The following is a 57671-nucleotide window of genomic DNA, read 5'->3' as shown; positions in this document are numbered from 1 at the left end:
TTATATTATTGATCAAAAGATTGATGTGCTTTTAATTTCTGGAGATGTTTTTGATACCGGTTCTCCGTCTAATCAAAGTTTAGAAATGTACTACAGTTTCTTAGTAAAACTAAACGGAACCTCTTGTAAATCGATTATTATTACTGGCGGAAATCATGATTCTCCAGGTACTTTAAATGCGCCAAAACACATCTTAGGTGCTTTGTCTATAAAAGTAGTTGGTAAAGCAACTGAAGACATTAAAGATGAAGTTTTTGAAATTGAAATAAACAACGAAAAAGTAATTATTGCTGCAGTTCCTTATTTACGTGATGGTGATATTAGACGTGCTGTTGCTGGTGAAACTTTTGATGAATTAACAGATAAATATAAAACAGCATTAATTAACCATTATGTCTCTGCTGCACACCAATGCAAACTTATAAACACCACCAATGCGCCTGTAATTGCCATGGGACATTTGTTTGCAACCGGCGGAACCATTTCTGATAGTGAACAAAATATTTATGTAGGAACTTTAGGGCATATTGGTGCTGAAGATTTCCCTACGTATTTTGATTATGTAGCTTTAGGACATTTACACAGACCTCAAATAATTGGCGGAAACGACAAAGTTCGTTATTCTGGTTCTCCTAATATTTTAAGTTTTAGTGAAATTAATTACGATAAAAAAGTCATTATTTTATCTATAGAAAATAATAAAATTGCTGACATTAAAGATGATGTAATTCCGAAGTTTAGAGAGTTTTATAAACTTACAGGTAGTTTGCAAGAATGTATTTCTAAATTTTCTAGTTTGACTTCTAATTCTTATGAATTAACACCTTGGGTAGAAATTGCTTTAAAAGAAGATCATACAGTTAACACAGACGATTTAAAGTATGAAGCAGCACAATATCCTTTTGAAATCTTAAAAATAGGATTGAAAAATCAGCGAAAAGTTAAAGGAATTGAAGAATTGTTGGAGAATACAAAATCAATTAAAGAATTATTACCAACAGAAGTTTTTAAACTTAAATGCGAAGAAATGGATTATGATTTAGAACAAAGACCAAAAGTTTGGGATGCTTTTAATGAAATATTACAATCCGTTAAAAAACAATAAGGCAGCTTCTCTATGAAAATTTTAAAGATAGAATTACAAAATATAAATTCCTTAAAATCGGATACTCCTATTGTTATTGATTTTGAAAATGAACAATTTAGAGATGTTGGTTTGTATGCAATTACCGGTTCTACAGGCGCAGGAAAAACCACTATTTTAGATGCAATAACCATTGCTCTGTATCACAACGTTCCGCGTTTTAACGGATCAAAAGGTACTTTGTTAGATGTTGTAAGTCATGGTGCACATGATGCTTTTAGTAGAATAACTTTTAAAAATGATAAAACCATCTACGAAGCTTTCTGGGGAATTAGAATTGCTGATAAAAAAGGAAAAGCATATAAAAACCCAAAGGAAGAAGTCAGTTTAAAAAACTTAACTACAGATACTATTTTAGCGACTCAAAAACGAAATTTAATTACCGAAGTAGTTAATGCTACTCAATTAGATTACAATCAATTTTTACGATCTGTAATGTTAGCGCAAGGTGAATTTGCTTCTTTTTTAACGGCAAAAGGTCCAGAAAAAGGAAAGTTATTAGAGCAAATTACGGGCGAACAGATTTATAAAAAAATTGGTCAAGGAATTTTAGATCGAAAATCTGAGGAAGAAAAAAAACTAAGAGAAATTGAAGCCAAAATAAATGCTGATGACATTTTAAATGAAGAAGCTAAAGCGAATTTAATTTCTGAAGATAAAACGTTAGATGCTGATATTAAACTTACCGAAACTGCGATAAAGTCTTCTCAAAAAATTGTGGATTGGTATGTTAGCTTTCTAAAATTAACAAAAGAAGGAGAAGAACATGAAGAGAAATCTAAAAGTGTTCAATCTTTTGTAGAGAAGCACCAAGTAGCATTAGATCAATTGTCTTTATATGAAAAAGCATTGCCTTTTAAAGAGTTAATAACAGATTTGAATAGAACAGAAAAAGAAACTGTTTTAAAAGAAAATCAACTAAAAGAAATTGAAAAAATAGTAACAGAACTAAAACCACGAATACTTCTTTTAGAAAAGCAAACCAAAGCAGACACTAATAATGTAGAAATTGCAGAAAAAGATTTTGCGGAATGGTTGCCAAAATTTGATACGATTACAAATTTAGACAGTGCTTTAAAAAACGAACGAATTGTAAAAGAAAAAACTTCTGAGAGCTTAGTTAAACTTGAGTTAGAAATCAAAAAAGCATCTGAAGACAAAAGTAAATTAGTCAACAGTTTTAATGAGACTACAAATCAAATTAAAGCAAAAGAAAGTTTTATAAAACAAAACGAATTTTTAAGATCAGTTGCCTTAGAAATAACAAATTGGAGAACAGATTTATCAACTTTAAAAAACCATAAAGAAGCGATTTCAAAAAGCAATTTATTAGTTGATAACAAGAAAATAGAAATCACAAAAACAACTGAAAGTTTAAAACAAACCAAAGGTATTCTTCAAGAGAAATCAGCAGCAATAAAAGTTATTGACGAAAAAATTGCAGCACTAAACAAAGACTTAGAAAAGAATACATTAAGTGATTTATTAGCGTTAAAAGAAAAATACAATCAGTCTGAAAATAATTGGAAACAATTTAAAGTTTTTGCGGAACAACATCAAAAAATAGCAAAAGATAAAACTGATTTAGAGACGGATGAGAAAAAATACGTAACCGATTTAAAAGAAATTACTGATAAAATAATAGCTCTGCAAAAAGTCCTTGAAAATCAGGATAAATTAGTTATTGATGCTACTAAAATATTAGATTTAGAGCGAAGCGTGGCTAAATATAAGGAGGATAGAAATCGTTTAATAAAAGGAGAACCTTGTAGTTTATGTGGATCTAAAGAGCATCCGTATACAGAACATTTACCCACAATAAATATATCGGAATCTGAAATAGAATTGACCAAAAGAAAGGAAGATTTAAAAAAGTTAAACGAAGAAAAATCGCTTTTTAATAATAAAAAAACGGCCATACAAACTCGTATAGAAAATTTTCAAGAACAGATTAAAGGAAAATCAACCGAATTATCTTCAATAAATTCTAAAGTAAAGGAATTATTAATTGTTTGTGAATTAACTGATTTTGAAAAAGTTGAAATTGAATTACTTTCCCTTAAAAATAAGTTAGCTGAAATTAATACTAGTTTAAAAAATGCTCAACAATTACAAATAGATAAAGACCAATTCTCTAAAGAGATTCAAAAACAGCAAGAAGCAATCAATCAATTAAAAACAACAATTGCAACATTAGAAGAAAAAAATAAAAATGCAAAAGAAGTAATTCTTCAAGAAGAAAAATCAATTCTAGAATTAAATGCTCATTGTACAAAATTAGAGAATAGCTTAACAATAAAACTCTCTAAATATAAATATCAACTTCCTATTCTTTCGGAAATCAATCTATTTTTAAAAGAAATAGATGAAAACATTGCACTTTTTAACAAAGCAGAAAGAAGTTTAGACGCATTAAAATCTGAAAGTAAGATTCTAAACACAAAAATAGAAAACCTTAAAGATCTGTTAGAAAATCATGCTAAAAACAAAGTTGTTTTTGCTGAAACAATTAAAGAAGCAACAACAAAACAGCAGAAATTAACAACAGAAAGAATTGCTCTTTTACCAATTGATATTTCGGTAGAAAGCAAAAGAAATCAGCTACAAAAAGCAAAAAGCACCTTTGTAGAAAAAGCAAAATTGAGTAACGAATCCTTACAAAACTTACTCAATACTAAAACAAAACAAGAAACTTTACAGGTAAATATTACAACTGATTTAAAAAGTTTATCAATTAAAAAATCTGACTTTATAAAAATACTCAATGCTAAATTAAAAGGCAGTGAGTTTACATCAAAAGAAAACATTGAAACAGCATTATTATCCGAAGAAATAGCGAATGAGTATAAAAAGAATAAAGAACGCATTAAGGAAAATCAACTTAAAATAAAGACCTTAAAAGAAGAACATGCTAAGGATCTAAAGTTATTACAAGAAACTAAAAATTTTGAAACTTCTGAATCTGAAAGCAAACAAATTTTAGTCGATTTAAAAACTAAAAAAGATGCGCTGTTAACTGCTAAAGGTAAAATTGTAGAAGCTTTTAGAAAAGACAAAGAAATAAAAGATAGAAACCAAGAAACTTATAAAAAAATAGACGCTCAAGATAAAATTTGTAAAGTTTGGAAAGAACTCTTTAAAATTATAGGAAACTCTAAAGACGCATTTAACGTCTATGTACAGCGTTTAACGTTAAAACATTTGTTAGATCTTGCCAATGTGCATTTGTATCAATTAAACAAGCGTTATTCATTAAAAATGGAAGACTCTTACAAAGCCAAAGAAGAGCTTAATTTTAATTTGATAGACCATTATCAAACTGATCAAGCGAGATTAGTAGATACTTCTAGTGGTGGAGAAAAGTTTATTATTAGTTTGGCTTTGGCCCTAGGATTGTCTGATTTAGCAAGTAAAAACGTGAAAATAGATTCTTTATTTATTGATGAAGGTTTCGGAACTTTAGATAGCAATACTTTAGAAACTGTAATTTCTACCTTAGAGACGTTGCAATCTCAAGGTAAAATGATCGGAATTATCTCTCACGTAGAAAATTTAAAAGAACGTATTCCTACTCAAATTCAAATTACAAAGAAAAGTAATGGTGTTAGTAAGGTTGAAATACTATAGAATACTAAATGGAAGAAGAGTTAGAGGTAATCGAAAGGTGAAAATATGAATGTAAAAGATCTAGTAGGGCAATTTGAAATAATCGGAAATAATCAAGATGAAGAGGGCGGAACTTATAAAGGGATATTAAAGCTATCTCTAGATTTGAATAACAGAATTATTGCAAAATGGAACATTAACAATAATCAAATACAGCTAGGAACGGGTTTTTTTAATGAAAATATTTTAGTCATTAACTTTAATTACAAAGGTGATGATGGAAATATTTATAAAGGAGTTGTGGTTTATAAATGTATGACTAAAGATTTATTAGACGGCTTTTGGTCAGAAAAACATGGAGATCAGCTTTATCTTGGTAAAGAACGTTGTTTCCGCATCGGAACAAAAAAAGAGATTATTCATTAAAAGTTGAATAATCTCTTTTTTATCTTAATGAGGTAAATATTTCTACTCAAACTGATTTAAGAAATTAACATACTGTCTGTTATCAGGATACAGTCTGACTAATTGATTTAAAATGTTTTTAGCTTTTTCTGATTGGTTAGTGCTAGAATAATGATAACCCAATGCATATAGTAAACTTTCGTTGGTAGGGTCAATATTTAATCCTTTTAAAAGCGTTTGTTCTGCATTTTTACTGTCTTGAATTTTACCATATAATAAGCTTAAATTGTAATAAGGACGTGGATTATCTGGCATGTACTCAATAGCCTTTTTCATTTGCTTAATAGCATCATCTGTACGATTTAATTCAGCATATAATAAGGATAAAGAGTAGTATACAGGGCCATATTCTGATTCTTGCTCAATAACCTTTTTAAACGTTTCTTCTGCTTTTTCAAAATTTTGATCCTTGTAATAAAGGTTAGCTAAATCTAATCTTATTTGATTGTTTAATTCATCAATATCTAAAGCACTTTTGTAGCCTTCAATTCCTTTTTGTAAATTTCCTTGTTTTATATTATATCTCGCTCTTTTTATTCTACCTCCAACAAAGTCGGAATTATGGTCTAAATAAGCATTAAATTCTTTTTTAACTTTTTGATAGCTTTCTTTGTATTGTTCTGGTATTTGTAATTCTGTTAAACCACCAAGTCCATAAAACGCTTTAATTCTTACAGTTCTTTTTTGATCCTCTAGTAATGGTAAGAAATAATTAGTGTAATCTGTAGTGTTTGCTTCGCTTAAAGCATCAACAGTTGCAGCTCTTATTAAAGGGGATTCGTCGTTTAATAACGTAAGATATTGATCTATTAAATCATCTGAACTGTAATTTGAAATCACTTTAATAGCTGAAGCTCTTGCTATTTCTGGTTCTGATTTATCATTTATTAATTCTGCTAAACCAGCATATGCATCTGGATGGTGAGCGATACCAGGAGCTAATTTATCTGAAAAATGAATAGAATCTACAGCGCCATGTTGTTTTTGAAATTTTTCCCAAGCCCATTTGTCATCTTTGTCTTCGTGGCATCCTGTACACGCATTTGGAGATCCGTATTTTAAACTTAAATCTGGTCTCGGAATTCTAAAGCTATGATCTCTTCTAAAATCATTTCCCATATAATACCTTCCGGTCATGTGGCAATTAATACATTTTGCACCTTCGGTATTTGCTTCATGAAAATGGTGTTTATGCGTATCGTATTTTGCGGGTTCATGACATTGTGCACAAAGGTTATTTCCTTCAAATTTTAATTTTAAGGAATGCGAATTGTGACAATTATTACAAGTAACGTTGTTTTGGTACATTTTACTTTGAACAAAAGAGCCATAAACATATACTTCATCGAGGATTTGTCCATCAGGAAAATATAGATTTTCTACAAGTAATTGAGGGAAATAATGATCGAGTAAAGTACCTTCAAAATTAAAGTGAGTAGAGAATTGTTCTCTTCTCATATGGCAACGTGCGCATTGGTCTACTAGTTCTTTTGGTTTAGTATCCAGGGTCATTTGCATAGTTCCGGTTGAATTGTATGCTTCTCCAAGTCTATTAACATCTTCTACATGTTGTTTACCCGGTCCATGGCTCCATGGCAGGCTTCACAATTAACATTGATTATGGCATATTTAGTGTCGTAACTATGGGTTTCTTTGTCGTAGTTTTTTCTAACGTTCGTAGAGTGGCAGTCAGAACACATATTATTCCAATTCAAACCACCTCTAAACCAATGTAGCCATTCAGAATGTACAACTTTAAAGTCAGGATATAGATCAAACCATTTATTTTTAACGGAATCCCAAGCGGTTCTTAAACATTGATAATGTCCATTTGGGAATTGAACAATATACTGTTGTAAAGGTGTGATCCCAAAAGTATAAATAACTTTATAATCGTGATATTCTCCGTCAGGACCCTCCGTATTTGCATAGTAAACGTTGTCTTTTTTAAAGAAATGAGATGTAATACCTTGGCTTGTAAATTTTTCACCATTAAAACCTGCTAATACAGATGTGCTGTCTGCAATTTCCATGGCTTTATCGTGATCAGAACCTTCCCAATCTTTAAATTCTTCTTGATGGCATTCTCTACAGTTTTTATCACCCAAAAAATGATCGTCAGGAATTAATTTTCCTGATAAAAAAACGGAAGTTTTGTCATTGATAGCTTCGTATTTAGGTTCTTCTTTACATGATAAACTTGTTGATAAACAGGCTAGTGCAATAATTAAAGTTGATTTTGAAATCGCTTTTTGAAAAGTAAGAATGTTAAATGTCACCTGAAAAAATTTAGAGTACTAAAAGTACATATTTTTTTGATGTTTTTAACAAGAAATTATGAAATAAAAAATGCTTTTATTAGAACGTTTATCCAATAGCATTTTTAGTAATATAGACACGCCAACCTATTATAGCAAGTTGGATTTTAGTCGCTTTACTAAGGTCTAATTGTTGTTTTGAGTAACTAGGAAGAATAGCCTTGTTCACTTTTGCGATAAGTTTAAAGATGAAAGTCTTCATAATTTTTATTTGTAACGAAAGTTAGTTTTTATTTAGGCTATATTATTTGTGACAAAAATAGTAAAACTTATTCTAGAACTAAGCTTTACCTTTTTTGAGGTTGTTAAATTGTTGAAATGATTATTTCAATAACTAGAGAGATTAATGTGATCATAATTTTTGGTTTTAGAGGTTAGTAATATTCAATGTTTAATTGATTGAGTTTTCAATATAAATATTCAACCTGCTATGTTCCAAGTATTTTTGTAATAATTGATGAGTTTGAATTTTAATTTATATCTAAAAAGATGTAATTAGTTATAATATTTAGTGACTTGTCTATATATGTGTTTTAAATTATAGTTAAAATATCTTATAAGTGTTTTTTATTGTAACTTTCTAAAGGGGTTTTTGGAGTGTTATTATTAATTGTAGACATGATTATTGATTAATAAGCTTAAAATTTGAAATTTCATCTTTTTTTTGAATTTTTAATTATGGCAGATTGTATGTTTTGATAACTGTGTTTCCGTATTTAATTTTGTGTTAACCTGTGGCTTGAGAATAAGTTTATATTTGTAAAAAAAATGATAATGAAAAAAATTACAATTTTAGTACTGCTGTTAATTTCAGGAGTCAGTTGGTCTCAGGTTTTGGTAATTAATGAACTAGATGCTGATAGTCCAAGTGTAGATACTCAAGAGTTTATAGAATTAAAATCAGAAACGCCTAATTTTTCTACTGATGGATACATTTTAGTGTTCTTTAATGGATCGAGTAGTGGAGGTGATAGTAGCTATTTTACGTACAATTTAAATGGTTTAACAACAGATATTAATGGTTTATTAGTTATAGGGAGTTCTAATATTACGCCTTTTCCTCAGGCATTAATGTCAGAAAACGTAATTCAAAATGGACCAGATGCTGTAGGTATCTATGAAGCTTTGACATCAGACTTTTTAGAGGGAACTATAGCTACTCAAGATAATTTAATAGATGCAATGGTTTACGGAACTAATGATTCTGATGCTACGGATTTATTAGAGAAGTTAGGAGAAACAATGCAATATAATGATAGTGGTACCAATGCTAATCCTAAATCTATTCAACGATTTGTAGATGAAATGGGAGTTGTAACCTTTTCTTCTGTAACACCAACGCCAAGAAGAGAAAATGATGGTTCAGGTATTGCTGTAAATTCAATTGCTATTTCTGTTATAGACACTCAAATTGAAGAAGGTGCAATTTTTGATATTATCTTTACTGCAGATACTAATGTAGATTCAGATTTAAACTTTAATATAAGTTTGGATAATGATAGTTTTGACATTTCTGATTATACAGGAAATACAAATATTACTATTTTATCAGGAGAGAATACAGCGACAACTACAATTACTTTAGTTGATGATGCTGATGATGAAGGTGATGAGGTTTTAAAAATTAGATTTTTAGATCTAGTAGAGCCAATTATAGCTAATAATGGAGATATAGAAATTAGAGTTGTGGATAATGATTTTGTTGTTGCAGCTTGGGGAACACCTTTAGAACCTACTTTCGGTATTGTTGAAACTACACAGCCAACTGGTTATTACAACAGTTTAGATGGCTTAGCAGATGTTACTTTAAGACAGGCTTTACAAGATATTATTGCAGATCCATCTATTGTAAGAGCACAGACTTATGCAGATATTATTGATATTTTAAAAGAAGCAGATCAAAATCCAGAAAACAGTAATGAAGTATGGTTGGTATACTTAGAAAAAGGTCGTGCCAAGTTAGATTACCAAACAAGTTCTATAAATACAGGGAAATGGAATAGAGAACATACATTTCCTAGATCTAGAGGTGGTTTTGATAGCATAGAAGAAGATGAGGTTGCTGATGGAATTGATGTTTATTGGACAACAGAAGCAGATTCATTACGTCATGGTAATTCTGATGCACATGCATTAAGAGCAGCAGATGGACCAGAGAATAGTTCAAGAAATAATCAGTTTTATGGTGAGTATAATGGGCCAACCGGTACAGCAGGAAAATTTAAAGGTGATGTAGCCAGAAGTGTATTTTATATGGCTGTGCGTTATAATGGTCTAGAAATCGTAAATGGTTATCCTGATGGCAATGTTGGTGAGTTTGGAGATTTAGCAACTCTACTTGAGTGGCATAGAAATGATCCGCCAGATGATTTTGAAATGAATAGAAATAACGTGGTTTATAATTGGCAGAAAAACAGAAATCCTTTTATAGATCAACCAGATTTGATAGAATATATTTGGGGAGATAATGTTGGTGATGCATGGGCACAAGCTTTAAGTGTTGAAGATAATGCATTATTAGATGTCACTTTAACACCTAATCCTACAACAGGGCGTGTTTATATTTCTGGATTAAATGCAGCGGCTAATGTTGAGGTTTACTCAGTAGAAGGAAAGCTTTTAAAGCGTATACAGACTGTAAATGATTATCTAGACTTAGATATCGCTTCGGGTTTATATATCTTAAAATTAACCAGTGAGAATCGTTCTGTAATTAAGAAGGTTATTGTTAATTAAGTAGTAGAAATACTTTAATAGAAAAAGCCAAACTGTTTATATTCAGTTTGGCTCTTTTTTTTGTTTTAAAATGGTTTTATTTACTTGGTTCTAGCGATTAAGGATCCTTCTGATTTTCCAAATTCTATATCCGGAATACCATTAGTAACTTTCCATGTAGCGCTACTTTTTGATCCTTCATTATCCTCAAGACTAATTTTTATACTTGTAATTTCTCCAACCTTATTTCTTTTTAACTTAGAATATTTAACTGTGATTCCAATTCTTTTAAGTTCATTTGTGTGAGAATCTAAAATTTGATCTGTTGAAGATTTTGAAATATAGGCAATAGATCCACTTTTTGAAGGGGTTTCATCATCAATGTAGGTGAAGCTATTTATTTCTGATTTACCAATGGCTTTCCATGGATTATTGTTTTTTGTTTTGGTTGTATTTTTCTCAGTTGTATTTTCTTTAGTTATTAATATTATAACCCCATTTTTACCTTTATCACCGTATGCATCAATCGCTTTGTTGTCTTTCAAAACAGTCATGCTTTCAATAAGGTTAGGATTCAGGTATTTAAGTAGTTCATAATCTGCTTCTTTTCCATCAATGATTATTAAAGGTTTTTGATTGTTGTTAGTTGCAGTTGAAATAGCTTTATACTTTTTTTGGGGTTGATTAATTATTAGATCATCATTTTTAGTGGTTATTTTTAAAGTTTTACCACCTTCATAGTATAAGTCAGATTTTTCTTTAGATAAGCTTTGCACCTTTGCGGAATCAATCGTTTTAAAGTATAACGTATCATTTGGTTTTTGGATGTTGTAGGCGGCAACTAATGTATTTTCATTATATTCAATATCTTTAATGTTATAAACTTCAATACTTTCGTCAGTCATTTCAAAATAGAAAGGTAAAATTCCTTCTTTAATTTTAGAACTATAGTTGGTTGTTCTATTTTTAGATTCAAAAACAATATTTATTGAGCTAATTTTATCGTCTTGGTTACGTTTTAAGCTTTTTATTTTCATTGTTACACCTTTAGATTCTAAAAGTGTTTTAAATTCTTCTAGGCGATCATCATTCATCTGGTTGGTGAACTTTAGCTTTATGCTTTCGTGTGTAATTGAATCCTTTGTGTTAATTGGTTCAATGTTGTTGAGGAGTTCAGCTTCTAGATATATCTTTTTACTATTCATACTAATGAGTAAACCAGCTAAAAGTGGCAACATAAGCAAGTATTTCAATTGATTTTTTTGTTTTGATCTCGTTTTGTTTAACATAAATATTCGTTTTTTGATTGATGAATTATAAAAGTTATTAGATAAAAGTGTATTGTGATTAGCAATACTTGTTTTTAATAATAAATGCTGATATTCTTTTTTTGTGCTAGTAGATATTTGTGTGTTTAAATCTGCTATGTATTCTAAATTTTGTCGTATTTCTTTTCTGTACAACCAAATTAGAGGATTAAACCAAAATACAATACAGGCTAATTGCGTTAGTAAAATATCTATAGAATGTAATTGTGTAGCGTGTACTTTTTCATGTATTAAAATCAACTGAAGTTCTTCTTCCTTGTAAGATTTAGGATTGTAAACGATCCACTTAAAAAATGAAAATGGTGAAATTTTGTTTTTAACAATTATATATGTGAAATTTTGATCTTTATATTTTGGGTTTTTTATCAGTAGAACTATTAAAGAACCAAACTGAAATATAAATTGAATCGAGAATATTGATAAACCAATTGTATATACTATTAAACTTAATTCTTTCCAATTAAAAGTGGTTTCAACGACATCTTCTGTGAAAGTTGAATGATTAACGGATGTTGTGAATATAGATTCTTGTAATGTAGTAGATTCTATTGAGATGTATACAGGGATAACAATTAAAGGAAATACTATTGCAATTATTAAACCGATTAATAAAAACCATCTATTATGCTGAAAAAATGTTTCTTTCTTTAAAAGTAGATAATAACATAAATAGAATACTGCGATTACTACTGAAGCTTTTAGCAAATATTCCATAATTATTTTTTGTTTTCTATTAAAGCTATAATTTCCTTAAGCTCATCAACACTTATTTTTTCTTCTTTTGCAAAAAATGAAACCACGTTTTTATAAGAGCTATTAAAATAATTTTCAATAGCCGTATTCATAAATTTTGTTTTATAATCTTCTTTAGATACAATAGGGAAGTATTGATGAGTTTTGCCATAGGCGTTATAACTCACGTAACCTTTTTCTTCTAGGTTTCTAATTATGGTAGAAAGTGTGTTGTAATGAGGTTTTTCAGTATTAATTTCCGCTAGCACATCCTTAACAAAAGCTTTTTCTAACTTCCACAGTATGTGCATTATTTCTTCCTCTTTATTTGTGAGCTTTTGCATAGTTAAAATAAGTGTTTTAATCTTGAGGGATAAATATATAACTATTATTACAGTTATAAAACTGTAATAATAGTTATTCAACGAAAAGTGTAGTTTTTAGTCTGTGTGCAAATGAAATATTATCTTTGTGAATTAAATTCAGATAGAAGATGAGTATAGTTTTAGTGTTGGTAGGTTTAGCCTTTTTGGTTGTTGGTGGTGATTTTTTGGTAAGAGCTTCTGTTGGGCTATCTTTTAAACTAAAAATATCAAAACTTGTTATTGGGATGACGGTTGTGTCTTTCGCAACTTCTGCACCAGAATTATTAGTGAGCTTGCAGGCGGCTTTAGATGGAGTTTCTGATATTGCTTTAGGAAATGTTATTGGTTCTAATATTGCTAATATAGGATTGGTTTTAGGGATTACAGCTATGATCTCTCCACTAGCTGTAGATAAAGAGTTTTACAAGTTGAATTGGCCAATGATGATGTTATTATCTTTTGTGCTTTACTATTTTTTAAAGAATGATGGTGTTTTAACATGGATTGAAGGTTTAATTATGTTGATAGCTTTAGTTGTCTTTTTAGTAGTTTTAATTAGAAGTTCTAGAAGATCTACAAAAGAAAATTTGGAAGAAGTTGATGATAATTTAGCTGTTGTTTCTAATTTTAAAATAACAATTTGGTTGTTAATAGGTGCTGCAGGTTTGTATTTTGGTTCACTTTGGTTAGTGGAAGGTGCTGAAGAATTAGCATTATCAATAGGTATTAGTGATTATGCAATTTCTGTTACTGTAATTGCTATTGGTACAAGTGTGCCTGAGTTGGCGGCTTCTGTAATTTCTGCAGTTAAAAAAGAAAAAGCGATTTCTTTAGGAAACCTTATCGGTTCTAATATTTTTAATATTGCTTCTGTTTTAGGTCTTACAGCAATGATAAAACCTATTGTAGTTAATCCTAATACTCCTGAGATCTTATCGACTAATATCTTTTGGATGATTGGTTTTGCTGCTATTTTAATTCCGTTTATAATGATACCAAAACGTTTTGAAATAGGGAGGGTAAAAGGAATGCTTTTATTTGGTGCTTATATAGTTTTTATATTCCTAACTCTTAGGTAGTCATCAGTTTTAATAAGAGAACTATTAGGTAAACTTGTGATTGTTTTTTTTTGATAAAAAGTATAAACAAAGCCTCTTGAAAATACATTTTCAAGAGGCTTTGTTATATAGTAAATGTAAAAAGATATTCTTTATAGTGAAACAACTAACGACTTCTTGTGTTGCTTATTGTTCATTAGTACTTTGCTAATATTTAGGTCAAAGCTGTATTGGTAATAAATATATTACTTAGAAATACTTCTTTAGTATGAAGACTCAATATTACAGCATAGAGCTCTTTCTAATTATTTTTTATATAATATAAGATGTTTTTATCTCAAGCGTGTACTTGCTATAGTTAAAGATAATTATAGATTATTTTTAAACATAAGATAAGCACTTATTTTTTAGTTGAAAGCTAAAACAGATGATAAACTAATAGAAAAAATAAAGCCTCCTAAAAATGTATTTTCAGGAGGCTTTTTGTATAGTAATTAGAATAACTAATAAGTTATATTCTTATTTATTAACTACAAACTTTTTAGTAATACTAGAGTTACCAGTTGTTACTTTGTAGATGTATAGTCCAGAAGCTAAATTGTTAACGTTAAATTCAGCTGTATAAGATTGACCTGAATAAGCTTCTTGATTGAAAACTTGACCAATATTACGACCATTTATATCAAATACTTCGATAAGTATATTGCTTGTTGTTTTTGGAGTGAATTCAATATATGAAACAGTACTAGTAGGGTTAGGGTGAGTTGTTACACCTAAATCATTAGCACTTATTTGGTCAACACTTAATAAACGATATTGCTCATCTGCGTAAGCAGCGTAATTGAATTCTTCACATGTTCCAACAGCAATTACACCATCAAGATCGTAAGCATCTTCAGTTGTAGATAATTCATTGTTGTTTACAATTTTCACATAGTAGATGAAATCAAAATCACCAGCATCAGAAATATCAATTGCGTTATCAGATTTACAAACAGTACCTGCAAAATGGAAGTTGATGTTATCTGCAGAAACGTATACATCAGCATATTCTCCATAAGTTTCACAACCCCAAGTGTTTTGGAATGTAGTCTCAACAACGACTAAGTCTGGTCCTGCTTGGTTGTATACAGCTCCACCAAATGTTAAAGTAATTTCTCCACCGTAACCAAGTGTAGTAAATACATAATCATCAGTTCCTTCTGGTGCACCAAGTGTGTTTTCAGGAGTTTCAGTTCTAATAGCGTCAATAACACCACCATTTTTCTTAGTTCCTTCTACGTAGTTAAAATAATCTACAGGATAACATCCAGCAGGTGTAGGCTCAATAAGTTCGTTACAACCTGTTAAAGCAATAACACCATCTAAATCAAAACCATCTTCAGAAATAGAACCGCTAGGCGTTGTATCTACAATTTTTACTTCTGTAATATAAGCAAGAGCTATAGGAGCGTTACTTATATCTAAGTCTCCTGCGTTATCTGTAAGTACAGATCCGATAAGATAAAAATCAATACCGTTTTGAGATACGTAAATATCAGCTGATTCTGGGTAGTTAGAAAAAGAAGCATTGCCAAATGTAGTTTCTACAACCTCGATATCTGGTCCTTCATTGTTGTAAACAACACCATCAAAACCAATAGTAACTTCACCACCATATCCTAATGATAAAAAGTTCATTGAATCATCCATTTCTGGTAAGCCTAAAGCTTTGTTAGTATCCATTCGTTCAGCAACATTAAAAGTTGTTCCGTCACTATTTAATCCAGGTACATAGTCAAATGCAGTAGAACCATAACAAAATTCACTAGGTATTTCTTCACAGCCGTTTACAGCTTCAATACCATCTAGATCGTAACCATCACCTGATCCTGTTGTAGCATCTGTAATTTTAATTTGTGTTACATACTCTAAATCAACATCATTAAGGTCTATAAGACCATCACGACAAACAGTTCCGTATTCAACCCATGTTGAACCGTCTTGAGATAATTCGATTAAAGCCATTTCGTCATCACTACCACCACAATTATCTCCACTAAATGAAGTTTCGTAAATAGTAATGTCAGTTCCAGGTTGGTTGTAAACCGCTCCTCCTAATCCTAGGGTAATACTTCCATTTATACCTAAAGAATAAAAACCTCCAGCAGCGTTAGACTTGTCTGGTGTGTATAAAGCAGCGTTCACATCTGAACGATTTGCATTTACAAGAGCTCCTGAAGATGTAGTTCCTTGAGTAGATGCAATCACTTCAATAGCATTACAGCTATCTTGTGTGTTTTGAGCATTCAAGTTAATTGTCATTAATGCAGCAACTCCACAAAAAAATGGAAAGAAGCGCTTTGTAATATTTTTCATAATTATATAAATTTGGTTAATAGCTTCACAAACTTATAACCATACTTTTATAAGGCCTAAAAAAAACGAAGATCACCTAGAATAGTCGATAAAATGTCAAGATCTGCTTTTAAAAGTAGATTTCGTCGATTAAAGGTTGTTTTTTGAGGAAGTTAGAATCTTCTATGCGTTGATAATTAGATAGATATGTTAATTTTTAAAATGAGTAATCAGAATAACCTATTTAGAATAGAAGCTTCAGGGAATAGAAATTAATAGGTCTAATTAAAGGGGAGAATATTGAATGTTGTAACGTTATATATTATATTAAGGAATAAAAAAAGCCGTTTAAATGATATTATCTAAACGGCTTTTTTAAAATTATTTGATACTAATTAAGAAATATTAGCACTTTTTACAGTTTTGATAATCACTCCTGCAATTTTGTATGGATCACCATTAGAAGCTGGTCTTCTATCTTCTAACCAACCTTTCCAGCCTTTTTCAACTGTAATGATTGGAATACGAATAGAAGCTCCTCTATCAGAAATACCATAACTAAAATCGTGAATAGAAGCAGTTTCATGTTCACCTGTTAAACGTTGGTCATTAAACTCACCATAAACAGCAATGTGCTCTTTTACAACAGGTCTAAATGCTTCACATATTTTTTCATAAGTTTCTTGAGAACCACAAGTTCTTAAAACAGAGTTAGAGAAGTTAGCGTGCATACCAGAACCATTCCAATCCATATCTTTACCTAATGGTTTTGGATGGTACTCAATATAATAACCATATTGTTCAGTTAAACGGTCTAATAAATAACGTGAAACCCAAATTTCATCTCCAGCTTTTTTAGCGCCTTTAGCAAATAATTGGTATTCCCATTGTCCAGAAGCAACTTCTTGGTTAATTCCTTCAAAGTTTAAACCTGCAGCAATACAAAGATCTGCATGTTCTTCAACTAAATCTCTACCATGTGTGTGTTTTCCACCAACAGAACAGTAGTACATTCCTTGAGGTGCAGGATAGCCACCAATAGGGAAACCTAAAGGTAATTGTGTTTGCGTATCCATAATAAAGTATTCTTGCTCAAAACCAAACCAGAAGTCATTATCTTCATCTTCAATTGTAGCTCTTCCGTTAGAAACGTGAGGAGTTCCATCAGCGTTTAAAACTTCAGTCATTACTAAGTATCCATCCTTACGAGCAGGATCTGGATAAATAGCAACAGGTTTTAATAAACAATCTGAAGCACCACCAGAGGCTTGTTTTGTAGATGATCCGTCAAAAGACCAAATAGGACAATCTTCTAATTTACCACTAAAATCTTCTTCAATTTTAGTTTTGCTTCTCATGTTTTGAGTAGGCTTATATCCGTCAAGCCATATATACTCTAATTTAGATTTACTCATAATTTGTGTTGTGTTATTGTTTATGTACTGTCACAAATATGGCTATTTTTTCTTTAACATCAAAAATAATAGGGTAGTTTAGATTAAATACTCTCGATTAATATCAATGCCCCTATTTTTGAGTGGGTATTTTTAAATATTTTGTATTTTTACTTCGAAAAAATAATAATATGTCAACACTTAGATTTCATGCTGTAAAAGCATCCTTGGAAAGGAAACCTTTGAAGATTAAAGATAACCAACGTCGTTCAGAAATATTTGGAGAAAATGTATTTAACGAGGTTTCAATGCGCCAATATTTAACTAAAACGGCATTAAATAGTGTTTTAGAGGCGATTGAAAAAGGTACTAAAATAAATCGAACAGTAGCTGATCACATTTCAGCAGGGATGAAAGAGTGGGCGATAACTAAAGGAGCAACTCATTATACGCATTGGTTTCAACCATTAACAGGAGCAACTGCTGAAAAACATGATGCGTTTTTTGAAACTATTGGTGATGGTCTTGCTATTGAGAAATTAGGAGGGGATCAATTAGTGCAGCAAGAACCAGACGCGTCTAGTTTTCCTAATGGGGGAATTAGAAATACATTTGAAGCCAGAGGATATACAGCTTGGGACCCAACGTCTCCTGCTTTTATTTACGATAAAACATTATGTATTCCTACTGTTTTTGTATCATATACAGGTGAAGCTTTAGATTATAAAACGCCTCTTTTACGTGCTCTACAGGCGGTTGATAATGCAGCTGTAGCAGTCTGTAAATATTTTGATAAAAATGTAAAAAAAGTAAATGCATCTTTAGGATGGGAACAAGAATATTTTTTAATTGATTCAGCGCTTGCAACATCTAGACCCGATATTTTATTAACTGGCAGAACTGTTTTTGGCCATTCGCCAGCTAAAGGGCAGCAATTAGATGACCATTATTTTGGAACCATACCAGGAAGAGCAATGTCTTATATGCGTGATCTAGAACATCAATGTATGTTATTAGGTATTCCGGTTAAAACAAGGCATAATGAAGTGGCGCCTAATCAATTTGAATTGGCTCCGATATTTGAAGAAGCTAATTTAGCAGTAGATCATAATTCATTACTGATGGATGTGATGAAAAAAATAGCAGAACGTCATAATTTTACTGTTCTTATGCATGAAAAACCATTTGCAGGAGTTAATGGTTCTGGTAAACATAATAATTGGAGTTTAACTACTAATACAGGTGTTAATTTATTATCTCCAGGGAAAACACCAATGAGTAATCTTCAATTTTTAACCTTCTTTATTAATACAATTAAAGCGGTCCAAACTCATGAAGAGTTATTAAGAGCAGCTATTGCTTCTGCGAGTAATGATTATAGGTTAGGAGCCAACGAGGCACCGCCTGCTATAATTTCTGTTTTTATTGGAGCACAATTAACTAATGTACTTAATGAATTAGAAACAGTAACTAAAGGAAAATTATCACCTCAAGAAAAGACGGATTTAAAGCTTAATGTGGTTGGTAAAATACCAGAAATATTACTTGATAATACGGATAGAAATAGAACATCTTCTTTTGCTTTTACAGGTAATAAATTTGAGTTTAGAGCTGTTGGTTCAACGGCTAATTGTGCAAAGCCTATGACGGTTTTAAATACTATTGTCGCAAAACAATTGATAGATTTTAAAGCTGAAGTCGATGAGTTAATCGATAAAAAAGAAATGAAAAAAGATGACGCTATATTCAATGTTTTAAGAGAATATATAAAAACATCTAAGGCAATTCTTTTTGAAGGAAATGGTTACAGTGGTGATTGGGAAAAAGAAGCAGAAAAACGAGGACTTAGTAATAATAAAACAACCCCTGAAGCACTTAAAATAAAAAAAGCTAAATCTACTATTGATCTTTTTGAAAGCTTAGGAGTAATGAATAGTGTAGAGTCTTTAGCGCGCTATGAGATAGAAATGGAAGATTATATTCTTCATGTACAAATAGAAAGTAGGGTTATTGGAGATATAGCTAGGAACCATGTAGTGCCAACAGCGGTAAGGTATCAGAATATTTTAATTGAAAATGTAAAAGGTCTTAAAACCATTTATGGTGATGAGTTTAAGAATTACGCAAAGGCTCAATTGGGGCTTATAGAAAGTATATCAACACATATTGAGGCTATAAATTCTTCTGTTACAGAAATGACTGAGGCTCGTAAAATATGTAATAAGGACGCTAGTTTAGAAAAGAAAGCAGATGGTTATTGCAATAAAGTAAAACCATTTTTTGATACTATTAGGTACCACTGTGACAAATTAGAATTAATGATTGATGATGGAATATGGCCATTAACAAAATACAGAGAGTTATTGTTTACTAAATAAAAGGATCAAACTTTTAATTTAAATAATGTAATACGTGAGTTTACATATGGTAATTTTTTAAAACTTGATGATTTATGTATTTTATCGATGACATTAACTAGTTATCGAAAAGAGAGAGGTCTTAGATTAAGTAATAGATAAAAATAGTCTTAAAATATGTTTATTTTATATTTTTGTAGTGCTATTAATCAGTAATTTATAAGAAAAACGAAAAGTTGTTGTTTTAGTTTGATAATTGTAATTGAGGTTGTTTTCATCCTTTTTTAAGATTTTAAACTATAATAATTAACTTTAAGTTTATTTTTTAAAGCAAAAAGATAAAATTGATATTTCAGTTTTATCTTTTTGTATTTTGGGTAAATTTCATTTCAAGTACTTTCAAAAACGTATTTATATCTTCAAATAGAGCAGATTAATCTAATGAAAAATAGAGTTGTGAATAAAAACTCAAATACTGTTATTAATTCCAATCGAATCATTCCTTATAATTAAACGCAATCCTTACTTTTGCAAAACCACACTAATAAATTGTAATATGGATAATTCGGTAAGTAAAAGATATGCGCAAAGAGGAGTTTCAGCTTCAAAAGAAGATGTACACAATGCGATTAAAAATATTGATAAAGGATTGTTTCCTAAAGCGTTTTGTAAAATTGTTCCAGATCATTTAACAAATAATGAAGATTATTGCTTAATAATGCATGCCGATGGAGCTGGTACAAAATCATCATTAGCTTATATGTATTGGAAAGAAACTGGAGATATTTCAGTGTGGAAAGGCATAGCTCAAGATGCGTTAATTATGAATATTGACGATTTACTTTGTGTAGGAGCAACAGATCATATTATGTTATCTTCAACAATAGGGAGAAATAAAAACCTTATTCCTGGTGAAGTTATCTCTGCAATTATTAACGGAACAGAAGAATTAATAGAAGATCTAAAATCTTTTGGAGTTTCTATTCATTCTACAGGTGGAGAAACTGCAGATGTAGGGGATTTGGTAAGAACTATCATTGTAGATTCTACAGTAACGGCGCGTATAAAACGATCTAAAGTTATTGATAACGCAAATATTACTGCTGGTGATGTTATTGTAGGATTAGAGTCTTTTGGACAAGCATCTTACGAAACTGAATATAATGGAGGTATGGGGAGTAATGGATTAACATCTGCAAGACATGATGTTTTTTCTAAATACTTAGCTGAAAAATATCCTGAGAGTTTTGATGCTGCTGTACCCGAAGATTTAGTTTATTCTGGGCAAACAAAATTAACAGATGCTGTAGAGAATTCTCCTATAGATGCTGGTAAATTGGTATTATCTCCAACACGTACTTATGCTCCAATTATAAAAGCTATCCTTAATAGTTACGATAGTGAATCCGTACATGGAATGGTACATTGTAGTGGTGGTGCGCAAACAAAAATTCTTCATTTTGTAGATCAATTTCATATTATAAAAGATAATATGTTTGATGTTCCTCCGTTATTTAAACTCATTCAAGAGCAATCTAAAACAGATTGGAAAGAAATGTACCAAGTTTTTAATTGTGGACACCGTATGGAGTTGTACGTAAAGCCTGAAGTTGCAGAAGCTATTATTGAGATTTCAAAATCTTTTAATGTAGATGCTAAAATTATAGGTCGAGTAGAAGCTTCAGATAAGAAGAAGTTAACTATAAAAAGCGATTACGGTACATTCTCTTATTAATTTTTTTAGCATGAAAAACTATTCGTGGTTTATATTTAGTGTATTTGTTTTATGTTCAAGTGTGCTTTTTGCACAGCCTGATTCATTGTATTTTCAAAAGAAAAAAAATGAGGTTATTCAATTAGGTTGGAAAACAAAAAAAGAAGTTGGTTTAACACTTAATCAAGTGTCATTTACAAACTGGAATGCAGGTGGTACGAATTCTATTTCAGGAATTGTTACCGGTGCGGCTGAAGCAAAATACAAACAAAAAAAGTGGTATTGGAATTCTAATTTCAATATTAGATATGGTTTAAACAAGCAAGAAGAATTAAATATTAGAAAAACAGAAGATGTTATTGAGATAATTTCTAATATTGGTTTAGAAAAAGATCCTAAAAGTAATTGGTTTTATTCTTCAAAATTTAGCCTTAATACTCAAATGGCTAATGGATATACTTATCCTGATAGAGATACACCTATTTCAAAATTTTTAGCTCCTGGTTATATGTTTTTTGGTGTAGGTATGGAATATGGTCGTTTTGTTGAGCGATTGTCTTTTTATGCATCTCCTTTTACTTTAAAAACAACCTTTGTCTTAGATGATGACCTGTCAAATAAAGGTGCTTTTGGTGTAGACTCTGCTATTTATGATTTGGAAGGAAATATAATTAGAGAAGGGAAAAAAGTAAAGCAAGAGTTAGGGATACTTTTAACCAATTCATACGAAGAAGAGCTTTTCGAAAACATAAAAGTTACGAGCCTTTTAGAATTATACACGGACTATATTAATAGTTTTGGTAACATTGATTTAGAGTGGGAGCTTAACTTGGACATGAAAGTTAATAGATTTGTAAAAGCAACTTTAGGTTCTCATTTAAGATATGACAACGATATTAAAGTAGAAGTTGAGACTAATGAAATAACAAACGAAGAAAATATTATTGTGGGCCCTAAATTACAATGGAAACAAATTTTAGGAGTTGGTGTTGTTGTGGATTTAGATAATATTATGAAAACTAATTCATAATATTGGAATTTCGTTATAAAGTACCTTCACTTAAATATTTATAATCTTCAAGTTCAGTAAGCTTTTCAATCTTCTTTGTGGTGCCATTTTTTAATAAATAAATGGTGTCCGATACCTCAATTATATGCTGATACATATGATCAGATATTATAATTACTTTATGTTTCTTTTCTTCTGCAATTAATTGTTTTACAGTTTCAATATGTAACGGAGATATATGAGAAAAGGGCTCGTCTAAAAAAACAATCTCACTTTTTGTTTTCAGAGTAATATAAGTTTCAATAAGTCGTCTTTCTCCTCCAGATAGTGCTTTAAATTTATCGTTTTTATATATTGAAAAAGCTCGATATAAAGCAATAAAATTTTTCCAACTTAAATCATATAATTTAAACACAAAAGATAATTTCATCTCAGCAGGAATAAAATTATACTGCGGTAAATATTTAGCGATTTTTAAAACATATAGAGGTTTTTGAAGAGGTTTCTTGTTCAAGCGAATCAACATGTATTTAGGTTTTAGACTTCCGAATGCAATATTGAGTAAGCTACTTTTTCCACAACCATTTCTGCCTAAAATAGCGGTAACTTTTCCTGTTTCACCTTTTAAGTAAATGCCATTTAAAATTCGCTTGGTTTTAAAGTAAAGTTCTATATTATCTAATTCAAATATCAATTTCAGCTGAGGTTTATAAAAATTCCGTGTATAATTTTAGAAATAAAAGCGTTAAGGTAGAGTCTACTATAAATATAATAGAAAAAAGCTTGAAGGATGAAATCCCTAGGTTTCGATAAATAGTTAATTTTCGTTTATTTGAAGTTTCATTAATGTAATACCAAGCAAATATTACAAGGAATAATTTAATACATATTGCTGGTGTTATATACGGTGTATACAGTAAAATAATGATGTTTACGATAAACGACCAAACTACAAATTGTTTGTAAAAGGTTAGTATAGCTAGAAATTTGTACATATTATATGTATAACGCTAAATTTAAGTGGTTTATTTTTTGAAAGTTAAAATGTCCTTATAAGCAACGTTTAAAAATCCATTATTTATCGTATTTTTGAACGATAATTTTTGAAGATAGATGTTAGAGAAAATACAGATTATAAAACAACGGTTCGATGAGGTGAACGACCTTATCATTCAACCAGATATTATATCAGATCAGAAGCGTTATACGAAGCTGATGAAAGAATACAAGGATCTTAAACTTATTGTAGATAAAGGTGAGCTTTATAGTGAAGCATTAGAAAATGTATCTGAAGCTGAAGAAATTATTGCAGATGGTTCTGATGCCGAAATGGTAGACATGGCAAAAATGCAACTCGAAGAAGCTAAGGAAACTATCGCAAAACTTGAAGAAGAGATTCGTTTTATGCTTATTCCTAAAGATCCAGACGATGCTAAAAACGTCGTTGTTGAGGTTAGAGCAGGTACAGGTGGTGATGAAGCAAGTATTTTTGCAGGTGATTTATACAGAATGTATTCTAAATACTGTAGTGATAAAGGCTGGAAAGTAGATGTTGTAAGTCAGAGTGATGGAACATCAGGTGGTTTTAAAGAAGTTATTTTTGAAGTTTCTGGTGAAGATGTTTACGGAACTTTAAAGTTTGAAGCTGGTGTGCACCGTGTACAACGTGTACCACAAACAGAAACTCAAGGACGTGTACATACAAGTGCAGCAACAGTTATGGTTTTACCTGAGGCTGAGGAGTTTGATTATGAATTAGACATGACTGAGGTTCGTATTGAGCGTACTACATCAACAGGTCCTGGAGGGCAATCGGTGAATACAACATATTCTGCAATTAAGTTACATCACGAGCCTACGGGAATGATTGTAAGTTGTCAGGATCAAAAATCATCACATAAAAACTTAGAGAAAGCCTTAAAGGTTTTACGTTCGCGTTTATACGATTTAGAATTAGCGAAGCAACAAGCTGCCGATTCTGAAAAACGTAAAAGTATGGTAAGTTCTGGTGATAGATCTGCTAAGATCAGAACCTATAATTATCCACAAGGCCGTGTTACGGACCATAGAGTGCCAGGTTTAACTCTGTACGATTTATCAAATATCATTAATGGTGATATTCAAAAAATAATAGACGAATTAATGTTAGCTGAAAACACTGAGTTGTTGAAAGCTAATGATGATCAAATTTAATCTAGATTCCTGTGAAAGCAGGAATCTTTTGAATTATAAAGAAGTTCTTCTTACCTGAAACATTAAAATATAAGCATATGAAATTTGTTGCATTATTATTTTTCGTTTCTAGTTTTTGTTTTGGGCAAAAGCAAATAGAAATTAATTTCCAAACAGAAAACGACTCAACGTTAATTCAATATTTGAAAGAAAATAAAATTGACTTTTCTATTAATCAAATTGCGACTTTAAAAGGAATTAGAACATTTGGAGAATATAGCAGATCGAACAAATTAGTAGTTCCTGAAGCCTATTTTTATAACTCAAATGGCGAATTAATTAAGAATAGAGGAAAAGGAACCTATTGTGGTGCTGAGATAAAAAAGATAGCGAAGATTTCAAAAATGAAATCAGATCCTAATCAAACTTTACAAGGTTTTCTTAAGGATATTGTTATCATTGATAAAAGTGAATTTATTGAAGAACGCGTTGATGTTTATATTGTTATTACTTGGGCTAAGTTTCTAAGTGAAGAAAGTCAAACATCTTTAAATTGGTTTTCAAGTCTTATAAAACAGGATAAATTAAAAATAAAATTTCTTCTTCTTAATCTAGATATACAAGAAAGCTGGAGGTTAACGGATGATCAAAAAAAATACTTAGGAATAATTTGATAAAAAAATGACAACACAACAACTTATTACCCAAATTAAACAAAAGCAATCTTTTCTTTGTATTGGATTAGATGTCGATTTAAATAAAATTCCAAAGCATTTATTAAAAGAAGAAGATCCAATCTTCGCTTTTAATAAAGCAATTATTGATGCAACACATCATTTGTGTGTCGCTTATAAGCCAAACACTGCTTTTTATGAAGCTTACGGAATTAAAGGATGGCAAGCTTTAGAAAAAACAATTAATTACCTAAACGAAAACCATCCTGAAATTTACACTATTGCAGATGCAAAACGTGGAGATATAGGTAATACAAGTACAATGTATGCTAAAGCTTTTTTCGAGGATTTAGGGTTCGATAGTGTTACAATTGCACCTTATATGGGTAAAGATTCGGTAGAGCCTTTTTTAGCTTTTAAGGATAAACATACCATTCTTTTAGCCTTAACGTCTAACCAAGGGGCATTCGATTTTCAAACTAAAGAAATTGATGGTGTAGAATTGTATAAGCAAGTATTAGAGACTTCTAAATCATGGAAGAACTCAGAGAATCTAATGTATGTAGTTGGAGCTACAAAGGCTGAATATTTAGGAGATATAAGAAAGATAATCCCAGATAGCTTTTTGTTAGTGCCAGGTGTTGGTGCTCAAGGTGGAAATCTTCAAGACGTTTGTAAATACGGAATGAATGATTCTGTAGGTTTATTAATAAACTCCTCTAGAGGAATTATTTATGCTTCACAAGAAGAAAATTTTGCTGAAGCAGCTGCACAAAAAGCAGAAGAACTTCAGTTACAAATGGCAATAGAATTGAAAGCTTAGTTTTCTCTAAATAATTACAACTTTAAAATTTAAATTTCTTTAATGAAAACGTGTAAAGACCAATTAAATCGTAAACTTCTATTTGGTCGCAAACCAAAACGTATTGTTTCATTAGTGCCTTCTCAAACAGAGCTTTTAGTAGATTTAGGTCTAGAAGGATTTATTGTAGGCGTTACTAAGTTTTGTGTGCATCCAAATCATCTTAGAATGTCTAAAATGGTTGTTGGTGGAACGAAAGAAATTAATATTGAAAAAATAAAAGCACTTCGTCCCGATATTATTCTTTGTAATAAAGAAGAAAACACCAAGGAAATGATCGAAGAATTAACTGGTATTGCACCGATTCATGTTAGTGATGTTTATAATCTTGAAGATAGTTTTGAGCTAATAAATATGTATGGAGATATCTTTGAAATTGAAAGAACAACTTCAACTTTAATCTCAAATATTAAATTAGAACGTGAAGCTTTTCAGCTTCAAAATCAAGATATAGAGAAATTAAAAGTAGCTTATTTTATTTGGAAAAAACCTTGGATGGTTGCTGCTTCAGATAACTTTATAAATGTTATGCTTAATGAAGCTAGATTTATAAATGTTTTTGAGTCCGAAAAGCGTTATCCAGAAATTGATTTTAATAATTCAAAACTAAAAGAAGCAGATCTTATTTTTCTATCCACAGAACCTTTTCCGTTTAAAAAAGCAGATGTAATAGAGTTGCAGTCTCAGTTTCCTGACAAGAAAATAAAAATTGTAGATGGAGAATTGTTTTCTTGGTATGGTAGTCGTTTACTGAAGTCTTATAAGTATTTTCAAACGCTACATAATTAAACAAAAAAAAGTCGATACCTAACTAAATACCGACTTTACTCTAAACTAACTGTTTTAAGATTTAACTAACCTCAATCTTTTGCTCTGCAAAGATGAGAACTTTTATTATTGTATAGGTTACGGTAATGTTAGGTTATGATTAAGAGTGTTTTAAATGATTAAAACATTGTAAATCAGAAAATTGTATTATTTGCTAATTAGAGTCCCTTACTACAAACTCTAATTTATTTATTTTGTAAAGAACTTTTGTGGCTTTGTATTCTGAAAAGTCACTTAAAGCCTGATCACTTTGTCTTAAGTTATAAGCCTCCTCAATAAGTTGAGTGTATTTTTTTTTAAGTCTTGTTCTTTTTTCTAAGAGTTGATCTGAATTGTTCACGGCTAAATTTTAATAATTATTTTATTAAATTACTAAAATTTAGCGAGAACAAATATATTTTACTTAAAAATTTATGTATTTTTTAAGTAAATATGTTTTTTAATCTTGTAATGCAAATACTTTTTTCAATAAATCTGTACTACGAGAAGCTACTGAATTTCTGATTTCTAATTCTTCAACAGCAATCATAGTGTAAACACCTTCTAATGCTTCAGAAGTAACGTAATCAGTTAAATCTGGATTTACATCATTAGTTAAAGGAATGTTGTTGTATTTTGTAATAAGATTAGCCCAAATTTTATCAGCACCAACTTTACTGAAAGAACTATTAATAACAGGCTTAAATTTTTCGTAAAGCTCTGTTTGAGTTTTAGTCGTTAAGTAAGATGTCGCTGCATTATCTTCTCCTAAAAGAATCGTTTTAGCGTCATCAAACGTAATGTCTTTAACAGCATTAACAAATATTGGTGTTGCTTCAGATACAGCATCTTCTGCAGCTCTATTAAGTACTTTTAAACCTTCATCAGCTAAGCTGCTTAATCCTATTTTACGTAAGGCACTATCTACTTTTTGTAACTCTTCAGGTAAAGCAATTTTTACCAATTCATTTTTATAAAAGCCATCTTCAGCGGTTAGTTTTGCAACTTGTTTCTCAATACCTAAATCTAAGGCTTCTCTTAATCCTGCAGCAATATCAGCATTTCCTAAAACATCAGTTGTTCCTTGAGGCAATGAATCTACAACTTGTTGTAATTCTGCACAGGCCATTAAATTGCAAACAACAATTAAGGCTAAAATTCTTTTTATCATAATTTTTAGTTTTTGTTAGTGGTCAAATATAATTTATAAGGTTTTAACATACATATAGAAAAAAAAACCTTAATACGAGTTTAACACTATTTAGTAGACACCAGTTATTCAGTTTGGTCACTTTTACGAGAAAATTATAGTTTTATTATTATAAACCATAACTTTTCGCATAGTATGTAATTTAATGGCGTTAGATAAAACAATTTTTTCGAGATCTCTCCCCTTCGCAATTAAGTCTTTTATGGAGTTATTGTGCGAAATTTGGGCTACGTTTTGTTCAATAATTGGTCCGGCATCAAGTTCTTCTGTTATATAATGACTTGTAGATCCTATAATTTTAACACCTCGCTTATATGCGGAATGATAAGGTTTAGCACCGACAAAAGCAGGTAAAAAAGAATGATGAATATTAATAATTTTATTAGGATACTTGTCTATTAAAGTTTGAGATACAATTTGCATATATCGGGCTAAAACAATAAAATCAATATTATGTTTTGCTAAAAGTTCTAATTGCTTTTGTTCTGCTTCATGTTTTGTTGCTTTTGTAACAGGAACATGATAAAAAGGAATATTAAAGCTGTCTGCAATAGGTTTTAAATCTAAGTGATTACTTAATATAAAAGGGATTTCTAAGAATAGCTCACCAGAATTATAACGTCCTAAAATATCGTATAAACAATGATCATATTTAGAAACAAACAATGCCATTTTAGGTTTTTTCTCAGCAGCGTACATGCGCCATTTAAGTTTGAACTTTTCAACTAAAGAATTTTTGAAAAGTTCTTTAAATGCTTCAACTGAAAACGAATTTGAAATAAATTCACATTCCAAACGCATAAAAAAGATATGCTGTTCTCTATCAACATACTGATCTATATAAACAATGTTGCCATCGTTTGTAGCCATAAAATTAGTTACAGACGCAATAATATTAGGCTGGTCTTTACAGTTTATAAGTAATGTTATTTTCTGCATAAAATGAATATTGAATGAATTGTTAAAAGTAATTAAAATTGTATGCTTTAATAAAAATCTATAAGTTTTAGATATTTTTTAATTGTTGCTTGACTTTTTTGGATATTTCTTAGATTTGCTGATTAAATAAGCTATATTTTTACGAATGGAACAAATAACACCTTATAAGCCAAAATATAAAGTACGTATAGTAACTGCAGCATCGCTTTTTGATGGGCATGATGCTTCAATAAATATTATGCGTCGTATCATTCAATCTACTGGAGTAGAAGTGATTCATTTAGGACACGATCGAAGTGTAGAAGAAGTTGTCAATACTGCCATACAAGAAGATGCTAACGCAATTGCATTGACATCTTATCAGGGAGGGCATAACGAATATTTTAAATACATGTACGATTTGCTTAAAGAAAAAGGAGCAGGTCATATTAAAATTTTCGGAGGTGGAGGTGGTGTTATTCTTCCTGAAGAAATTAAGGAATTAATGGATTATGGAATTACCAGAGTCTATTCTCCTGATGATGGTAGAAGTCTTGGTTTGCAAGGTATGATTAACGATTTGGTTCAAATATCGGATTATGCCATTGGTGATCAGCTTAATGATGAGGTTAAAACGTTGCATGAAAAAAATCCGAAGTCCATTGCAAGATTAATTTCTTCAGCTGAAAACTTTCCTGAAGTTGCAAAGGATGCATTAGATGCTATTCATGAAAAAAATAAGAATTCAAAAACACCAGTTCTTGGAATTACAGGAACAGGTGGTGCTGGTAAATCATCATTAGTCGATGAGCTTGTTCGTCGTTTTCTAATCGATTTTCCTGAGAAAACAATTGGTTTAGTTTCTGTAGATCCTTCAAAACGAAAAACAGGAGGTGCACTTTTAGGAGATCGTATTCGTATGAATGCCATTAATTCATCTAGAGTTTACATGCGTAGTTTGGCAACACGTCAATCTAACCTAGCATTATCTAAATATGTAAATGAAGCAATTCAGGTTTTAAAAGCTGCTGAATACGATTTAATTATTCTTGAAACTTCTGGTATCGGACAATCGGACACAGAAATTATGGAACATTCTGATGTGGCACTTTATGTAATGACACCAGAATTTGGTGCAGCGACTCAGCTTGAAAAAATTGATATGCTAGATTTTGCTGATTTAGTAGCCATCAATAAATTTGATAAACGAGGTTCTTTAGATGCGTTACGTGATGTAAAAAAACAATACATGCGTAATAATCATCTTTGGGATGTGCACCAAGACGATTTACCGGTTTACGGAACCATTGCGTCTCAATTTAATGATCCAGGAATGAATACGCTTTACAAAGCGATAATGGATAAATTGGTTGAAAAAGCAAATTCGGACTTAAATTCTACATTCGAGATTTCTCAGGAAATGAGTGAGAAGATTTTTGTAATTCCACCATCAAGAACACGTTATTTATCTGAAATCGCAGAGAGCAATCGTGCGTATGATAAAACAGCAAATGTTCAGGTTGAAGTTGCTCAGAAACTTTACGGAATTTATAAAGCAATATGTTCCGTAGCTAATGTCACCTTGAGCGCAGTTGAAAGGTCTTTCATTGGTAAATTAGGTTTAGATTATGAAGAAATTCTTCAACAAGCTCAAAATGATAAAGGTGTTGCTATTTCAACAGAAGGAGGCACGACTGAAGAAGAATCTCAAATTCAATTATTAAAATTATTATTTGCTGAATTTGATCGTGTAAAACTAAACCTAGATCCTTACAATTGGGAAGTAATTACAGGTTGGGATGAAAAAGTAAATAAATATAAAGATCCAATTTATAGCTTTAAGGTAAGAGACAAAGAAATAAAAATTGAAACGCACACAGAATCTTTATCACACTCTCAAATTCCAAAAGTAGCCTTACCAAAGTACCAAGCTTGGGGAGATGTTTTAAGATGGTGTTTGCAAGAAAACGTACCAGGAGAATTTCCGTACACTTCAGGTTTATATCCTTTTAAAAGAACAGGTGAAGATCCTGCAAGAATGTTTGCTGGTGAAGGTGGGCCAGAGCGAACTAATAAGCGTTTTCATTACGTAAGTATGGGTTTACCCGCTAAACGATTATCTACAGCTTTCGATAGTGTTACACTTTATGGTAATGATCCCGATTTGCGTCCAGATATTTACGGTAAAATTGGTAATGCAGGTGTTTCTATCTGTTGTTTAGATGATGCCAAAAAATTATATTCTGGTTTCGATTTAGCAAACGTTATGACTTCTGTGAGTATGACTATCAATGGTCCTGCGCCAATGTTGTTAGGTTTCTTTATGAATGCAGCTATTGATCAACAATGTGAATTTTACATCAAAGAGAATGGGTTAGAAAAAGAAGTTGAAGCTAAAATCGCAAAAATCTATAAAGGAAAAATACGTCCATCATATAATGGTGATTTACCAGAGGGAAACAACGGATTAGGTTTAATGCTTTTAGGAGTTACCGGAGACCAAGTTTTACCATCTGATGTTTATGCAGAAATAAAAAAGAATACTATTGCTCAGGTAAGAGGAACCGTTCAAGCAGATATTTTAAAAGAAGATCAGGCACAAAATACTTGTATATTTTCTACGGAATTTGCTTTGCGTTTAATGGGAGATGTTCAAGAATATTTTATTGAGAATAATGTTAGAAACTTCTATTCTGTATCTATTTCTGGGTATCATATTGCAGAAGCAGGAGCCAATCCTATTACGCAATTAGCATTAACGTTATCTAACGGATTTACTTATGTAGAATACTATTTGAGTAGAGGAATGGATATCAATAAATTTGGACCAAACTTATCGTTTTTCTTTTCAAACGGAATTGATCCAGAATATGCTGTTATTGGTCGTGTGGCACGTAAAATTTGGGCCAAAGCGATGAAGCATAAATATGGTGCTAACCCAAGAGCGCAGATGTTAAAATATCATATTCAAACTTCGGGACGTAGTTTACATGCCCAAGAAATTGATTTTAATGATATTCGTACGTCACTTCAGGCATTGTATGCAATTTATGATAACTGTAATTCGCTTCATACCAATGCGTATGATGAGGCAATTACAACACCAACAGAAGAATCGGTTCGTAGAGCCATGGCTATTCAGTTGATTATTAATAAAGAATTAGGTTTAGCTAAGAATGAAAATCCAATTCAAGGATCGTTTATAATTGAAGAATTAACGGACTTAGTTGAAGAAGCTGTTTTATTAGAGTTTGATCGTATTACGGAACGTGGAGGAGTGCTTGGAGCTATGGAAACGATGTACCAACGAAGTAAAATTCAAGAAGAAAGCTTGTATTACGAAACATTAAAGCATAACGGAAAGTTTCCAATTATAGGTGTAAACACCTTTTTAAGTTCTAAAGGGTCACCAACGGTTGTTCCTGCGGAAGTGATTAGAGCAACAGAAGAAGAAAAACAATTTCAGATTAAAACTTTAGAGAGTTTGCATGAGGCACATAATACAGAAGAATTATTAAGTGAGTTGCAACGAAAAGCCATAAATAATGAAAATATTTTTGAAGCTTTAATGGAGGTTTGTAAAGTATGTTCCTTAGGTCAAATCACGTCGTCGTTATTTGAAGTTGGTGGTCAGTATCGTCGTAATATGTAAGCAGAGAAATAAATCATTTTTTTGTGTAAACTAAAAAGCGTTTCTTTATGAAACGCTTTTTTTTACATTCAAAATTAAAAATAGTTATGAAACATACTTTTAAAGCTTCAGTAAATTGGTCACTTAGTGATGGAGAAAGCACAATGAGTCCGAGAACATTTAGCAGGAATCATGATGTTTCAATTGTAAATAAAGTTTCACCATTACAAGTCTCTGCTGCAAAAATATTTAGAGGTGATGATTCATTATATAATCCTGAAGATTTATTATTGTCTGCATTAACATCTTGCCACATGATGTCTTATTTGTATGCCTGTACACAGCATCAAATTGAAGTATTAAGTTATTTAGATAGGTCTGAAGGAGATTTAGAAGTAGAATCTTCGGGAAGCGGAAGTTTTAAAGTTGTAAGGCTAAAACCTGTTGTTACTATCAAAAATGCAAACCAAAAAGAATTAGCGTTACAATTACATAAAAAAGCAAATGAACTTTGTTTTATCGCTAACTCGTGTAATTTTCCAATCTCTCATGAGGCAATAATATTGGTGAAGTAATTTAATTTGAAAAAATAATCACATCTTTTTGCATCTTTTTTAAAAGTTCTACGTCTATTAAGTGAACATTAAAACATAATATCATGAAAGATAAAGAATGTACTTGCAACTGTGAAGGTTGCGCAAAAGGAGGGTGTGAAAATTGTACTTGTGAAAACTGTACATGCACAAATTGCAATTGTTAAATTATAATTAGTTCGGGTTCTAAATTTTGTACCCGAACTGATTTTAGTTAAATTTAAAGTATGACTACAAAAAGTGTTTGGGAAAGTTATTCTGGTGATATTCGACGTTTTATTTTAAGTAAAGTAAAAGACGTTGATGTTGCTGATGATATTTTGCAAGAAACATTTATTAAAGTTCATACTAAGCTACATACCCTTAAAGATGAAGCAAAGCTAAAACCTTGGTTGTTTTCAATTGCTAGATATACGATTCTAGATTATTTTAAAACTAACAAACTAGTTATTCCTGTTGAAGATTTAGAAATTGAATCAGAGCCTCTACCAAAAGGACATACAGAACAAGATTGCTTAAGGGGAATTTTAGTGAATTTACCAAAAAAATATAGAGATCCTTTGTTTCTATCAGATATTAAAGGTCTTAAGCAACAAGAGGTTGCTAACCAATTAAATTTATCTTTGCCAACAGTAAAATCGCAAATTCAACGTGCAAGAAAGCAGATTGCACAAGGTTTTATGGACTGTTGTGGTTTTAAGATGAATGAAGATGGTCATTTGGTTGGAGAAATACAAGACAAAGCAGACTGTAAAGTTTGTCAATAATCGTACCTTTGAAATTAATAGCAAAATAACTAATCAAGCTATTTTTATTACTTACTCAGATGTCTTTCAAAAAACTACACCCTTTATTAAAAGAATCCTTGGAAAATGAAGGATTTGAAACTTCAAATCCATTTCAGAAAAAAGTATTACCAACTTTAAAAGGTGGTGCGGATGCTTATATTATTGGGCCAAAAGGAAGTGGTAAAACTACAGCGCTTATTATAGCAACGATTCATAAGCTAAAGGCAGAAGCTTTTGAAGATTCGCCAAGAGCCATTATTGTTGTTGAAAATAAGAAGGAAGCTTTACGTTTAAAAGAAGAGTTTGAAAGATTTACTAATACAACAGATTTAAGAGTGTATGCTTTGTATGATGAATACGATATTGAAAAGCAAAAGACAGAGGTGTATTACGGACAAGATATTGTAATTGCAACTCCTGCTAGATTAAGTAAACTTTATTTTTTAAATGGAATTCATTTAGGTGAAGTACAGTTATTGGCTATTGAAGATGCTGACTATTTAGGCAGGCATAATGGTTATAATCATATTTTACGTTTGTCTGAAAGTCTTAATAAATGTCAGTTTATAATTATGGCTGACGAAATGAATTCTAGAATTAAAAATTACCAGAATGCATTTATGAGTAATGCGCATCTTTTAAAATAGTAATTATAATTTATAACGTCATCATCCAGTGACGTTGTAGTTTTCTAAATTTTCTTAATTCACCACGTAGAATAGGCAAGTAGTCTTTACCATTACTATTTGATTTTTCTAATCTTTTACAGTTTGTATATAGTCGTGTGGTTAAACGATCTAAGATTTCTAGATGTCTACTCTTTTTTTGTGAACATTTTTCAAGTTCAGCATTAATAATTTCAGGAGCTAGACTTATGGATTGTTGAATAATATCACCTGAGAAATAAATGTTATTATCCTCAGTGCCATCTGTATTTAAATAGACTAAATCTTGATTAAGATAGTTTGAAATACTTCGAGAAATAACAATAATATCCATGGCCTTTTGGTAAATAGGCAAATTAGATAGATGAGATGGTAGGCTGTAGCTCATGATTTTAATAGCAATTATTAGGCTTTAGTTTCAATGTCGTCAATAATCATTTTTGCATGTATTCTTGAGTTTTCTATAAACCATTTATGAGTTTCCATTCCTCCACAAATTACACCAGCTAAATAAAGGCCTTTTACATTTGTTTCCATGGTTTCAGAATTATAGCTAGGAATGCGTTTTTCGTCTTTAGAAAACTCAATTCCGGCAGTATCTAATAATTCAAAATTAGGATGATAACCTGTTAAGGCAATAACATAATCGTTATCTAAAGTTTGTTTACCATTAGGTGTGCTTATTATAACCTCTGTAGGTGTAATTTCTTTAATTTCAGAATTAAAATAAGCTTTAATACTCCCTTCTTTAATTCGATTTAAAATATCTGGTTTTACCCAATATTTTACTCGTTCTCCAATAGATTTACCTCTAATGACCATGGTGACATTTCCGCCTTTTCTATAGATTTCTAATGCAGTATCTACAGAGGAGTTACTTGCACCAACTACAGTGACATTCTGTAATGTAAAAGGGTGTGCTTCTTTATAATAATGAAATACCTTAGGTAAATCTTCTCCAGGAACATTCAGTAAGTTAGGAATGTCATAAAACCCAGTAGAGATAATCACTTTTTTTGCAAAATAAGTGGCTTTGTTAGATTGAACATTAAAACCATTTTCTGTTTTTTCTAGATCTTCTACTTTTTCATATAGATTAATGTTTAGAGCTTTTGAAGTCGTTACACGTCTGTAATATTCTAAAGCTTCGTTTCTAGTTGGCTTTGGGTTGTTGCTTATAAAAGGAATATCATCAATTTCTAATTTATCAGAAGTAGAAAAGAACGTCATGTTTAAAGGGTAGTTAAAAAGGGAATTTGTTAAAGCTCCTTTTTCTAACACCAAATAATTTAAATTTCGTTTTTTACACTCTAAAGCACAAGCAATACCTATAGGGCCAGCGCCAATAATTAATACGTCTAAGTCTCGTTTTTTCATGGTGTTTAAAATTACACTTATTGAATAAATTTAGAAAATGTATGCTATTAAATCTCTCTTAAAATATTAAGGACATTTTATATATTGTATTTTTGAATTTTAAATTTGAACCTTATGCGAATTTTAGTCATCTTATTTACAATTGTCTTCTTTACGAGTTGCGCTCAAAATAAAAAAATGGTTGCAACAGATTTAACACCATTTCAAAAAAAGATGAATGATGAGTTTAAAGATGCTTCAAGATCGCCTTTAAAAGCAAAAGATATTAAAACATTTGAAGGCTTAGATTTCTTTGCTTACGATTCTACGTTTTTAGTGAAAGCAGAATTAAAGCGTACTCCAAATACAGAATGGTTTCAAATGAAAACAACAACAGATCGCTTATCTAAAGAGCGTGTTTTTGGAATTGTAACTTTTGAAATAAAGGGGAAGTCTTTTCAGTTAAATGTTTATCAAGGTGAAGAATTAATGCAAACAGAAGGCTTTGAAAACTATTTATTTTTACCATTTATGGATAATACCAATGGTTCTTTAACTTATGGAGGAGGGCGTTATATTGACTTAGATATTCCTGAAGGAAGTATTATTGAAATAGATTTTAACTCAGCATACAATCCTTATTGTGCTTATAATGAGAAATTTTCTTGTCCAATTGTGCCAAGTGCTAATTATCTTGATTTAGATATTAAAGCGGGTATAAAAGTTTTTGTAAAAAAGTAATACAATTACATTTGTTTCTCAACAAGATAATTTTCTAGCATAACACCTTTTACACTCTTCTTTTGTATTTTAATAACATTAAAATATTTGTTATCAAAAAACGGTAAAGCTGTTTTGCTAACATCAGATTTAAAAACTTCAAAATCATTCATCATAACTTGCGATTCCATTATTCGTAATAATTTTGAACCTACTCCTTGACGTTGGTAATCTTTATGAACAAATAAGCCTTCTAGGTAATTACCATTCTTTAAATAAGCAAAACCAACAATAATTTTATCAATTTCAGCGACAATAAAATAAAGTTTACTGATTCTTTTTTCCCAATCTTTAATTTTATCTGCGCCAGAAGCCCAAGCTGTAGTTTGTTTTTCTGAATAATGTTTAGTACTGATATTGATAATTGTATCTCTAAATACTGAAGTGATTTCAGGAATATCGTTTAAATCTGCGGTTCTTATTTGTATCATGTTTTTTATAATCTAAAAATGCTGCCAAAAGAAACTACGCGCTGAAAAAAGTAAAAACTTTGTTCTGCGTGGTCAGCTGTGTTACCAGTAGTTCTAATATCATTCATATTTATATAGCCTCCTTTGGCATTTAATTGCACAAAAAAGTGTTTTAAAAAGGTTAAGTTTACTCCAAGATTTGCAGATAAACCATAACCTGCAACATGAAATTCGTCATATCTATCTTTTTGTAATAATGTAGCGTTTGTTTTAGGAAATAAAACACCTCCACCAATACCTTCAGTTAAATTAACTTGAAATATATCGGTGTTATTTATACCAAATAGAGACGAAATATCATCGTATCTAGCAATCTCGGTATAGATGTAGTTTAAACCATCCGTATGTTCAAATTTTAAGAAATCTTCGGAAATAAATACGCTTTCATTATTAAAATCACCATTGTAAATACTTCCAGGTTCGCTGTCAGGCAAATCAATATAACCATTTACAGTTCTGTCTCTGTTTCTATTCATTACATATTTCATGTGGTCTAACCCCAAAGAAACGGTGTAATGATCAGAAATAAAATAACCCAATTTAGCATTGGTTTGAGGAATTGTCATCCTCGTGGGATTAATGTAATCTATATGCCAACCTTTTGGTTTGTCTTTGGCCGTGGCTTCACTAATAGTGAAATCATAATTATCACCCTTAAAGCGAATATCTGATTTAGAATATGCACTTCTATTTCCTCCCCAACTCACAAAGAATTTACCTTTATTAGATGAAGTGTAATTAAGTATTTGTTCTGTTTGGCCGTATGCAATTGTGCACAAAAAAGTGAATCCGGCACATAGGATTCTGTTAAAGTAGTTCATAAGAAATATCCGTAAAGGAAATAGTAGACGTTAGCCTTCTCGCGTACTTACAATAATTTATAAAATTATAATGAATTAATTGTTTTTCTAATAGCAACAAGGTTTGATAATAAACCTTCTAGATTATCAAGGTGTAACATGTTAGCTCCATCACTTTTTGCATTTGCAGGATCAAAATGTGTTTCGATAAATAAACCATCTACATTATTTACAATTCCAGCTCTAGCAATAGTTTCAATCATATCTGGTCTACCACCTGTAACACCAATACTTTGGTTAGGTTGCTGTAATGAATGGGTAACGTCTAAAACAGTAGGGGCATATTCTCGCATGGTTGGGATACCTCTAAAATCTACAATCATATCTTGGTAACCAAACATCGTTCCGCGATCTGTAATCCAAGCTTGTTCATTACCAGCATCCTTTACTTTTTGCACAGCATGTTTCATCGCTTCAGGACTCATAAATTGTCCTTTTTTTAGATTAACCACTTTTCCTGTTTTGGCAGCAGCAACAACTAAGTCGGTTTGTCTTACTAAAAAAGCAGGGATTTGTAATACATCTACATACTCAGCAGCCATAGCAGCATCAGAAACCTCATGGATATCTGTAACTGTAGGAACATCAAATGTTTCAGAAATTTTTCTAAGGATTTTTAAAGCTTTTTCATCTCCAATACCAGTGAAACTGTCAATTCTACTTCTGTTTGCTTTTTTAAAACTCCCTTTAAAAATGTAAGGAATTTCTAGTTTATCTGTGATTTTTATGACTTTTTCTGCAATGCGCAAAGCCATATCTTCTCCTTCTATGGCACAGGGTCCACATAGTAAAAAGAAATTATCAGAATCTGTATGTTTTAATTTTGGTATTGTGATCAAAGCTATAGACTTAAAAGTTATTAGGTCACAAAGATACAATTATGATTGTTGAATTTAATTTTTATCTAAAATTCCTTTCTAATACTATTTCTAACCATCCAAAGTGACATAGCAAAGTTGCTAAACACAAAAAGGCCTCCATATAGTAATAGTTTTTGCGAAGATTCTGTCCAATCAACAATATTTAATAAATCAAAGAAATATGCTAATATTAGGTATGATGATAGACAAACAAAAACAATACCTAATGAGAAATTTAGCTTTCTACTAGGCTTAATAAGCTGCCATACAAATGGAATACCAAATAATAATATAGGGTAAGCAGAGAGTCCACTTGTTTGATTAATATTTGTAAACCAATACACTATTATCGAGAGAAAATAGAGGTAAGGAATAAATTTAGTGTATTTATTTAGAGTTGCCATTTGTTTTGTTTTTATAGGTGGAAATTGACGTTTTTTCTTTAGTTATGTATACTAATAACATCAATATTTTAAAAAATCAGTGCTATTATGGCTTCATAATTAAATTTGAAAATCAATTATTTAGCTTAATATACGGCCTTAGTCGTTGTATAAACGAAATTATAACACATTATTAACGGAATGAAAAAATTATGATGTACATTTGCACGCTTAAAATCAGCACTAGTTATGACTAAGATTAAAAATATCGCAATTATTGCACACGTTGACCACGGAAAAACGACTTTGGTTGATAAGATCATGTACCATTGTCAATTATTTCGTGAAAACGAAAACACTGGCGACTTAATTCTAGATAATAATGATTTAGAACGTGAAAGAGGAATTACAATTACTTCTAAAAACGTTTCTGTTATTTATAAGGATACTAAGATAAATATCATTGATACACCTGGTCACGCCGATTTCGGTGGTGAAGTAGAGCGTGTTTTAAACATGGCAGATGGTGTTGTGTTATTGGTAGATGCCTTTGAAGGTCCTATGCCACAAACACGTTTTGTATTACAAAAAGCGATTGACTTAGGTTTAAAACCATGTGTTGTTGTAAACAAAGTTGATAAAGAAAACTGTACGCCTGATGAAGTACATGAAAAAGTTTTCGATCTAATGTTTGAACTTGGTGCTGAAGAGTGGCAATTAGATTTTCCAACAGTTTATGGTTCTGCTAAGAACAACTGGATGAGTGACGATTGGAAAAATGAAACTGACAACATTGAGCCATTATTAGATATGGTTATAGAGCATGTTCCAGAACCTGTTTTCCCAGAAGGAAATACTCAAATGTTAATTACATCTTTAGATTTCTCTAACTTTACAGGTCGTATTGCGATTGGTAGAGTACAAAGAGGAAACATTGTAGAAGGACAACAAATTTCTTTAGTAAAAAGAGATGGTACTATTACAAAAACAAGAGTGAAAGAAGTTTTCATCTTTGAAGGTTTAGGCCGTAAAAAAGTAGAAAGCGTTGAAACAGGAGATATCTGCGCTATTGTAGGTGTTGAAGGTTTTGAAATTGGAGATACAATTGCAGACATAGAAAACCCAGAAGGTTTAAAATCTATTGCTATTGATGAGCCTACAATGAGTATGTTGTTTACAATTAACGATTCACCTTTCTTCGGTAAAGATGGAAAGTTTGTAACATCTCGTCACATTAAAGATCGTTTAGAAAAAGAATTAGAGAAAAACTTAGCCTTACGTTTAGGTGAAACTGCTACTGCAGATAAGTTTATGGTTTTTGGTCGTGGTGTATTACACTTATCGGTATTAATCGAAACGATGCGTCGTGAAGGTTACGAATTACAAATTGGGCAACCACAGGTAATCATTAAAGAAATTGATGGTGTTAAATGTGAACCAATAGAAGAGTTAACAATTGACCTTCCTGAAAATGTATCGGGTAAAGCTGTAGAGTTTGTAACGATGCGTAAAGGTGAGTTATTAAGTATGACTACTAAAGGTGATCGTATGGTATGTGAGTTTATGATTCCTTCTCGTGGTATCATCGGTTTACGTAACCAATTATTAACAGCTACTGCAGGTGAGGCTATTATGGCACATCGTTTTAAAGAGTACCAACCTTTAAAAGGTGATATTCCTGGACGTATTTCTGGATCTTTAATTTCTATGGAAAACGGAACAGCAATCCCTTATTCAATTGATAAATTACAAGATAGAGGTAAGTTCTTTGTAGAACCAGGTGAAAATATCTATGAAGGTCAAGTAATTGGTGAGAACTCTCGTCAAGATGATATGGCTGTAAACATTACAAAAGCTAAAAAGCAGAGTAATGTACGTAGTTCTGGAGCAGATGATAAAGCTAAGATTGTACCAGCTATTAAATTCTCTCTAGAAGAAGCTTTAGAATATATTCAGAAAGATGAGTATGTAGAAGTTACACCTAATCACTTAAGATTACGTAAAATTTACTTAAAAGAAACAGATCGTAAACGTAACAAGTTTTAGATCAACGTTTTTTATAAATATTATTGAAAAGAGAGATACTGAAAAGTATCTCTCTTTTTTTATTTATTAGTATTATAACGCAATCTATTTTATCTTACACCGATTTATTTCTATTAAAACAAATTAATGCTATTCAATTCCTTAGATTTTGCAATTTTCCTTCCTATTATATTTATACTCTATTGGTTTGTTTTTAAATCATTAAAAAGTCAGAATATATTATTGTTAATTGCTAGTTATGTATTCTATGGATGGTGGGATTGGCGTTTTTTAGGATTAATAATCTTAAGTACATGTATTGATTTTTGTATTGGCTTAGCGATTGAAAAAGCCTTATTAAAACAACATAAAAAATACTTAATGCTCCTGAGTGTTCTACTCAATTTAGGCATCTTGGGCTTCTTTAAATATTATAATTTTTTTATTGAAAATTTTAAAGAAGCATTTATGCTTTTCGGAAGAGATATAGATCTCAATTATCTTAATATCATTTTACCTATTGGGATTAGTTTCTATACGTTTCAAACCATGAGCTATTCCATAGATATCTATCGCGGTAAAATAAAGCCTACAAAAGATATTATTGCATTTGCGTCTTTTATCTGCTTCTTCCCACAATTGGTGGCTGGTCCTATTGAGAGGGCATCAAACTTTTTACCTCAAATACAGAAACGAAGAGTTTTTGATTATACAAAAGCAACCGATGGACTAAAACAGATTCTTTGGGGACTTTTTAAGAAAATGGTTATTGCAGATAATTGTGCATTTTTTGTAAATGATGTTTTTGAGAATTATGGCGATTACTCGGGAAGTACATTGTTTTTTGCTGCTTTTCTCTTTTCTATTCAGATCTATTGTGATTTTTCAGGATATTCAGATATTGCAATTGGTGTCTCAAGATTGTTTGGTTTTAATTTGAAGAAGAATTTTGCATATCCTTATTTTGCAAGAAATATAGCCGAATTTTGGAGGCATTGGCATATCTCCTTAACCACTTGGTTTAAAGATTATTTTTACATTCCGATAGGAGGAAGTAGAGGAAGTAAATGGATGCAATTAAGAAACACCTTTGCCATTTTTATGGTTATTGGTTTATGGCATGGAGCACATTGGAAATTTGTAGTTTACGGATTAATAAATGCCTTACATTTTGTACCCTATATTATTAGAGGAAAGAACACAAAATATACTTCAATTGTAGCTGAGAATCGTCTGTTTCCAAATAAGAAAGAACTTTTTGGGATGTTTCATACCTTTTTATTTTTAATTTTTGCTCGTATATTTTTTAGAGCAGATTCGTTAACTATTGCGGTAGATTATTTGAAGAATTTATTTTCTGTAACCTTGTTTCAATTGCCACAATTTTCTAGCAATAGTCAAGCTTTAGTATTGTTTGTACTAATCCTATTTTCGTTTGTTGTAGAATGGTTTGGGAGAGATAAAGAGCATGCGCTTGAAAACATATTTAATAAATCGAAACGATCTTATAGAGTAATGTTTTATTATACAATTGTATTTTTAATATTTTACTTTAATGGAGAAGAACAACAGTTTATCTACTTTCAATTCTAGGTATGAAAAAATTTATAAAACAGTTTTTAGCGTTCTTAATTCCTATTTTAATTCTTATTGTAATATTAGAAATAACTTTAAGACATATTCCCAATGATTATAGATTTAAAAATTCTGAAATAGAATTGCAAAAGGATGATGTTAAAACCTTAATCTTAGGAAGTTCACACAGTATGTATGGTATGAATCCTGAATATTTCACGCAAAGAGCTTATAATTTGGGTCATGTTTCAGAAACCATAGATCTCGATTATCTAATGCTTAAAAAGTATATTAAAATATTACCAGAGTTAGAAACTGTAGTGCTAAGGTTATCATATACGACTTTATACGAACAATTAGGTGTGGGAGCAGAAGCATGGCGATTAAAAGACTACAATCTATATTATGATTTAAATGTCTCTAATAAATTAAAATATAAAAGTGAAGTTTTAAGTGTAAAGCTTAAAAATAACTTATCTCAACTTAAAGCATATTATTTAAATGATGAGAAAATGATAACCGTAAAAAAGTCGGGTTGGGCCTTTTTTGAAAATGAACATGCAAACGGAACAATAGATGATTTAGGATTATATGCGGCAAAAAAACATACAATAGCATCTGATGCTTTAGTCAATGAGAATATACTTTTTTTAGATAAGCTAGTTCAATTATGTGACGATAAAGGTGTCAAAGTAGTTATAGTTACCTTACCTGCGTATAAAAGTTATAGGGATAATTTAAATGATTCTCAATTAGAAACGATTATTAACACAGGTAAAAAAATGAATAATAAGTATAAAAACTGTACTTATTATAATTTTATGGATGATGAAGCGTTTACCGCAGAGGATTTTTACGATGCAGATCACCTCAATAAAAAAGGATCTAAGAAATTTTCTTCACTCATTGATCGCTTAATTCAAAATTAGAATTATTTTTGATTGATGTCAGATTATAAAGTCAAAATATATAACTCTTCAGATAAAGAAATCTGGAATAATTTTTCGCTAAAAAGTAACCAAGATACCTTTTTGTTTCAAAGAGATTTTATGGATTACCATAGTGATCGGTTTCAAGATTTTTCTCTAATAATTTATAAAAAAAATAAGCTCGTTGCTTTATTACCAGCAAATAGAGTGGAGCATTCTTTATATTCTCATCAAGGGTTGAGTTATGGTGGCTTTATATGTATAAACACAATTAAAACCACAGAATATATAGAGTTATTTAGGGTTGCCTTAGAGTTTTTACATCAAAATGAAATTACTAATATCACTTTTAAGGAGCTTCCTGTTATATATTTACACAATATAACTAATCATCCTATAGCGTATGTGTTATTTAAAACTAAGGCTGAATTGATTAGAACAGATTTACATTCGGTTGTAGATTTAAAATATAAAAAGTATTCTAATAGTAGGAAAGAAGGCGTTAAAAGAGCGAATAAGTTTGAATTAAAAGTTGAAGAGTCTCTAACATGTGATTTGTTTTGGAATGAAATTTTAATTCCAAATTTAGAACATAAACACGGGGTAAAACCTGTTCATAATTTAGAAGAAATAACACTTTTAAAATCGCGGTTTCCAAATAATATTAGACAGTTTAACGTATACGTTAATGATAAAATAGTTGCGGGAACCACTATTTTTGAAACCAAAAATGTAGCGCATTGTCAATATATTTCGGGTAATGCAGATAAAAATGAATTAGGAAGTTTAGATTTTTTACATCATCATCTTATAGAAAATATATTTAAGGATAAGTTATATTATGATTTTGGAACGTCTAACATTAATCAAGGACAACAAATAAACCAAGGTTTATTATTTTGGAAAGAAGGTTTTGGTGCACGCTCTATTCCACAAGGGTTTTATAATATAATAACAGAGAATTATAAATTGTTAGAGGATATATTAATATGATTAAGTTTTTAGATATACATAAAATCAATAATCGTTTTCGAGATGAATTTAAGACTTCATTCTCTAAATCTCTAGATGATGCCTATTTTGTTCTGGGTAAAAACGTAACTAACTTCGAAAATGAGTTCAGTGCGTATTGTGGCACTAAATTTTGTGTTGGTACAGCTAACGGCTTGGATGCATTAACCTTAATATTAAAAGGCTATATAGAGCTTGGTAAATTAAAGAAAGGAGATAAAGTAATTGTACCTGCAAATACATTTATAGCAACTATTTTGTCCGTTTTACATGCAGAACTAGTTCCTGTTTTAGTAGAGCCTAATGCCGATACTTATAATATATCTATAGCAGAAGACAAATCTATTTACATCGATGCTAAAGCGATTATTATGGTGCATCTTTATGGGCAATTAGCAAATGCAGAAGGCTTGCAACATGTCGCAAAAGATTTTAATTTACTTTTAATAGAAGATGCAGCACAAGCACATGGCGCTATTTCTAGTTTTAATGCTTGTAAAGCCGGAAATCTTTCAGATGCAGCAGCATTTAGCTTTTATCCCAGTAAAAATCTAGGTGCACTTGGAGATGGAGGTGCTGTAACCACTAATGATTCTGAATTAGTAGCGGTCATTAAATTACTGCGTAACTACGGAAGTGAAAAAAAATACACTAACAAAATTATAGGTTACAATAGTCGTTTAGATGATATGCAAGCGGCTTTTCTAAGTATTAAACTAAAGACTTTAGATAAAGATAATCAACGTCGCAGAATAATTGCAAAGAGTTATTTAAAGGGGATTAAAAATTCAAAAATAAAAATACCTTTTTATGATGGTTCCAAAAATCATATATTTTATGCTTTTGTTGTAGAAGTTGATAATAGAACGGATTTTACGGACTACCTTACAGAACATAAAATTGAATGGTTAATTCATTATCCTATTCCTCCTCATAAGCAAGAGGCTTTAGAATTTTTTTCTCATTTTAATCTTATGTTAACGGAGAAGATTCATAAAAGAATAATAAGTTTACCTATCAGTCCTGTGTTGAATGATGACGAAGTTCAGACAGTTATAGACGTTATAAATAACTACTAATTGAAAAAGTTTTTTAATTATATAAACAGCCAAGTTTTAGTAAAAGCAGCCAATTTAAATATGGCTAACATTAGTATTAAAATTATAGCTGGTATTTTAATTTCTAAATTTATAGCTATTTATATCGGGCCTCATGGAATGGCGCTTATAGGAAATTTGCGTAATTTTTTACGTGCCTTACAATCATTGTCTATTTCAGGCCTTTACAAAGGTGTTGTGAAATTTATTAGTCAAGTAAAAAATGATAGTGTTGAGCTCACAAAAATATTATCAACCGTATTTTATTTAGGTTTTTTCTCTTCGGTGTTTTTAGCATTTCTATGTTACTATAATGCAGATTTTATTAATAATATCCTTTTTACTCAAAACTATAATTATGTATATGTGATTGAAACACTAGCAATCATTTTGCCTTTTTATGCATTAAATATGTTTACATTTTCCATTATGAATGGATTTTCTAAATATAAAAATTTACTGCTTATTAATATTCTTGGGCAGGTTGTTGGGATTTTAATAACCTTACTTTTAATACGTCAAGAAAATATTGATGGTGCATTATTAGCAATAGTAATTACACCGGCTCTTAATTTACTAATTACTATCGTTGGTATTGCATTTAGGAGAAATTTAATGGCATCTGTTAAAATCACAAAAATTAGTCTGTCTGTTTTAAATAAATTAAGTCCTTATATTATAATGGCATTGGTTAGTGCTATTGCGCTTCCAATAGTAATGATTATGATTAGAAATTATCTTATTGATAAAATAGGAATCAATTCTGCAGGTAATTGGACAGCTATGACCCGTGTTTCAGATTATTATCTAATGTTTTTTAACTCATTAGTTGCATTATATATTTTACCTCGATTTTCAGAAATTAATTCAAAATTAGAATTCAGAAAAGAAGTTTTTAGCTTTTATAAAACCATGATGCCTGCTTTTTTAGTTTTACTTTTTATTATTTATATCAGTAGGTCAATACTTGTAAATATATTGTTTACGGAAGACTTTAGACAAGTTGAAGATTTGTTTGGCTATCAAATATTAGGTGATATTGCTCGTGTACTTTCTATGGTAATTGCGTATCAGTTTTTGGCTAAAAAGATGTTTGCTCATTTTATAGTTCTAGAAGTATTCTTATTTGTTATCATGTATTTTTCTAGTATTTATCTTATAGATGAATTTGGACTTAAAGGAGCTGTGATGGGACATTGTTTAAGCTATTTTATGTACCTAGGTATAATTTTATTACTATTTAGTAGTTCTTTGTTTGGTGTTATTTCAGAAGAAGATATAGAAGATTATTAAAAATAGAAACGTGAAGCTCCCCAAATTTATTAGCAATAATTTAGTTCTTAAGATTACCTCTCTCAATGCGGTTGTTATTACAATCCGTTTAATTGTTTCTGCCTTTATACAGCGTTTATTGGCTGTTACAGTAGGTGAAGCAGGTATTGCAAGTATCGGTCAGTTAAGAAATGTTATAGCGATGGTTACAAGTACTTCTACTTTAGGTACGTTTAATGGCGTTGTAAAATACATGTCTGAATTTAAAACAGATCAGCCAGAGCTTTCTAAAATATTTTCTACCGTTACTGTTTTTGGAATCATTGGTTCGCTAACGTCTTCGGCAGTATTATTTTTTGGAGCGTCATTTCTATCTGATTACCTCTACGATTCTCAAGATTATATTTTTGTATTTCAACTTTTGTCAGTCGTTATTCCTTTCGTAGCGATTGGTCGTATTGTAAATGCTGTAATTAGTGGACTGTCTGATTATAAACGTTATGCTAAGGTTGAATTAATAAGTTACCTTTTAGCAACTGTTGCGCTAATTATTGGTGTTTATTCTTCAGAGTTAAATGGAGTGCTAATTGCTATAATTATAGCCCCTGTTATTCAACTCATTGTCTTGGCTTTTGTATTTGGAAATACCTTAAAAACGTATGTGAAATTCAAGTCGTTAAAACTTAATTTAATTTATAAAAACAAACTATTAGCATTTACATTAATGTCTTTTATTTCAACCTTTTTGTTGAATTACATCGAGCTTAATATTAGAACTTTAGTGTCCGAAGAAATTAATATTAATGAAGCTGGTTATTGGACAGCTGTTACTTTTATTTCAAAAAATTATATGGTATTTGCCACAGGTCTATTTACACTATACGTTTTACCTAAGTTTGCGAGTATACACAATAAGCACGATTTTAAAATTGAAGTGTTTAATATTTACAAGACCATTTTACCCATTTTTGGGTTAGGAATGATTCTGGTTTATTTCCTTAGAGACTTTATAATTCAAATTATATATCCCGAGTTTACAGGCATGGAGCCTTTATTTAAATGGCAGTTGTTAGGAGATTTTATTAGATTGGGAGCATTAGTATTATCTCATCAATTTTTAGCCAAGCGTTTGGTGAAGAGTTTTGTAATAACTGAAATAATTTCTCTAGGAGTATTTTTTGTGTTATCAAAAATATTTATTCCATATTATGGAACAGAAGGTGTTGTAATGGCACATTTTGTACGTTATATCATTTACTTTATAGTGGTAGCTTTTGTTATTAAAAGTTATTATAGTTCTAATAAAAGTGAATAAGATTTAAGAGTTAGAACTCCATATTTTTAAATATTGTTTGGCGCAAGCTATATGATCATGGTGCTCTTCTACAAATTTTCGTCCTTGTGTAGATATTTCAATTATTTTCTCAGGATTCAGGATTAACCATTCTAACTTTTGTGTAATTTTTTCAGCATCAGGTAAAGCATTTATAGCAATAGTGTCTTCCTTTATATTAAAATAGTCTAACCATTCTTGTTCTGCTCCAGTAAGGACGACTTTTCCTTTAGCCATGGCTTCTAAAGCATTGTAACCTTGGTCATAGGCATAAACCTGGTCTAATAAAATATGTGCTTTGTCAAAACTTTTAATGTAGTCTTTGTACGGTAGGTCTTGTGCAATAATAATTTCTACTTTATCCTCATATTTATGCGCTATAATAGCTAAAGCGGCTTCAAAAAGATCATTTCCTTTTTTGTAATAATTAGCAGTATTAATGCCGTGAAAAATAATTATTTTATCTTCAATAATAGGTGTTTTGTAAGTTAACTCACTTAAGTCAATAGCATGAGGAATCATTCCTAAATGCTTTGGATGTCCTTCTAAAGGAATGTAATAATCCATATCGTTAGAGATGACACCTTCAATTTTTTGATAGACATACCGATTTAGCACTTTAAAGCTTGGACTCATGTATCTAAGACCTAAAGAGTGATCTTTTTCAGGAACTTTACCTTCAAAATAAGGCGTTAAAATAGAATATCTAAAACGCTTATCGTGAGCGTAAGATACACTAGGATAATCTAACCCGCATGATAATAAAAAGAGTTTGGCATTGTTCCATTGTTGTAGCCATTTTAAAATTTTTATATGACTCTTTGCTTCAATATTAAAAGGAGATTCATTTATTAATTGAATGATATCGTAGCTTGAAAGTTCCTTTTTTTTCGATTTTATTTGCTGTAATATTAATTCTGATAAGAGGTTAATTTTAGTGAGTTTAAAAATTAAAATGCGAACTTTATTGAGTATTGGAGAATTAAAATATTCTTTAATTTCTATATCAACATCTACTTTTTTAAAACCATCGGTAGTACTTACTACAATAGCCTCGTGCCCCAAAGATTCTAAACCTTTTTTTATGTTTCTGTGAGCTCTATTATACTCTCCAATGAGTAAGATTTTCATTATTAATAATTACATTTGTTTCAAAGGTATTAATTAATGGCTAATCTCAACACTTTAAAAATTTGTATTGTTTTATCTTCTTTAAGTAATGGTGGTACAGAGCGTTTTGGTGCATCTCTTTCTAATATTCTTACCAGTTTAGGTTATGATATTCATATTGTTATTACGCATGATGCTGTAGAATATGATTTTTCAGGAACTCTTTTTAATTTAGAAAAAGAAGCGAAAAAAAGTGATAGTTCAATAAGTAAATTAATAGCTTTATCGCGGTATTTCAAAAAACAAAAATTTGATATTATTATAGATAACAGACTGAGAACACAATTTCTCAAAGAGTTAATTATGTACAGATCATTTTATAACGGTTCTAAAATTATAGGAATGGTGCATAACTATAAGGTAGAAAATTATTTTCCTGTAAATAAATATATGTCAAAAATCATATATCCAGAGACCACCACATTTATTGGTGTGAGTAAAAAAATAAAGGAAAACGTAAAGGAAACATATGGGTTTAAAAATGTTGATTACATGCATAACCCGATTAGTATTAATGAGATTACAGCCAAATCTAATAGCAATATAAAAACATTAGATTATAAGTATATTCTTTATTTTGGTCGATTTGAAGAAGTTGCCAAAAATCTAACTTTATTGATAGAAAGTTATAAGTTATCAAGTTTAAGAGCTCAGGATATTAAGCTTGTTTTAATGGGGAAAGGTGATGATAAAGCTATTATTCAACATTTAGTTTCTCAATATTCTTTAGAGGATGATGTGATTTTTATGGATTACCAACCCGAGCCTTTTCCTTTTGTGAAAGATGCTTTATTTACTGTTTTAACGAGCAATTATGAAGGTTTTCCTATGAGTATTATAGAGTCTATGGCTTGTGGTACACCTGTTGTTTCTGTAAATTGTCCCTCTGGTCCAAGTGAGGTTATTCAGAATAATATAAACGGAGTTTTAATAGAGAATAATACACCAGAAGCCGTATCTAAAGCTTTTAATTCTTTTTTGAGTGATGAAGATTTATATAATAAGTGTAAAGAAAACACAATCTCTAGTGTTAAGCATTTAGACGTTAGTGTCATTGCTAAAGGATGGCTGAAATTATTAGAAAATGAGTAGAAAAACTGTAGAAGATTGTCAATTATTAAAGATTCCCAAGGTTCATGATGAACGTGGAAGTCTTGGTGTTATAGAGAAAACTATAATTCCATTTTCTATGAAGCGTATTTATTATTTATACGATGTACCTAGCGATAGTTATAGAGGAGGACACGCACATAAAAAACAAGAATCTGTAATAATAGCGCTTAGCGGTAGTTTTGAAGTTGTTTTTGATGATGGTAAAAATAGAAAACGCATTACTTTAAATAAACCAAACCAAGCATTGTATATACCTACAGGAATATGGCGTGAAATTGAAAATTTTTCTTCAGGTTCAGTTTGCTTTGTAATTGCTTCTACAGAATTTGAAGAGCAAGATTATATTAGAGATTACAACGATTTTAAGTTATTTAAAAGCTGAAATGTAAATGTTGTTTTTGATTAATACCGTTTGAATTTTTTTGAGGACTACAAGCATAATTCTCGGTGAATAGAGAAGTAGCTTTTGTTTAAAATTTAAGTTTGAAAGTAAAATCTGGCGCTTCGCAGTTTTATAAATACTAAATTCTTTTAAGACTTTACATCTAATTGCTAAGGCATACCTGTTAATATCTAGATAGTGCTTTAATGCAGCGTTATTCGCTTCTTCTTTGCTATAACTATTAATGAAATTTAGACGGATTAAATTGGTTTCTTTCTTTGTTAAACTATCAGGGATATAATATTTATAAGCCATTGTTATAGTCGGATTAAAAGCCACTTCATATTTTAAAGCAAACTTTATCCATAAATCTAAATCTTCAGAAGTATCTAAATTAATATTGAATCCTCCAACTGCATCAAATTTATCTTTAGAAAATGCTACAGCTGATGTCCATGCAATTGAGTTAATAATATTTCCTCTAAAAAAGTCTTTAACAATTAGGCTGTCCGTACCATAATTAAAGTTGAAATTAGCATCTCGTTTGGTGTTTTTATCGAGATAAATTTCGTAATTATTACAATACAATCCCGCATTTGGAAATTGAGTTATTTGCTGTTTTAATGTATTTAGATGATTTTTATACCAAAAATCGTCCGCGTCTATTAAAGCGATAAATTGTCCTTTAGCAATAGATATTCCATTATTTCTAGCTACAGAAACCCCTTTGTTTTCTTGTTGAATTAATATAATTCTTGAATCCTTAAATTGTTTAACGATGTCAATACTTAGGTCTGTAGAACCATCATCAACAATGATAATTTCAAAATCTAAGAAGTCTTGGTTAATGACACTTTGAAGTGTTTCTTCTATAAATTTAGACTTATTATATAAAGGGATTATAACAGAAAAAAATGGTGTCATTTTTTATGAGAGATTAATGTGCAATAATAGCCCAATTTATAAAAATCGAATAATAATAGCGAAGGATGTGATGAGTTGAAATTTTTGATTAAAATGGGTTTAATTATATTATAAATAAGGATAACTAAAGAACTTAAACCGAGTGTCTTTATTTTAGTATGTGCAGCTACTATTTTTATGTCACGAATTAAATCCTTGTTTTTATTTGATAATAACACTAAATTTTTAAGTCCATCTTCGGTTTTTACAAGATATGTATTAGCATCTTCTTTTGCATCATGGATTACCGGATTATTGATGAAATTTAGATGATACCCATTAATTTTTAAATTATTGAAAAATATAAAATCTTCAAACCCATATCTTTTTATACTTTCATCAAAAGGATGAGATTTTAAAATCGATTTTTTAATTAAAAAGTTAGCCGAAGTAAATGTTGGATTGTGGTTTTTATCATCAAAAGAACAAGCTTCTCTCTTTTTGGTATAGAGCCACCTTAATTTATAAGGCTTCTTTGTTGCTGATGCTTTTTGAGTCATACCACCAACAGTTATGTTGTGTTCTAAGGTATTTAGATAGTTTGAAATGAATTTTTCTGACTTAGGAAAAGTACCCGCGTCAATAAACAATAAGTTTTCGTAGGTTGCTTCTGTTGCTAATAAATTACGAATAGCACTTCGTCCTATATTTTGCTTATTAAAGATTAATTTAATATTTGATAACTGCTTAACGTGATCAATATCAAATGGAATTTGAGTAGAAAAATCGTCTATAATTATAATTTCAAATACAATTTCACAAGATGTTGCCTGTTGATGAATTTCTTCAACCAATGGTTGTACATCGTAATTGTAAACGGGTATAAGTATAGATAACATGTGAGTCTCTCTTTATTGCAACAATAACAGTTTAGACTTTTAAGCCTTAATATAGTTGTACTTAATTTTTACGTTGTACTACTTCAAAAACCTTGTTTTCATCACATTTTAAGGTTTTACTTGGGTATTTTAAAAGCAAAGCATAATCGTGGGTTGCCATTAAAATAGTGTTTCCATTTTTATTAATTTCTTGTAGCACCTCCATTACCTCAATGCTGGTTTGCGGATCTAAGTTTCCGGTAGGCTCATCAGCTAAAATTAGCTCAGGATCATTTAATAAAGCACGAGCAATAGCAATACGTTGTTGTTCTCCACCAGAAAGCTCATGTGGGTATTTAAAGCCTTTTGTTTTCATAGCAACCTTGTCTAATACGGTTGCTACACGGTCTTTAATTTTGTCTTTTTCTTTCCAACCGGTAGCTTTTAAAACAAATTCTAAATTTCCGTTAATCGTACGGTCTGGTAATAATTTAAAATCTTGAAAAACAACACCTAATCGTCTTCTTAAAAACGGAATGTCTTTCTCTTTCATGGTTCTTAAGTCAAAATCAACAACAGATCCTTCGCCTTCTGTTAATTCTAAATCCCCATAAAGTGTTTTCATAAAACTACTTTTTCCGCTTCCGGTTTTACCAATAAGGTAAACGAAATCTCCTTTTTTCATTTCAAAGTTTACCTTAGACAGCACCATACTGTCACCTTGATAAATAGTAGCATCTCTAAGTTCTAAAACCGTTTCGGACATATTGTAGATATAAATAAATTGGTCACTGTAAATGTATTGCTTAAAATTTCAAATGCAAAACTTAAATTCTTAATTCCTTAATTTGCGTTAAGGATTGAAGCGGCATCCTTTTTGTTTTTTTATTTAGTGCGATAGAAATGAAAAAAAACAAAAAGATATAGTGGAAAGCCTGACATTTTACCATTCTTCAAGTTTTAGCTTGTAGGATGGTAAAATGGAACGCCCAAAATATTTTAAAGCTTAAAATAATCAATATAATTCTGTAAATCTTTATCACCACGACCAGACAAGCTAATTACTACAACATCGTTAGGTTTAAAAGTTTTATGTTTAAAAATAGCTAGGGCATGAGAGCTTTCAATAGCCGGAATAATACCTTCCAATTGGGTTAATTCTAAGCCAGAATTCATGGCTTCATCATCTGTAGCTGAATAAAATTCACCACGACCTGTTTTATATAAATGCGAATGTAAAGGACCAACACCTGGGTAATCTAATCCTGCGGAAATAGAGTAGGGCTCAGTAATTTGTCCGTCATTGGTTTGCATTAACAAGGTTTTACAACCGTGAATAATCCCTTCTTTTCCTAATACAGAAGTTGCAGCGCTTTCACCAGAATGAATTCCTTTTCCTGCAGCTTCTACAGCAATGATACCGACATCTTCATTATCTAAAAAGTGATGATACGTTCCTGCAGCATTACTTCCGCCACCGATACATGCCACAACGTAATCAGGGTTTTCTTTACCTTCTTTTTCTTTTAATTGCCACTTTATTTCTTCGGAAATTATAGACTGAAATTGAGTTACCATATCTGGATAAGGGTGCGGGCCAATAGCTGAACCAATAATGTAATGGGTGTCAACAGGGTTGTTAATCCAATCTCTAATAGCTTCATTGGTGGCATCTTTTAGTGTACGACTTCCAGACAAAGCAGGTACCACTTTAGCGCCTAACATTTTCATACGCGCAACATTTGGTGCTTGGCGTGCAATGTCAATTTCTCCCATATAAACTACACACTCAATACCTGTTAAAGCACAAACGGTTGCCGTTGCAACGCCATGTTGGCCAGCTCCTGTTTCGGCAATAATTCTGTTTTTTCCCAAACGTTTTGCCATAAGGATCTGTCCAATCGTATTATTGATTTTGTGTGCTCCTGTATGGTTGAGGTCTTCTCGTTTCAAATAAACCTTAGTATTATATTTTTCGGAAAGTCGTTTTGCAAAATAGAGGGGGGAAGGACGACCAACATAATCTTTTAAAAGTTGATTAAACTCTTCTTGGAAAGAAGGTTCAGCCATGATTTTTAAATAATTTTGACGTAATTCTTCTACGTTTGGATAAAGCATTTCAGGGATGTATGCGCCGCCGAATTCTCCATAGTATCCTTTTTCGTTGATTTTGTAACTCATGATTGTTTTATTATCGTCATTGCTAATCACGTTTTTACGTGATATGGCAATCTGTTTCTTTTTTCTTTTTGTTCATTTGCCTTGATGCAAACGAACCAAAAATCACAATCAAAATTAGGAAATCGCTAAAAGCGACATTCACTTTTAGAACTTCGTGCTTGAGGCTGCGCCTAGCATCTGCGTTCTTTCGCTCATTATTTCTGAATTTTGATGTTTCCGACACTGTCGAAATTTGGGACATTAATTTTTGCTGAATTTTGTTTTCTTCCCAATTTATATTTTAATTTTTTCTCACTTCTCACTTCTCACTTCTCACTTCTCATTAAAACTATACTATTAATTTATCTTTAAATAATTTCAAATCTTCAATGTTCTTCAATCCTGGTTCTATTTCAAACTTACTGTTAACATCGATGGCGTAACAAAGCTTAGATTCCTGGCTTTGCAGAAATGACAAAATGTTTTCAACTTCATTTAATCCAATACCACCGCTTAAAAAATAAGGTTTGGTTGAAGGGTAGTTTTTTAGAACATCCCAGTTGAAGGTGTAGCCGTTTCCGCCTGGTAATTTACCTTTAGTATCGAATAAAAAATAATCACAGACTGTTTCATAAGGTGCTAAATCTTTAAAGTTGAATTCGTCTTTAATACTGAAAACTTTGATGATTTCAATGTCACTTAGACCATGTTCAGTCTGACAATTTTCTTTCAATTTAGAACAATATTCAGGGGATTCTTCACCATGTAATTGTACGGCTTGTAAATCGAATTCTTTTACTTTTTCAATAACAACATCTAATGATTCATTGACAAAAACACCTGTCTTTTTTATAGATTTTGATAATTTTGGGATAAAACTATCAAAGTTACGTTTTGATTTTTCGTAAAATATAAAGCCTAGATAATCGGGTTGCAAATTAGCAACAGCTTCTAGGTTGTCTTTATATTTCATTCCGCAAATTTTTAGTTTCATATATTCTAGCAAAAGCGGGAATTTCACCACACTTTATATTTTTGTTATTCTTACCAAAGCAGTAATCTATTTATTTCTTCTTGATATCATTTTTCGTACTTCTAAAATCACTCGAAGTGACGATTATTACTTATTTAATGTTTCAATAAATGTTGTAGCACTTTTTCCTGGGTCATCTGTTTTCATAAAATTCTCTCCAATTAAAAAACCTTTATAACCAAAAGGTTGTAATTCTTTAATGGCTTCTATAGAGCTAATTCCAGATTCAGAAACCTTTACAAAATCATTAGGGATTAATTGACTTAATTGTTTTGAAGTATCTAAACAGACTTCAAAAGTTTTAAGATTTCTATTGTTTACGCCAAGCATATCTAACGATGGCATTATAGATTTGTGTAATTCTTCTTCGTTATGAACTTCTAATAAAACATCAAGGTTTAAGTGTTTTGCAAATTCTGAAAACTGTTTAATTTCAGCTCTTGTTAAGATTGCTGCAATTAGCAAAATGACATCGGCACCGTAAGCTTTAGCTTCAAGAATTTGGTATTCATCAATAATAAATTCTTTTCTTAAAAGCGGTAAATTAGAACTTGCTCTTGCTAATAATAAATCGTCTAAAGAGCCGCCAAAATATTTTGCATCTGTTAAAACAGACATTCCACAAACACCAGCATTTTCATAACCAGATGCTACATCTTGTACATTTAAGTTTTGATTAATAACAGATTTTGAAGGTGAACGCCTTTTATGTTCTGCTATAATTCCTGATGTGCTGTTTCTTAAATTAGCAGCTAAAGAAAACGTTGCTCGTGAAAACAATATAGACTGTTCTAATTGTTTAATAGGAATCAATGATTTACGTAAATTAACTTCTTTACGTTTGTCGAATACAATTTTATCTAGAATGTTCATGTTCTTTTCCTCTATGAGGTTAACTTTTTATTTTTTATTCTGTTCATTTTGTCTTGATACAAAACGAACCAAAAAATCACAATCAAAATTAGGAAATAGCTAAAGCATCACTCACTTTCAGAACTTCGTGCTTGAGGCTTCGCCTCGCATCTACGTTCTTTCGTTCATTATTTCTGAATTTTGATGTTTTCCGACTGCGTCGAAATTTGGGACATTAATTTTAACTTAATTTTGTTTTCTTCCCAAGTTATATTTTAAATTTTGCTTACTGCTTACTGCTTACTGCTTACTGCTTACTGCTTACTGCTTACTGCTTACTGCTTACTGCTTACTGCTTACTGCTTAC

50 protein-coding genes (1 of these 50 running past the window's edge) are annotated in these 57671 nt (G+C 30.7%); 26 read left to right on the top strand and 24 right to left on the bottom strand.

Annotated elements, in window-relative coordinates; all coding sequences use genetic code 11:
- The 3 genes in view from HSX10_RS14430 to HSX10_RS14420 are tightly spaced (at most 45 nt apart) and all read left to right on the top strand, a layout consistent with a single transcriptional unit that may run on beyond the window.
- A protein-coding gene (locus tag HSX10_RS14430; protein WP_173588949.1) for an exonuclease SbcCD subunit D C-terminal domain-containing protein crosses the window boundary here: on the top strand, positions 1-1105 show its 3' portion. Its footprint begins 98 nt before the window's first position; the window shows 1105 of its 1203 coding nt (coding positions 99-1203); its start codon lies beyond the left edge, outside the window; the stop codon is at positions 1103-1105.
- 12 nt (positions 1106-1117) lie between these two features.
- Positions 1118-4771, top strand: coding sequence for an AAA family ATPase (locus tag HSX10_RS14425; protein ID WP_173588948.1), 3654 nt, complete (start codon positions 1118-1120; stop codon positions 4769-4771).
- A gap of 45 nt (positions 4772-4816) precedes the next feature.
- Positions 4817-5176: a hypothetical protein gene (locus HSX10_RS14420; RefSeq protein ID WP_173588947.1), complete on the top strand. Its 360-nt coding sequence runs from the start codon at positions 4817-4819 to the stop codon at positions 5174-5176.
- Positions 5177-5218: 42 nt separating this feature from the next.
- On the opposite strand, the gene HSX10_RS14415 is transcribed toward HSX10_RS14420, so the two are convergent.
- The 3 genes from HSX10_RS14415 to HSX10_RS14410 all read right to left on the bottom strand — a co-directional run bounded on the left by HSX10_RS14415 (position 5219) and on the right by HSX10_RS14410 (position 7735).
- Positions 5219-6733, bottom strand: coding sequence for a tetratricopeptide repeat protein (locus HSX10_RS14415; protein WP_254453249.1), 1515 nt, complete (start codon positions 6731-6733; stop codon positions 5219-5221).
- A 44-nt stretch (positions 6734-6777) separates the two neighbouring features.
- Positions 6778-7494, bottom strand: coding sequence for a multiheme c-type cytochrome (locus HSX10_RS18770; protein WP_367651276.1), 717 nt, complete (start codon positions 7492-7494; stop codon positions 6778-6780).
- Between the two features lie 88 nt (positions 7495-7582).
- Positions 7583-7735, bottom strand: coding sequence for an SsrA-binding protein (locus HSX10_RS14410; protein ID WP_173588946.1), 153 nt, complete (start codon positions 7733-7735; stop codon positions 7583-7585).
- Between the two features lie 572 nt (positions 7736-8307).
- On the opposite strand from HSX10_RS14410, the gene HSX10_RS14405 reads away from it, so the two are divergent.
- Positions 8308-10269 carry an endonuclease gene (locus HSX10_RS14405; RefSeq protein ID WP_173588945.1) on the top strand — a complete coding sequence of 654 codons (1962 nt, stop codon included), beginning with the start codon at positions 8308-8310 and terminating at the stop codon, positions 10267-10269.
- An 80-nt stretch (positions 10270-10349) separates the two neighbouring features.
- Here the strand turns inward: HSX10_RS14405 and HSX10_RS14400 are convergent, their stop codons facing one another.
- On the bottom strand, positions 10350-12290 hold the full coding sequence (locus HSX10_RS14400; protein ID WP_173588944.1) for a M56 family metallopeptidase: 1941 nt from the start codon (positions 12288-12290) through the stop codon (positions 10350-10352).
- Between the two features lie 2 nt (positions 12291-12292).
- On the bottom strand, positions 12293-12652 hold the full coding sequence (locus tag HSX10_RS14395; RefSeq protein WP_173588943.1) for a BlaI/MecI/CopY family transcriptional regulator: 360 nt from the start codon (positions 12650-12652) through the stop codon (positions 12293-12295).
- Positions 12653-12801: 149 nt separating this feature from the next.
- Between HSX10_RS14395 and HSX10_RS14390 the strand changes: the two genes are divergently transcribed.
- Positions 12802-13752 carry a calcium/sodium antiporter gene (locus HSX10_RS14390; protein WP_173588942.1) on the top strand — a complete coding sequence of 317 codons (951 nt, stop codon included), beginning with the start codon at positions 12802-12804 and terminating at the stop codon, positions 13750-13752.
- A 498-nt stretch (positions 13753-14250) separates the two neighbouring features.
- Here HSX10_RS14390 and HSX10_RS14385 read toward each other — a convergent pair whose 3' ends face one another.
- Positions 14251-16089, bottom strand: a complete 1839-nt coding sequence (locus tag HSX10_RS14385; protein ID WP_173588941.1) for a T9SS type A sorting domain-containing protein — start codon at positions 16087-16089, stop codon at positions 14251-14253.
- 374 nt (positions 16090-16463) lie between these two features.
- Complete coding sequence (locus HSX10_RS14380) at positions 16464-17483, bottom strand: glutamine synthetase beta-grasp domain-containing protein (RefSeq protein ID WP_173588940.1); 1020 nt, start codon at positions 17481-17483, stop codon at positions 16464-16466.
- 170 nt (positions 17484-17653) lie between these two features.
- Between HSX10_RS14380 and HSX10_RS14375 the strand changes: the two genes are divergently transcribed.
- The 3 genes from HSX10_RS14375 to HSX10_RS14365 all read left to right on the top strand — a co-directional run bounded on the left by HSX10_RS14375 (position 17654) and on the right by HSX10_RS14365 (position 22563).
- Positions 17654-19840 carry a glutamine synthetase III family protein gene (locus HSX10_RS14375; RefSeq protein WP_173588939.1) on the top strand — a complete coding sequence of 729 codons (2187 nt, stop codon included), beginning with the start codon at positions 17654-17656 and terminating at the stop codon, positions 19838-19840.
- A gap of 535 nt (positions 19841-20375) precedes the next feature.
- The gene (locus HSX10_RS14370; protein ID WP_173588938.1) at positions 20376-21554 is read left to right on the top strand and encodes an AIR synthase related protein; all 1179 of its coding nucleotides are present in this window, start codon (positions 20376-20378) and stop codon (positions 21552-21554) included.
- 10 nt (positions 21555-21564) lie between these two features.
- Positions 21565-22563: a DUF3078 domain-containing protein gene (locus HSX10_RS14365; RefSeq protein ID WP_173588937.1), complete on the top strand. Its 999-nt coding sequence runs from the start codon at positions 21565-21567 to the stop codon at positions 22561-22563.
- Positions 22564-22576: 13 nt separating this feature from the next.
- Here HSX10_RS14365 and HSX10_RS14360 read toward each other — a convergent pair whose 3' ends face one another.
- Complete coding sequence (locus tag HSX10_RS14360) at positions 22577-23236, bottom strand: ATP-binding cassette domain-containing protein (protein WP_173588936.1); 660 nt, start codon at positions 23234-23236, stop codon at positions 22577-22579.
- Positions 23237-23655: 419 nt separating this feature from the next.
- On the opposite strand from HSX10_RS14360, the gene prfA reads away from it, so the two are divergent.
- From prfA to HSX10_RS14340, 4 genes are all read left to right on the top strand, one after another.
- Positions 23656-24735 (top strand): peptide chain release factor 1, encoded by a 1080-nt coding sequence (gene prfA, locus HSX10_RS14355; RefSeq protein ID WP_173588935.1) that lies wholly within the window; start codon positions 23656-23658, stop codon positions 24733-24735.
- A 77-nt stretch (positions 24736-24812) separates the two neighbouring features.
- Complete coding sequence (locus tag HSX10_RS14350) at positions 24813-25388, top strand: hypothetical protein (RefSeq protein WP_173588934.1); 576 nt, start codon at positions 24813-24815, stop codon at positions 25386-25388.
- Positions 25389-25395: 7 nt separating this feature from the next.
- On the top strand, positions 25396-26211 hold the full coding sequence (gene pyrF / locus HSX10_RS14345) for an orotidine-5'-phosphate decarboxylase (RefSeq protein WP_173588933.1): 816 nt from the start codon (positions 25396-25398) through the stop codon (positions 26209-26211).
- A 42-nt stretch (positions 26212-26253) separates the two neighbouring features.
- Positions 26254-27039, top strand: a complete 786-nt coding sequence (locus tag HSX10_RS14340; protein ID WP_173588932.1) for an ABC transporter substrate-binding protein — start codon at positions 26254-26256, stop codon at positions 27037-27039.
- A gap of 193 nt (positions 27040-27232) precedes the next feature.
- On the opposite strand, the gene HSX10_RS18765 is transcribed toward HSX10_RS14340, so the two are convergent.
- From HSX10_RS18765 to purU, 3 genes are all read right to left on the bottom strand, one after another.
- Positions 27233-27418: a Lacal_2735 family protein gene (locus HSX10_RS18765; protein ID WP_173588931.1), complete on the bottom strand. Its 186-nt coding sequence runs from the start codon at positions 27416-27418 to the stop codon at positions 27233-27235.
- A 99-nt stretch (positions 27419-27517) separates the two neighbouring features.
- Positions 27518-28228, bottom strand: coding sequence for a DUF4197 domain-containing protein (locus HSX10_RS14330; RefSeq protein ID WP_173588930.1), 711 nt, complete (start codon positions 28226-28228; stop codon positions 27518-27520).
- 123 nt (positions 28229-28351) lie between these two features.
- On the bottom strand, positions 28352-29206 hold the full coding sequence (gene purU / locus HSX10_RS14325; protein ID WP_173588929.1) for a formyltetrahydrofolate deformylase: 855 nt from the start codon (positions 29204-29206) through the stop codon (positions 28352-28354).
- Positions 29207-29351: 145 nt separating this feature from the next.
- On the opposite strand from purU, the gene HSX10_RS14320 reads away from it, so the two are divergent.
- The 4 genes from HSX10_RS14320 (at position 29352) to HSX10_RS14305 (ending at position 34844) form a co-directional block, all read left to right on the top strand.
- Positions 29352-32837 (top strand): methylmalonyl-CoA mutase family protein, encoded by a 3486-nt coding sequence (locus tag HSX10_RS14320; RefSeq protein WP_173588928.1) that lies wholly within the window; start codon positions 29352-29354, stop codon positions 32835-32837.
- Positions 32838-32923: 86 nt separating this feature from the next.
- Positions 32924-33391, top strand: coding sequence for an OsmC family protein (locus tag HSX10_RS14315; RefSeq protein WP_173588927.1), 468 nt, complete (start codon positions 32924-32926; stop codon positions 33389-33391).
- A gap of 245 nt (positions 33392-33636) precedes the next feature.
- Positions 33637-34176 (top strand): sigma-70 family RNA polymerase sigma factor, encoded by a 540-nt coding sequence (locus HSX10_RS14310; RefSeq protein WP_173588926.1) that lies wholly within the window; start codon positions 33637-33639, stop codon positions 34174-34176.
- 59 nt (positions 34177-34235) lie between these two features.
- Complete coding sequence (locus tag HSX10_RS14305; RefSeq protein WP_173588925.1) at positions 34236-34844, top strand: DEAD/DEAH box helicase; 609 nt, start codon at positions 34236-34238, stop codon at positions 34842-34844.
- 10 nt (positions 34845-34854) lie between these two features.
- On the opposite strand, the gene HSX10_RS14300 is transcribed toward HSX10_RS14305, so the two are convergent.
- The gene (locus HSX10_RS14300; protein ID WP_173588924.1) at positions 34855-35250 is read right to left on the bottom strand and encodes a hypothetical protein; all 396 of its coding nucleotides are present in this window, start codon (positions 35248-35250) and stop codon (positions 34855-34857) included.
- Positions 35251-35267: 17 nt separating this feature from the next.
- Positions 35268-36239: a YpdA family putative bacillithiol disulfide reductase gene (locus HSX10_RS14295; RefSeq protein WP_173588923.1), complete on the bottom strand. Its 972-nt coding sequence runs from the start codon at positions 36237-36239 to the stop codon at positions 35268-35270.
- Positions 36240-36353: 114 nt separating this feature from the next.
- Between HSX10_RS14295 and HSX10_RS14290 the strand changes: the two genes are divergently transcribed.
- Positions 36354-36959, top strand: a complete 606-nt coding sequence (locus HSX10_RS14290; RefSeq protein WP_173588922.1) for a DUF1684 domain-containing protein — start codon at positions 36354-36356, stop codon at positions 36957-36959.
- 5 nt (positions 36960-36964) lie between these two features.
- Here the strand turns inward: HSX10_RS14290 and HSX10_RS14285 are convergent, their stop codons facing one another.
- The 4 genes from HSX10_RS14285 to HSX10_RS14270 form a co-directional block, all read right to left on the bottom strand.
- A complete protein-coding gene (locus HSX10_RS14285) occupies positions 36965-37429 on the bottom strand; it encodes a GNAT family N-acetyltransferase (protein ID WP_173588921.1) in 465 nt (154 codons plus the stop codon).
- A gap of 5 nt (positions 37430-37434) precedes the next feature.
- A complete protein-coding gene (locus HSX10_RS14280; protein ID WP_173588920.1) occupies positions 37435-38289 on the bottom strand; it encodes a hypothetical protein in 855 nt (284 codons plus the stop codon).
- A 65-nt stretch (positions 38290-38354) separates the two neighbouring features.
- Positions 38355-39173, bottom strand: a complete 819-nt coding sequence (gene kdsA, locus HSX10_RS14275; protein ID WP_173589008.1) for a 3-deoxy-8-phosphooctulonate synthase — start codon at positions 39171-39173, stop codon at positions 38355-38357.
- A gap of 59 nt (positions 39174-39232) precedes the next feature.
- Positions 39233-39592, bottom strand: a complete 360-nt coding sequence (locus tag HSX10_RS14270) for a hypothetical protein (protein WP_173588919.1) — start codon at positions 39590-39592, stop codon at positions 39233-39235.
- Between the two features lie 228 nt (positions 39593-39820).
- Between HSX10_RS14270 and typA the strand changes: the two genes are divergently transcribed.
- The 7 genes from typA (at position 39821) to HSX10_RS14235 (ending at position 48795) form a co-directional block, all read left to right on the top strand.
- Complete coding sequence (gene typA, locus HSX10_RS14265) at positions 39821-41617, top strand: translational GTPase TypA (protein WP_173588918.1); 1797 nt, start codon at positions 39821-39823, stop codon at positions 41615-41617.
- 126 nt (positions 41618-41743) lie between these two features.
- The gene (locus tag HSX10_RS14260; RefSeq protein WP_173588917.1) at positions 41744-43189 is read left to right on the top strand and encodes an MBOAT family O-acyltransferase; all 1446 of its coding nucleotides are present in this window, start codon (positions 41744-41746) and stop codon (positions 43187-43189) included.
- Between the two features lie 2 nt (positions 43190-43191).
- Positions 43192-44100: a hypothetical protein gene (locus HSX10_RS14255; protein ID WP_173588916.1), complete on the top strand. Its 909-nt coding sequence runs from the start codon at positions 43192-43194 to the stop codon at positions 44098-44100.
- A 15-nt stretch (positions 44101-44115) separates the two neighbouring features.
- On the top strand, positions 44116-45093 hold the full coding sequence (locus HSX10_RS14250) for a GNAT family N-acetyltransferase (protein WP_173588915.1): 978 nt from the start codon (positions 44116-44118) through the stop codon (positions 45091-45093).
- Positions 45090-46190, top strand: a complete 1101-nt coding sequence (locus tag HSX10_RS14245) for a DegT/DnrJ/EryC1/StrS family aminotransferase (protein ID WP_173588914.1) — start codon at positions 45090-45092, stop codon at positions 46188-46190. Before HSX10_RS14250 ends, HSX10_RS14245 begins: the two co-directional genes overlap by 4 nt.
- Complete coding sequence (locus HSX10_RS14240) at positions 46191-47501, top strand: O-antigen translocase (protein ID WP_173588913.1); 1311 nt, start codon at positions 46191-46193, stop codon at positions 47499-47501. It abuts the gene before it with no gap.
- Positions 47502-47511: 10 nt separating this feature from the next.
- Entirely contained in the window at positions 47512-48795 is a 1284-nt protein-coding gene (locus HSX10_RS14235; protein WP_173588912.1) for an O-antigen translocase, read from the top strand.
- A gap of 3 nt (positions 48796-48798) precedes the next feature.
- Here HSX10_RS14235 and HSX10_RS14230 read toward each other — a convergent pair whose 3' ends face one another.
- Positions 48799-49944, bottom strand: coding sequence for a glycosyltransferase (locus HSX10_RS14230; protein WP_173588911.1), 1146 nt, complete (start codon positions 49942-49944; stop codon positions 48799-48801).
- Between the two features lie 36 nt (positions 49945-49980).
- Between HSX10_RS14230 and HSX10_RS14225 the strand changes: the two genes are divergently transcribed.
- Both HSX10_RS14225 and HSX10_RS14220 read left to right on the top strand, forming a co-directional pair.
- The gene (locus HSX10_RS14225) at positions 49981-51075 is read left to right on the top strand and encodes a glycosyltransferase (protein ID WP_173588910.1); all 1095 of its coding nucleotides are present in this window, start codon (positions 49981-49983) and stop codon (positions 51073-51075) included.
- Positions 51068-51478: a sugar 3,4-ketoisomerase gene (locus HSX10_RS14220; protein WP_173588909.1), complete on the top strand. Its 411-nt coding sequence runs from the start codon at positions 51068-51070 to the stop codon at positions 51476-51478. The genes HSX10_RS14225 and HSX10_RS14220 overlap by 8 nt, the downstream gene beginning before the upstream one ends.
- Here HSX10_RS14220 and HSX10_RS14215 read toward each other — a convergent pair.
- From HSX10_RS14215 to trpC, 6 genes are all read right to left on the bottom strand, one after another.
- Complete coding sequence (locus HSX10_RS14215; protein ID WP_173588908.1) at positions 51464-52402, bottom strand: glycosyltransferase family 2 protein; 939 nt, start codon at positions 52400-52402, stop codon at positions 51464-51466. The genes HSX10_RS14220 and HSX10_RS14215 overlap by 15 nt on opposite strands.
- Positions 52399-53280 carry a glycosyltransferase family 2 protein gene (locus tag HSX10_RS14210; protein ID WP_173588907.1) on the bottom strand — a complete coding sequence of 294 codons (882 nt, stop codon included), beginning with the start codon at positions 53278-53280 and terminating at the stop codon, positions 52399-52401. Before HSX10_RS14210 ends, HSX10_RS14215 begins: the two co-directional genes overlap by 4 nt.
- Before the next feature lie 61 nt (positions 53281-53341).
- Positions 53342-54025 carry a cell division ATP-binding protein FtsE gene (locus HSX10_RS14205; RefSeq protein ID WP_173588906.1) on the bottom strand — a complete coding sequence of 228 codons (684 nt, stop codon included), beginning with the start codon at positions 54023-54025 and terminating at the stop codon, positions 53342-53344.
- Positions 54026-54258: 233 nt separating this feature from the next.
- Positions 54259-55440: a tryptophan synthase subunit beta gene (gene trpB / locus HSX10_RS14200; RefSeq protein ID WP_173588905.1), complete on the bottom strand. Its 1182-nt coding sequence runs from the start codon at positions 55438-55440 to the stop codon at positions 54259-54261.
- Positions 55441-55768: 328 nt separating this feature from the next.
- On the bottom strand, positions 55769-56413 hold the full coding sequence (locus tag HSX10_RS14195; protein WP_173588904.1) for a phosphoribosylanthranilate isomerase: 645 nt from the start codon (positions 56411-56413) through the stop codon (positions 55769-55771).
- 126 nt (positions 56414-56539) lie between these two features.
- A complete protein-coding gene (gene trpC / locus HSX10_RS14190) occupies positions 56540-57325 on the bottom strand; it encodes an indole-3-glycerol phosphate synthase TrpC (protein WP_173588903.1) in 786 nt (261 codons plus the stop codon).
- Positions 57326-57671: the final 346 nt, after the last annotated feature.

The sequence above is a fragment of the Winogradskyella undariae genome, assembly GCF_013285155.1.
Classification (GTDB): domain Bacteria; phylum Bacteroidota; class Bacteroidia; order Flavobacteriales; family Flavobacteriaceae; genus Winogradskyella; species Winogradskyella undariae.
The sequence above is the reverse complement of the archived record's forward strand: the minus strand, read 5'-3'. Positions and strand labels throughout refer to the sequence as shown.

Coding starts and splice junctions, on each gene's coding strand:
- HSX10_RS14425 (WP_173588948.1), top strand. CDS start 1,118: ATGAAAATTTTAAAGATAGAATTACAAAATATAAATTCCTTAAAATCG.
- HSX10_RS14420 (WP_173588947.1), top strand. CDS start 4,817: ATGAATGTAAAAGATCTAGTAGGGCAATTTGAAATAATCGGAAATAAT.
- HSX10_RS14415 (WP_254453249.1), bottom strand. CDS start 6,733: ATGCAAATGACCCTGGATACTAAACCAAAAGAACTAGTAGACCAATGC.
- HSX10_RS14410 (WP_173588946.1), bottom strand. CDS start 7,735: ATGAAGACTTTCATCTTTAAACTTATCGCAAAAGTGAACAAGGCTATT.
- HSX10_RS14405 (WP_173588945.1), top strand. CDS start 8,308: ATGAAAAAAATTACAATTTTAGTACTGCTGTTAATTTCAGGAGTCAGT.
- HSX10_RS14400 (WP_173588944.1), bottom strand. CDS start 12,290: ATGGAATATTTGCTAAAAGCTTCAGTAGTAATCGCAGTATTCTATTTA.
- HSX10_RS14395 (WP_173588943.1), bottom strand. CDS start 12,652: ATGCAAAAGCTCACAAATAAAGAGGAAGAAATAATGCACATACTGTGG.
- HSX10_RS14390 (WP_173588942.1), top strand. CDS start 12,802: ATGAGTATAGTTTTAGTGTTGGTAGGTTTAGCCTTTTTGGTTGTTGGT.
- HSX10_RS14385 (WP_173588941.1), bottom strand. CDS start 16,089: ATGAAAAATATTACAAAGCGCTTCTTTCCATTTTTTTGTGGAGTTGCT.
- HSX10_RS14380 (WP_173588940.1), bottom strand. CDS start 17,483: ATGAGTAAATCTAAATTAGAGTATATATGGCTTGACGGATATAAGCCT.
- HSX10_RS14375 (WP_173588939.1), top strand. CDS start 17,654: ATGTCAACACTTAGATTTCATGCTGTAAAAGCATCCTTGGAAAGGAAA.
- HSX10_RS14370 (WP_173588938.1), top strand. CDS start 20,376: ATGGATAATTCGGTAAGTAAAAGATATGCGCAAAGAGGAGTTTCAGCT.
- HSX10_RS14365 (WP_173588937.1), top strand. CDS start 21,565: ATGAAAAACTATTCGTGGTTTATATTTAGTGTATTTGTTTTATGTTCA.
- prfA (WP_173588935.1), top strand. CDS start 23,656: ATGTTAGAGAAAATACAGATTATAAAACAACGGTTCGATGAGGTGAAC.
- HSX10_RS14350 (WP_173588934.1), top strand. CDS start 24,813: ATGAAATTTGTTGCATTATTATTTTTCGTTTCTAGTTTTTGTTTTGGG.
- pyrF (WP_173588933.1), top strand. CDS start 25,396: ATGACAACACAACAACTTATTACCCAAATTAAACAAAAGCAATCTTTT.
- HSX10_RS14340 (WP_173588932.1), top strand. CDS start 26,254: ATGAAAACGTGTAAAGACCAATTAAATCGTAAACTTCTATTTGGTCGC.
- HSX10_RS14330 (WP_173588930.1), bottom strand. CDS start 28,228: ATGATAAAAAGAATTTTAGCCTTAATTGTTGTTTGCAATTTAATGGCC.
- purU (WP_173588929.1), bottom strand. CDS start 29,206: ATGCAGAAAATAACATTACTTATAAACTGTAAAGACCAGCCTAATATT.
- HSX10_RS14320 (WP_173588928.1), top strand. CDS start 29,352: ATGGAACAAATAACACCTTATAAGCCAAAATATAAAGTACGTATAGTA.
- HSX10_RS14315 (WP_173588927.1), top strand. CDS start 32,924: ATGAAACATACTTTTAAAGCTTCAGTAAATTGGTCACTTAGTGATGGA.
- HSX10_RS14310 (WP_173588926.1), top strand. CDS start 33,637: ATGACTACAAAAAGTGTTTGGGAAAGTTATTCTGGTGATATTCGACGT.
- HSX10_RS14305 (WP_173588925.1), top strand. CDS start 34,236: ATGTCTTTCAAAAAACTACACCCTTTATTAAAAGAATCCTTGGAAAAT.
- HSX10_RS14300 (WP_173588924.1), bottom strand. CDS start 35,250: ATGAGCTACAGCCTACCATCTCATCTATCTAATTTGCCTATTTACCAA.
- HSX10_RS14295 (WP_173588923.1), bottom strand. CDS start 36,239: ATGAAAAAACGAGACTTAGACGTATTAATTATTGGCGCTGGCCCTATA.
- HSX10_RS14290 (WP_173588922.1), top strand. CDS start 36,354: ATGCGAATTTTAGTCATCTTATTTACAATTGTCTTCTTTACGAGTTGC.
- HSX10_RS14285 (WP_173588921.1), bottom strand. CDS start 37,429: ATGATACAAATAAGAACCGCAGATTTAAACGATATTCCTGAAATCACT.
- HSX10_RS14280 (WP_173588920.1), bottom strand. CDS start 38,289: ATGAACTACTTTAACAGAATCCTATGTGCCGGATTCACTTTTTTGTGC.
- HSX10_RS14270 (WP_173588919.1), bottom strand. CDS start 39,592: ATGGCAACTCTAAATAAATACACTAAATTTATTCCTTACCTCTATTTT.
- typA (WP_173588918.1), top strand. CDS start 39,821: ATGACTAAGATTAAAAATATCGCAATTATTGCACACGTTGACCACGGA.
- HSX10_RS14260 (WP_173588917.1), top strand. CDS start 41,744: ATGCTATTCAATTCCTTAGATTTTGCAATTTTCCTTCCTATTATATTT.
- HSX10_RS14255 (WP_173588916.1), top strand. CDS start 43,192: ATGAAAAAATTTATAAAACAGTTTTTAGCGTTCTTAATTCCTATTTTA.
- HSX10_RS14250 (WP_173588915.1), top strand. CDS start 44,116: ATGTCAGATTATAAAGTCAAAATATATAACTCTTCAGATAAAGAAATC.
- HSX10_RS14245 (WP_173588914.1), top strand. CDS start 45,090: ATGATTAAGTTTTTAGATATACATAAAATCAATAATCGTTTTCGAGAT.
- HSX10_RS14230 (WP_173588911.1), bottom strand. CDS start 49,944: ATGAAAATCTTACTCATTGGAGAGTATAATAGAGCTCACAGAAACATA.
- HSX10_RS14225 (WP_173588910.1), top strand. CDS start 49,981: ATGGCTAATCTCAACACTTTAAAAATTTGTATTGTTTTATCTTCTTTA.
- HSX10_RS14220 (WP_173588909.1), top strand. CDS start 51,068: ATGAGTAGAAAAACTGTAGAAGATTGTCAATTATTAAAGATTCCCAAG.
- HSX10_RS14215 (WP_173588908.1), bottom strand. CDS start 52,402: ATGACACCATTTTTTTCTGTTATAATCCCTTTATATAATAAGTCTAAA.
- HSX10_RS14210 (WP_173588907.1), bottom strand. CDS start 53,280: ATGTTATCTATACTTATACCCGTTTACAATTACGATGTACAACCATTG.
- HSX10_RS14205 (WP_173588906.1), bottom strand. CDS start 54,025: ATGTCCGAAACGGTTTTAGAACTTAGAGATGCTACTATTTATCAAGGT.
- trpB (WP_173588905.1), bottom strand. CDS start 55,440: ATGAGTTACAAAATCAACGAAAAAGGATACTATGGAGAATTCGGCGGC.
- HSX10_RS14195 (WP_173588904.1), bottom strand. CDS start 56,413: ATGAAACTAAAAATTTGCGGAATGAAATATAAAGACAACCTAGAAGCT.
- trpC (WP_173588903.1), bottom strand. CDS start 57,325: ATGAACATTCTAGATAAAATTGTATTCGACAAACGTAAAGAAGTTAAT.